Below are 57,437 nucleotides of genomic sequence, written 5' to 3'. Positions count from 1 at the left end.
TTTTGATACAATTTTAGAAGCATTAAAAAATGGCGATAAAGTACAATTAATCGGATTCGGTAACTTCGAAGTACGCGAGCGTGCTGCACGTAAAGGTCGTAATCCTCAAACAGGTGAAGAGATCGAAATTCCAGCGAGCAAAGTACCTGCATTCAAACCAGGTAAAGCTCTTAAAGATGCTGTAGCTGGCAAGTAATGTGTATGGGAAACGTTCACATACATAGCATTCATTTCTTCACAGTAAGCCCCTATTTTAGGGGCTTTTCTTATGTATGCTTTGCTTTTTTCTAAATTTTTGTGCTAGAATCGGAATACAAATGCTTTTTTGATTCAGGAGGAAAGTCGACATGTCCAGTGTAAATAAAGAACAAATTGAACATGCAGTTCGATTGATATTAGAAGCGATTGGCGAAGATCCGAATCGTGAAGGTTTGCTCGATACACCAAAACGAGTAGCAAAGATGTATGAAGAAGTTTTTGAAGGATTGCGAATAGATCCAAAAGAATACTTTAGCACTGTATTTGGTGAAGACCATGAAGAACTTGTCCTCGTTAAAGATATTCCCTTTTATTCAATGTGTGAACACCATTTAGTTCCCTTTTACGGGCAAGCACATGTAGCTTATATTCCGAAAGGTGGAAAGGTAACGGGATTAAGTAAACTTGCACGTGCCGTTGAGGCAGTAGCGAAACGTCCACAGCTTCAAGAACGAATTACATCTACGATTGCAGATAGTATCGTTGAAACGTTAGACCCACATGGGGTTATGGTGGTCGTAGAAGCAGAGCATATGTGTATGACAATGCGTGGTGTGAAGAAACCAGGCTCTAAAACCGTTACATCTGCTGTTCGAGGCTGTTTCTTAAAAGATGAAGCTGCTCGTAGTGAAGTTTTATCACTTATAAAACAATAAAAGAAATGGACGGGTGACAAAAATGAATTCATCTGGAAATGATTTTGTTATTATTAAAGCAATTGAAGATGGAGTAAACGTAATCGGTCTAACACGCGGATCAGATACAAGATTTCATCATTCTGAAAAGCTGGATAAAGGTGAAGTGATGATTGCACAATTTACTGAACATACTTCAGCGATTAAAGTGCGTGGGAAAGCAATTATACAAACGAGTCACGGCGAAATCGAAAGTGATGCACGAAAGTAAGCAGGATTCCCTGCTTCTTTTAATTTCTAAAAATAGACTTGCATATTAAGCGACGTCATTTTGTGTTATAATATAATTTGTTTATACAAAATATATGGATAATAGGGTTGTAACATGCTTAAACGATTGAAATGGACAAGGGTGATTGGATTGAAAGACATAGAAAACACTTTATCTTCGCTGAAAGAGGCAGTAGAAATAAAACTTTCTCATCCGTTTTTAGCCGAATATATAGAAAAACCATTCATTGATGAGGATAAACTTTTGTTATTTTATGCCATTTTTCGAGAAGCAAATATTTCAGAGAAGGAACTTGAAAACTATTGCACTACCGCCATGCTCGTCCAAATAGCCCTTGATACCCATGATTTAGTAGGTAATGTAAAATGCACGGAACAAAGAGAATTAATCGGGAGACAATTAACGGTTTTAGCTGGGGATTATTTTAGCGGACTTTATTATTATATATTAGCGAACTTAAATGATGTAAAGATGATTCAAACATTTGCTATGGCGATTAAAGAGATTAATGAACATAAAATCCGTCTTTATCAATCAAAACAAGATGTTACCGATATGCTCTATAGCTTGTCCGTAATCGAATCATCACTTTTCCGACATATAGGGGAACATTTTAAAATAGCAAGCATACCGGCCATTGCGGATCACTTTCTGACATACAAACGACTTTGCAATGAAAAACAGATAGGGGAAAGGGGAAAATCATCCATTTTCATTAATAGCCTTCGACTTGTGATGAAAAAAGAAGTCGATTCCATCAATGTGAAAATGCTGACCCTTTGCAGACAATGGTTTGAAAAAACAGCGGTATTGCTTGAATCCGAACAAATTTATCCCCAAAAAGTAAAAGAATTCATTTTAGATCGATTACATACGATTCGGTTCGCGCATGAAAGATTGCTAAACAAAATGGTGGAAGAAGGGTAATAAATGGCATCTAAAGAAGAAAGAGTTCATAAAGTTTTTGAGAAAATATATGAAAACTATGATCATATGAATTCCGTCATTAGCTTTCGCCGACATATTGCTTGGCGAAAAGAAACGATGAAACGGATGAATGTTCATAAAGGTGCCCATTGTTTAGATGTATGTTGTGGTACAGGAGATTGGACCATTTCTTTAGCCCACCAAGTAGGTGAGACGGGAAAAGTAATCGGGTTAGACTTTAGTCAAAATATGCTAAAGATTGGCGAACAAAAAGTTGAGGCCGAAAAGCTTACGAACATTGAATTAATGTGGGGAAATGCAATGGAGCTTCCATTTGAGGATCATACGTTTGATTTTGTGACCATTGGCTTTGGTCTTCGAAATGTTCCAGACTATATGCAAGTATTAAAAGAAATGTATCGTGTAACAAAACCAGGTGGGAAAGTAGTTTGTTTAGAAACATCACAGCCTACCTTAATTGGTTTTAGGCAAATCTATTATCTTTATTTCCGCTTTATTATGCCGCTTTTTGGTAAATTGTTTGCGAAAAGCTACGATGAGTATGCATGGTTACAAGAATCAGCGCGAGACTTCCCAGGAATGAAGGAATTAAAGAAGATGTTTGAACAAGCTGGTTTTGTTCAAGTAGAAGTTAAACCTTTTACAGGTGGGGTTGCGGCGATGCATTTAGGACACAAACCGAAACTTAAAAACAATAAGGTGAAATGAATGAAGTTTAAAGCGTTATACTCTTTTTTGGAGCAAGATCTTGATATTGTTGAACGTGAATTAGAGAAAAGTGTACAATCTAATGATCCACTCTTACGTGATGCAGGGCTTCATCTTTTACAAGCGGGGGGAAAGCGTATTCGCCCTGTTTTTGTCTTGTTATCAGCAATGTTTGGGCAATATGATATACAAAAAATAAAGCATATAGCGGTCGCTCTTGAGCTTATTCATATGGCATCGCTCGTTCACGACGATGTCATTGATGATGCTGAATTGCGCCGGGGAAAAGCAACCATCAAATCAAAATGGGATAACCAAGTGGCCATGTATACAGGAGATTATTTATTTGCACGGTCATTACAAGTTATAACAGAAATAGATAAACCATTAGCGCACCAACTTTTAGCAAAGACAATTGTGGAAGTTGCATTAGGCGAAATTGAACAAATAAAAGATAAATATAATTTTGACCAAACATACCGAACGTATTTACGTCGAATTAAACGGAAAACGGCATTGCTAATTGCAACGAGCTGTCAAGTCGGGGCGGTAAGTGCCGACGTGAAAGAAGATTGGCATACTCGATTGTTTTGGTTTGGTTATTATGTCGGATTATCGTATCAAATCATTGATGATGTACTTGATTTTACTTCTACTAAAGAACAGTTAGGAAAGCCGGTTGGAAGCGATCTCCTTCAAGGAAATGTTACATTGCCTGTATTAATCGCTATGGAAGATGAGTCATTAAAACAGAAAATTATTCAAGTAAATGAACATACGACAGAAGAAGAGATGAAGCCGATTATCGAAGAAATTATAAAAAGTGGTGCCGTTGAAAAATCGATCTCCATAAGTAATCGTTACTTAGAAAAAAGTTTAAATATGTTAAGTCCATTGCCGAGAAGCAGAATGAAATCCGCTTTAGTCAACATCGCAAAGTATATTGGAAAAAGAAAATTTTAAGTTTGCGAAAACGCTTTATTAGTGGTAATATTTTGTTGGGCACGTGATGTAAGCCTATACATATAACTAATGGGGTGGATAAGCATGGAGAAGACGTTTTTAATGGTAAAGCCTGATGGGGTTCAACGTCAATTAATTGGAGAAATTGTTTCAAGATTTGAACAAAAAGGACTTCAGCTTGCAGGAGCAAAACTAATGCAAATCTCTCAAGAATTAGCTGAACAGCATTACGGAGAACATAAGGGGAAGCCATTTTTTGAAGAGCTTGTTTCATTTATTACGTCAGGCCCTGTTTTTGCAATGGTTTGGCAAGGTGAAAATGCAATTGAAATTTGTCGCCAAATGATGGGGAAAACAAATCCGAAGGAAGCTCTTCCAGGAACGATTCGTGGTGATTTCGGGATGTTTGTTGGAAAAAATATTATTCACGGTTCTGATTCTCCTGAAAGTGCAGAACGCGAAATTGGTCTGTTTTTTAAGGAAGACGAATTAGTAGAATACGATCGTCAAATTAACAGTTGGGTTTATTAAGAAAAGTGCAAGGCGCCGATTGTATCTTACACTAGATACTTAGAACAATGTGATAAATAGTATGCTTTTTGTCTTTTTACATCAGCCGTTTTGGCTGATTTTTTTTATAAGTAAACAAGATAGTCTCCCATTATGAAAGATCTATTATATACTATATTTAATCGGAATTTTTAAGTGGGAGAGTAGATTCAAGTGGCAGATTTAGACTACAATCAATTTATAGAAAATGTTAAACGAAAAACAGGGATTGACCTATCCTTATATAAGGAAGCACAAATGAAGCGACGCCTTATTTCATTGTATGAAAAAAAAGGCTTTTCATCGTTTCAGCAGTTTTATCGAGAAATGGGAAATGACCCCGAGCTTTTTCAACAGTTTTTAGATCGCATGACCATTAATGTTTCTGAATTTTTTCGTAACTTTAATCGTTGGAAAGTATTTGAAGAATCGATTCTTCCTTCTTTATTACGAAATAAGAGTCATATTAAAGTTTGGAGTGCAGCCTGTTCAACAGGTGAAGAGCCGTATACGATTGCGATGATCCTCTCGAAGTATTTACCACTTTCCTCTGTTAACATATTAGCAACAGATATTGATGAAAAAGCCCTTAGTCAGGCAAGGCTTGGAGAGTATACCGGTCGGTCTTTGCAGGAAGTTCCAGAAGAGGTAAAGCAAGCTTATTTTGATCAAGAAGGAGATACATATATTGTAAAAGAGGATTTAAAGAAAGCCGTAACGTTTAAAAAACATAATTTATTAGCGGACAATTTTGAACAAGGTTTCGACGTCATTGTTTGTCGCAACGTATTAATTTATTTTACGGAAGAAGCGAAAAAGGATCTATATAAGAAATTCTCGAATTCATTATGTGAAAATGGGGTATTATTTGTAGGAAGTACTGAACAAATATTTAATGCTGAACAATATGGTTTAAATTCGGTTGAGACCTTTTTCTATCAAAAAAAATCGTCATAATTTTCTATTCAATTTTATTATTTTATGTTATAGTTTCTTAAAAGCGTTAAAGTGTTGAAGGGGGAAGGAAAATCATGAGGTACTTAACAGCAGGAGAATCACATGGAGTGCAGTTAACGACCATTTTAGAAGGTGTCCCATCTGGACTTCCGCTAACAGCTGAAGATATTAATGCTGATTTGGCGAGAAGACAAAAGGGCTATGGTCGTGGGAGAAGAATGCAAATTGAAAAGGACGAAGTGAAAATTGTTGGTGGCGTTCGTCATGGTAAAACACTTGGCTCTCCCATTGCCCTTGTTGTTGAAAATCGTGATTGGAAGCATTGGACAAAAATTATGGGAGTAGACCCGATTGGAGCAGATGAGGAAAAAGAAGTGAAGCGGCAAATTTCTCGTCCACGCCCTGGACATGCGGATTTAAATGGTGCCATTAAATATGGTCATCGCGATATGAGAAATGTTCTTGAACGCTCATCTGCACGGGAAACGACCGTTCGGGTAGCTGCTGGTGCTGTTGCCAAAAAGGTTTTATTTGAACTCGGTATCGAAGTCATCGGACATGTAACAGAAATTGGTGGAGTAAAAGCTAATACTTCTTATGAATCATTAGACGAACTTCGGAAGAAATCTGAACAGTCAGAAGTTCGGTGTGGTGATAGTCAAGTAGAACAACAAATGAAGGGTGCAATCGACAATGCGAAGGAAAATGGAGATTCGATTGGCGGTGTCGTTGAAGTCATTGTCGAAGGTATGCCTGCTGGTGTTGGTAGTTACGTTCACTATGACCGGAAATTAGACGCAAAAATTGCCCAAGCAATGATTAGTATTAATGCTTTTAAAGGGGTGGAGTTTGGAATTGGATTTGAAGCCGCAAGACGATTTGGGAGTCAAGTTCACGATGAAATCGCTTGGGACAAAGAGCGCGGATACTATCGAAAAACGAATCGGTTAGGCGGTTTTGAAGGTGGAATGACAACAGGAATGCCAATTGTTGTCCGCGGTGTTATGAAACCAATTCCAACATTATACAAGCCACTTCAAAGTGTTGATATTGAAACGAAAGAACCGTTTAATGCTAGTATAGAACGCTCAGATAGTTGTGCCGTTCCAGCAGCAGCCGTTGTTGCTGAAGCTGTCGTTGCATGGGAAATTGCCAATGCCATTGTAGAACAATTTGGCGTTGACCGAATGGACACAATTAAAGAAAATGTTGAACGGTTAAAAGAGTATGCGAGGGAATTTTAATGAAGGTGTTACAAGTACAAACGAAAAGCCGTACATATCCGGTTTTTATAGGTCACAATATGATAAGTGACTTGAAAAATGTTTTAACAACAGTAGACGTTACACCATCAAAATTGATGGTTATGACAGATCAAACGGTCTATTCGTATTATGAACATGTACTGAACGATGTTTTACAAAAGGTCGATATTGACTATAACATTCACATCGTTCCAAGTGGTGAAGCCTCGAAATCATTTGACAACTATTATGAAGCGCTATCAGTTGCGCTACAAGAAGGATTAGACCGAAAATCGATGATGATTGCTTTTGGTGGTGGTGTTGTAGGAGATTTAACAGGGTTTGTTGCCGCTACCTATATGCGTGGAATACCGTTTATTCAAATTCCAACTACACTACTTGCCCATGACAGTGCAGTTGGTGGGAAGGTAGCTATCAATCATCCACTCGGAAAAAATATGATCGGTGCCTTTCATCAGCCACATGCTGTATTTTACGATATTCAATTTTTAAAAACATTACCAATAAATGAATTGCGTTCAGGATTTGCTGAAGTCGTAAAGCATGGAATGATCCAAGATCAACAATTTGTCACCTGGTTAATGGATAATGTGTCGCAACTTGACTCGATTTCAAATGATCATCTCATAACATTTATTGATAAAGGAATATCTATTAAAGCTAGAATCGTTTCAAAGGATGAAAAAGAACTTGGGATTCGGGCGTATTTAAATTTCGGACATACACTTGGCCATGCCATTGAATCGGCTATAGGGTATGGAAAAATATCTCATGGAGATGCCGTAGCAATTGGGATGCTATTTGCTCTCTCTTTATCCGAAAGAATAAACAAAATAGACTTACAATATAAGAGAATTCGAAAGTGGTTGCAAAAGCTTGGCTTTCCAACCTCAATACCTTCACATATTACGAATGAACAGCTGTTGGAAAAAATGAAAAAAGATAAAAAAGCAGTAGATCGTCAACTTCGGTTTGTACTGCTTGAAGATTTCGGAAAACCCGTGATAAAGCCTATGGAAGAACATACGGTCCTCTCCTTCTTAGAAGAGTGGAGATTGGAGGGAGCGTTTTGATTCGAGGTGTTAGAGGAGCTATTACTGTGGAAGCGAATGAGGCAGAACAAATTGTTTCAGCTACAGAACGGCTAATAAGCGAGATGGTTACAAAAAACGAAGTACAGCCGGATCATGTTGCTTCGATATTCATCTCCGCTACAAACGACTTAAACGCCTCATTTCCAGCGAAAGCATTAAGGAAATTAAAAGGATGGACATATGTCCCTGTAACATGCATGCAAGAAATGGCTGTTCCAGGAAGTATCGAAAAATGTATACGTGTCATGATGCATATTGAAACCGATCGTGCGCAGCAAGACATCGAGCATATATATTTGGAAAAAGCAAAAACTTTAAGGCCTGATTTAATTGACAAAAAAGTGAATCTAGATTAAGATAATCAATAAGATTTTAGATAGTTATTTTTGATTTTTACAGTTGAGCAGAGAGTAGTATAGCCGAGAATGAGTCAGTATAGCAGAGGATTTTTTAGAATGAAAATCACTGCCCAAAACATACTGTTTTGGGCTTTTCTTATACTTATTTATCCGCAAAAAAACAACTTCATTTATCCTCATTGCGACTCATTCTCCATTTTAGAATGGAGGACTGAGCAAATGTTTGAACCTTCTTTTGAACAGTTTTTACATGATCATAAGCGATTTGACACAATACCCATTGTGTACCAATTTTATGCAGACACCATTACACCGATTCAAATCTTTTATGCTTTTCAAGAAGATGCTGTATTTATGCTTGAAAGTAATGATGATGAATCTGCTTGGTCAAACTTTTCATTTATCGGGATTAACCCAATTTATTCGATTTTTGAACAAAATCAAATGTTTATCATGATCGATCGACATAACCATGAATGGATAAAAAGTAAAAATTTATCATCTTTATTTCAGCAAATGGAGCGGCACTTAAACGTCAAAAAGCCTAATTTATCCATTCCTTTTATAGGTGGAGCGGTTGGGAAAATCGGTTATGAAGCGGTGAGCATTTTTGATAAAGTACCCGAACATGAACATTCTCAAAAAGAGAAAACAAAGTGTGAATTAATCGTTTGTGAAACGATTATTGCTTATGATCACCACAAAAAACAAATATCTTTTATCCATTACGTATCATTAACAGGCCACGAAACGTTAGAACAATTAAACGTTATTTATCAAGAAGCGATTTCTCGCTTAAAGAATTTTGAACAAACATTATTTCGTGATTCTACAAAGCTTGAAAAAACATTTTTGCCGTCTGAAGAAGCGAGTGTATCTTTTGTATCTGTTCAATCGAATTACACGAAAGAACAATTTGAGGAAGCTGTAGAACGAGTGAAGGAATATATTCGTGCAGGTGATATATTCCAAGCCGTCTTATCTCAGCGATTCGAAAAAGAGATTACCGTTACAGCATTTGATTTATATCGTGTGTTGCGTATCATAAACCCTTCTCCGTACATGTTCTATATGAAATTAACGAATGAAGAACTAATAGGAAGTTCTCCTGAGCGGCTCATTCATGTACAAAACAATCATCTAGAAATACACCCAATTGCAGGAACGAGAAGGCGAGGGCGAACAAAAGAAGAAGATAGACTGCTTGGCCAAAATTTATTAAATGATGAAAAGGAATTAGCGGAACATTATATGCTCGTTGATTTAGCTCGAAACGATATTGGGAGAGTGGCCAAATACGGTTCAGTCCAAACGCCTGTATTCGTTCAATTAACGTATTTCTCTCACGTCATGCATTTAATTTCAAAGGTAACGGGCCGCCTAAAAGATGATGTGCATCCAATTGATGCACTGATTTCTTCCTTTCCGGCTGGGACCGTATCTGGAGCACCTAAAATTCGAGCGATGCAAATTATTCATGAATTAGAGTCGTCACCACGAGGTAGCTATGCAGGGTGTATCGCTTATATCGGATTTGATGGAAATATCGATAGCTGTATTACGATCCGAACTATTTCTTTAAAGAATAATAAAGCGTACGTGCAAGCTGGAGCGGGAATTGTCGCTGATTCCGTACCGGAATTGGAGTGGAAAGAAACTCGAAATAAAGCAAGCGCGCTCATCAAAGCAATTGAAATAGCCGAACGATCTTTTTCAGTAAAGGAGGCTAATACTGATGCAAGAAATATTGAAAAAGTGTATTGAAGGAGAAACACTGACCCAATATGAAGCTGAACATGTGATGAACGAATTTATGGAAGGGAAAATTCCAGATAGTCAGATTGCAAGTATGATTACGATATTGCGCTTTCGCGGGGAGACGGTGGAGGAGTTGATCGGGTTTACAAAAGCGATGAGGCGGCATATGAAGCCGATTGAGGGGTTGGAGGATGTGATTGATACGTGTGGTACAGGTGGGGACGGTGCTTCAACATTTAATATTTCAACAGCGTCCGCAATCGTCTCCTCCTCTTTAGGTGTAAAAGTGGCGAAGCATGGAAATCGAGCTGTTTCTTCTAAAAGTGGAAGTGCTGACGTATTGGAATATTTAAATATTCCGATTCAATCATCACCAGAAGAAGCTGTTGAAGCTATAAAGAATACAAATATGAGCTTTTTGTTTGCGCCGCTTTATCATTCGTCAATGAAGCATGTCGCAAGAACACGAAAGGAAATCGGATTTCGTACCATTTTTAACATTCTTGGGCCACTCGTCAACCCGGCTCGCACGAAACGTCAAGTCATTGGAGTTTACTCTCATCACTATGCGAAAAAAATGGCTGAGGCATTAAAGGAATCCCATTCAGAGCACGTTTTGTTCGTCACCGGAAAAGATGGATTGGATGAAATGACGATAACAGCTGAAACAGACGTTATTGAACTTAAAAACGGAAATATTCAATCATATCGGATTTCTCCGGAACAGTTTGGCTTAAGCAGAGGAAAAATAGAAGACATTCAAGTGATGAATGTAAAGGAAAGTGCCCATTTAATTGAAAAGGTGTTTCGAAATCAAGGGAATGAAAGTGCTCGAAACATCATCGCGTTAAATGCAGCTGCTGCTTTGTATGTTTCTGGAAAAGTCTGTTCGCTACATGAAGGGGTTGAAGTTAGTTTACAAGCACTAAAGGACGGCATTGTTTATAAGTATTTTCAAGCACTCCAAACACGAAAGGAAGAGCAATATGCTTAAAGAAATACTTCGAGTCAAGCGTGAAGAAGTAAAAGCGATAAAGGTGGAAAGGGCTGAGGATTTAAAAACAGATCACCGCTCCTTTTATGAGGCGTTAAAAAAGCCGAATCGAACAGTTGGGTTAATTGCAGAAATTAAGAAAGCATCGCCCTCAAAAGGTGTTATTAAAACATCATTTGACCATCGCCAAATTGCAAGAAGCTATGAGAATGGCGGAGCAGATTGTCTATCCGTATTAACAGATGAAACGTTTTTTCAAGGGTCAAAATCTTATATTCGCCAAGTGAAAGAACTTGTTCAACTTCCAGTATTAAGAAAAGACTTTATTATCGATGAAAAACAAATTGTTGAATCAAAACAAATTGGGGCAGATGCGATCTTACTGATCGCTGAAGCTCTAACACCAAAAAAATTAAAAAAAATGTATACGGAAGCAAAAGCGTTAAATTTAGATGTGCTCGTTGAAGTCCATTCAAAAGATTCTCTACAAGGAGTCCTTGATCAATTCGTACCCGAAATGATTGGGATTAATAATCGCGATTTAACGACATTTGATACATCCATTCATCATACGAAAGAAATGATATCTGAAATTCGTGAAGATGTGTTAATCGTAAGTGAGAGCGGTATTTTTACACGACAAGATTTAGATACTGTTCACTCATACGGGGCAAATGCGGTATTAGTCGGGGAATCATTGATGAAAAAACCGGATCAACAACGAGCAATTTATCAATTATTTGGAGAGGAAAGTAATGAAAAGTCCATACGTTAAAATTTGTGGAAATCAATCTTTACAGGACGTTCAAACGACTGTGAAAGTAGGAGTAGACTACATCGGATTTATTTTTGCAGAAAGTAAACGGTACGTAAAACCAAAAGATGTAGCGAATTGGTTAAAAAATGTATCAAACGTAAATCGAACAAAGAGCGTTGGCGTCTTTGTTAATCCGAATCTGAAGGAGGTGGAGTCGATCATTCAATCTGTTCCCCTTGATGTCATTCAACTTCATGGAATCGAATCGCCTTCATTTGTCGATGCGGTAAAAAAGACGACCGGAAAACAAGTATGGAAAGCTCTTCATTATAAAAAAGATGTAGTCGAAGATATGAAAAAATTTTGTTCATTTGTTGATGGTTTTGTCATTGATAGTCAAGTAAAAGGTATGTGGGGAGGAACAGGCATCTCTTTTGACTGGTCTGATGTAACACAATATATCTCCGTTGCAAAAAAAGAAAGGAAACAACTTTTTATTGCAGGGGGAATTAACGAAGAAAATGTAGAATATTTACTACAAAAAGGTGTGCAAGGAATTGACCTTGCAAGCGGAGTGGAATCAAATCAAAGAAAAGATCTGAATCGAATAAAAGGTTTTCTTGAAAGGGTGAAAAAATCGTGACAATATTTCCGGATACATTTGGTAGATTTGGAGAGTTTGGCGGGCGCTACGTTCCTGAAACATTAATGCAGCCTTTATTTGAAATTGAAGAAGCGTTACACGGAGCATTACAAGATCCTTCCTTTCTTGATGAATACAAACGGTTATTAAAAGAATACTCTGGTCGTCCAACGACATTAACATATGCAGATGGGCTCACAAGGGAATTAGGTGGTGCCAACATTTATTTAAAACGGGAGGATTTAAACCATACCGGAGCACATAAAATCAACAATGCTATTGGACAGGCATTGCTTGCTAAACGAATGGGGAAAACGAAAATCATCGCAGAAACCGGAGCGGGACAACACGGGGTAGCAGCGGCAACCGTTGCCGCAAAATTCGGTTTACAATGTAAAGTGTTTATGGGTGAAGAGGACGTCAAACGTCAAAGCCTGAATGTTTTTCGCATGAAGTTATTAGGAGCTGAAGTGATCCCTGTTACAAGTGGAAATCAAACACTTAAAGATGCAACAAATGAAGCGATTCGCTATTGGGTCGCTCATTGTGAAGATCATTTTTATATGATTGGATCAGTAGTTGGTCCTCACCCCTATCCGTATATGGTTCGGGAATTTCAGCGCGTAATAGGAGATGAGGCAAAGGAGCAATTTCTACAAAAAACAAACCGATTACCAGATACCGTAGTGGCATGTGTTGGCGGTGGAAGCAATGCGATCGGGATGTTCACAGCCTTTTTAAATGAGAACGTAAAGCTTATCGGTGTTGAAGCAGGTGGAAAAGGAGTCGAAACACAACAACATGCCTCGACAATTACAAAGGGAACAAAAGGTGTTATACATGGATCATTAACGTACTTATTGCAAGACGAATATGGGCAAATTATTGAACCATACTCGGTTTCGGCGGGCCTAGACTATCCGGGAGTTGGACCTGAGCATGCTTATTTAGCTTCTACAAGCCGTGTCCAATATGAGCATGTAACGGACGATGAAGCGCTGCAGGCTATTATCACCTTAAATCGAACAGAAGGAATTTTAGCGGCGATTGAGTCAGCACATGCTGTTGCTTGTGCGATGAAGCTAGCAAAAGAAATGGACAAAAAGAAAACGATATTAATTTGTTTATCGGGTCGCGGGGACAAGGATGTTCACACGTTAATGGAGAAGTTCAAGGGAGGGATGATCGTTGACAAAGAGTACGAGCAAATATATCGTTAATCGAAAACACTTTATTCCATTTATTATGGCAGGCGATCCTTCAGAAGGTGATACTATCCAAATAGCTCTTTCTCTTCAAAAAGCGGGTGCAACCGTTTTAGAGCTTGGAGTCCCATATTCAGATCCTCTAGCAGATGGCCCTGTTATTCAGCGTGCATCAAGTAGAGCACGAAAGCAGGGAATGAATATTGAAAAGGCAATTATGCTCGGAAAAAAATTAAAAGAAAATGGTGTGAAAATTCCGATTATCCTCTTTACTTATTTCAATCCTGTGTTAAAATTAGGAACAAATCGCTTTTTTGCTTTAATGCGACAAAATGAAATTGATGGCTTATTAATTCCTGATTTACCTTTTGAAGAAAGTGAAACGTTACGCGAACAATGTAAAGAAAATATGATCGACTATATTTCATTAGTCGCACCCACATCGGATAGTCGAATCGAGATGATTGCTAAAAGTGCAACTGGATTTTTATATTGTGTATCCTCACTAGGTGTTACAGGGGAGCGATCGAAGTTTGAGAAAAATATTCAAACGTTTCTACACAAAGTAAAAACGTTAAGCAACGTACCAGTTGTTGTTGGGTTTGGCATTTCTAAACATGAACATGTCGAAACATTCAATCAAATATCCGATGGGGTTGTTATTGGAAGTGCCATTATTCGAAAAATCGAGGAGTTAATACCATCGATTCAAAATGCTTCGCTAAAGCGAGAAGGCCTCTTACAGTTTGAGAAGTATTTGCACGAATTGTTAAGCTCAAAGGATGAAAGAGGTGCCCTACATGATAATCAAGGAACAGTTGAAAGAGTTGAAGCCCTATCAACCGGGAAAACCGATTGATGAAGTGAAAAAAGAATTCAATTTAAAAAAAGTAGTAAAGCTTGCGTCGAATGAAAATCCTTTTGGATGTTCAGAACACGTTAAACAAGCAATTATGAAACGTTTAAATGAAATGGCGATCTACCCAGACGGGTATGCTGCTCAATTAAGGACAAAGCTTGCAAAACATTTAGGAGTAGGAGAAAAGCAACTTATTTTTGGAAATGGCTCGGATGAAGTCGTTCAAATTATTTGTAGATCGTATTTAAAACAAGGGACAAATACTGTTATGGCGACTCCGACATTCCCTCAATATAAACATAACGCAGTCATTGAGGGAGCGGAAATTCGCGAAATCCCTCTTATAAATGGTGAGCATGATTTACAGTCGATGCTTAACGCGATAGATGAACAGACCAAAATTGTATGGATTTGTAATCCAAATAATCCTACAGGTGCTTATATTGAAGAAGAAAGAATTCAAGCATTTTTAGATCAAGTTCCTAAACACGTATTAGTCGTATTAGACGAAGCTTATTTTGAATATGTAACAAAAGAGGACTATCCACGTTCCATATCCTATCTAAATACGTATGAAAATGTGATGATCTTACGTACTTTTTCGAAAGCATATGGGTTAGCAGCATTACGGATTGGTTATGGAATTAGTCATGAAAAAATTATTCAAGAAATTGAACCGGCTCGTGAGCCGTTTAATACGAATGCTTTAGCACAGCTTGCAGCATCTGTTGCCCTTGATGATCAAGCATTTATCGATTATTGTCGGAAAGAAAACCAAAAAGGCCTAGAGCAATATTATGACTTTTGTGAAGAGTACCAATTAAACTATTATCCTTCGCAAGGAAACTTTATTTTAATTGATTTTAAAAAAGACGGTCAGGAACTATTTGAAGCGTTATTGAAAAAAGGCTATATTGTTCGTTCTGGAAAAGCATTAGGCTTTCCGACCTCATTGCGAATTACGGTTGGATCAAAGGAACAAAACGAAGAAATAATTGAACACTTAAAACAACTTATCTAAAAGAGGTGTATTCACCTCTTTTTTAGATATATACCCATTCTCTTCTAAGGTGATAAAGATGAAAAATATATTTGTAATCGGACTCGGATTAATAGGTGGTTCCATTGCTCTAGCGATTAAAAAAGCTCATCCAACATGCCGTATTATCGGGTATGATATTCATGAAAAGCAAAGGAAAATGGCACGCGTATTAAACGTCGTCAATGAAGCGACGGATGATATGCGTTACGGGGCAGAACAGGCTGATTTTATTATCATTTCAACACCTGTTCAACAAACACTTACCGTTTTAAACTCACTAAGGGAAATACAATTAAAGAAGAATATAATCATTACAGATGTTGGGAGCACCAAACAGAAAATTGTTGAACATGCATTGGAAGTATTGCCAAAGGATGTAACGTTCATTGGCGGACATCCAATGGCAGGAAGTCATAAATCAGGTGTTGTAGCGGCGAAAGCACATTTATTCGAAAATGCATTTTATATATTAACGCCAACAAGTAATGAGCTTAATAACAATGTTGAATCGTTAAAGCATTTATTGAAAGGAACGAATGCGAAATTTGTTGTCATGAATCCGAATGAGCATGATCTTATTACGGGAATCATTAGTCATTTTCCGCATATCATCGCTGCAAGTCTCGTTCATCAAGCAGAAAAGAATGAAGAGCAATTACCACTGTTAAAGCGGATGGCTGCTGGTGGGTTTCGTGATATCACGAGAATTGCCTCAAGCAATCCAACGATGTGGCGTGATATACTATTACAAAACGATGTTGTTATCTCGGAATTGTTCGATGACTGGATTGAAGAGATGAAGCGTTTAAAAGAATATGTATTGAGTCAAAAAGGCTCAGATATTTATACATATTTTGAAAAAGCAAAGTCATTTCGCGATGGTTTACCAGAACGTCAAAAAGGTGCCATTCCTTCGTTTTATGATTTATATGTAGACGTTCCGGATTACCCTGGTGTTATTTCAGAAATCACTGGATATTTGGCGAAAGAACAAATTAGCATTACGAACATTCGGATAATGGAAACGCGAGAGGAAATATATGGAGTTCTCCGTATTAGCTTTCAATCAGAACGTGATCGAGAACGTGCTAAACAATGTATTCAAAACTACTCTAGTTATGAAACGTTTATTGATGAATAATGAGGTGACAAAGGTGTTAGACATAGTAAAATTATCAAAACAACAAAGTTTACGCGGTGAAATTCAAGTTCCAGGTGATAAGTCAATTTCTCACCGTGCTGTCATGTTTGGGGCAATCGCAAATGGGAAAACAAAAATTGAAAACTTTTTAACAGGAGAAGATTGTTTAAGCACGATTTCCTGCTTTCAAAAATTGGGTGTTGACATCATGCAAGAAGGTGATTCTGTAATTGTCCATGGGAGAGGATTTGAAGGGTTACAAGAACCAAAACACATTTTAGATGTTGGAAATTCTGGGACAACGACTCGGTTAATGCTTGGAATATTAGCAGGTCTTCCTTTTCATTGCGCGATTATAGGGGATGATTCGATTGCGAAAAGGCCTATGGACCGTGTGACTGTCCCGCTTCGTAAAATGGGTGCGAAAATTGACGGAAGAGAACATGGCCGTTATACACCATTATCATTACGGGGGGGTGGGCTATCGGCAATTCATTATTCGTCCCCTGTTGCAAGCGCCCAAGTAAAATCGGCAATTTTGTTAGCTGGTATACAAGCAGAAGGTGTGACAACAGTTGAAGAACCGTATAAATCTCGTGACCATACGGAAAGAATGTTACAGGCATTTGGCGTGGATATTGAAGTAAGCGATACTTCTGTTTCTATACATGGTGGACAAGCTTTAAAAGCAACAGATGTTTATGTGCCAGGAGATATATCTTCAGCTGCATTCTTCTTAGTCGCAGCTGCCATCGTTCCAAATAGTAGCATTACTTTAAAAAATGTCGGCGTTAATCCAACTCGAGCAGGAATTATCGAAGTCATGAAAAATATGAGAGCGTCTATCTTCATAGAAGAAAAAGGTTATCATTCTGAGCCTTTAGCTGATTTAACTGTTCAAACGTCCCAACTTGTCGGTACGGAAATTAGTGGAGAAATGATTCCGAAATTAATTGATGAAATTCCAATCATCGCTTTATTAGCTACTCAAGCTGACGGTCAAACGGTGATTAAAGATGCTGAAGAATTGAAAGTGAAAGAAACGAACCGGATTGATACAGTCGTAGGAGAATTAAGAAAATTAGGAGCAAACATTGAAGCAACAGATGATGGAATGATTATTCATGGACGTACACCATTAAAAGGTGGTGTGAAAGTTTCAAGTCATGGAGACCATCGAATCGGCATGATGCTAGGGATCGCAAGTCTTATTTGTGAAGAGTCGATCGAACTTGAAAATTTCGAGGCCATCAACGTATCGTACCCATTATTTTTTGATCACTTGAAAAGGTTAAGTAAACAATAGATTAAAGATGATAAAAAGGTAGCCGATTCCAGTATCACATGGGTATCGGCTTTTTGTATTTTTTGATTTCCTGCATCTGTTTCACTCATAACTTGTACACTTTTTTCATAGCTATTGATAAGACAAGTTATAAAGGGTGTGGGATCTGTGCCTTACATTATTGACGATGTTCAAATGTATGAAACTGGCGGTTATAGGAAACGCTCTATTTTAATAGAAGGAAACGAATTTCGTTGTATTGATAATGCGTTATCTAAATTCTTATACATGAGAATGAACGGGAATTCGTATATTTTAACACCTGGTAATATTTTTATAGATGAATCCCTTAGACACGTACGATCTTTTACCCAATTTAAAAAGGTGATGAAAGAAAAATTATTATTAAAAGGGTGTACAACGTATATTTCTGTTGTAGATGTGAAGTTTGAGCGTGAAATCGAAAAAAAATTAAACGAACAACGAAATAAATTATTAAACTCACCGATTGATTTTCTCATCGCTGTAAGGGTGCCAATTAAAAAGCTTACCCCGTCTTTTATACGGTGTTGTAAACGATTAAAAGTTCCGCTTGTTATTGTCAATATTGATTGTTTACACGAAATCGACCAAACTCCGTGGGGGTGGATTCGTGATGTATTATTTCCGCAACAAATTGCTATTTTTCCTCAAATCGATTCCGAAATTCCCTTTAAGTCATTTCAAAAGAAGTGGACAAACATTATGAGAAGCCATAAACTTTTATCGATCGTATCTTGCCCACGTGAGCACGAACCTCTCTCAAAGGATGTTCTTATGAAAATTGGTTTATATCCAGAAAGAGGGAGCGTTCGTTCCGGAGCAAAAGTGAATTATAACTTATACAATTATTCTGACGAAATCGAGATAGTTGAACAAAATCGCCTTGTGGATTATGATAATCATATTCCAGAAGTCATTGTGCATAATGGGGCCGTTTTAAAGGCGGGGGAGCAAATCTTTTTCCGCCCTGGTGCTGGGAAGGAGATTTCGTCACTTCAACCAGGTCGGTTTCAGCTCCAAACAACCACTAGTAAATAAAATGGAAGAAAGGGTCGTTTCATTTTGAATCAAGCATTAATGGATGCAATCCAACTTGTTGAGGGAGGTCGCACAGAAGAAGGACTAAAAAACCTTGAACGGTTGGAGAAAAATTTACATGATGAAGAAAAGTTCTATGTAGCGGATTTTTATTTTCAGTGGGGAATGGTAGAACGAGCGCAACAAATTTTAGAAGACTTGCATTTATTATATCCTGAAGAGTCAGATATTACGTTATTATTAGCTGAAATTTATATGGAATTGGACGAAGAAGAGCGAGTGATTCAATTATTAAATACGATTGATTCTTCCAATCCAGCATATCCGCGGTGTCTCGTTTTATTGGCGGATTTATATCAGCTTCAAGGGCTGTCTGAAGTAAGTGAACAAAAGCTGCTTGAGGCAAAGCGTATCATTCCTGATGAAAAGGTGATTGATTTCGCGTTAGGTGAGCTTTATTTTCATTTAGGAAAATATAAAAAGGCGATCGCATATTATGAGACGGTTTTACAGGAAATGGACGAAGTATCAAATATTAATATTCATAATCGGTTAGCCGAATCATTAAGTGCTAATGGTCAGTTTGAAGAGTCAATCGAACATTATCAAAAGGGAATTGAAAAACAAGAAGATATACACACGCGATTTGGTTATGGTTTAACGGCATTACAAGCCGAATATTACCAAACAGCCATCACGCAATTAGAACGAGTAAAGGAAATGGATCCTGAATTTACATCCGTCTATTTGCCGCTTGCGAAAAGCTACGAAAACGAGGGAATGCTTTTGGAAAGTTTTCAAACCGTTCAAGAGGGAAAAAAGTATGATGAATTTAATAAAGAACTATTGTATTACGGTGGGAAAATAGCCTTAAAGCTCCAAAAAAATGAAGAAGCGGAGCAATTTTTACGGGAAGCATTAGCGTTAGATCCAGGTTTTATTGAAGCCGCAATAACGGTTACAAATTTTTATAACGCAATTGGAAAGTATGAAGATACTGTTGATACACTCACAGAGATTATGACAAAGTATGATGAGTACGATCCAAAATTTGATTGGAATTTAGCGAATGCTTATAAAGAGATGGAACAATATTCAGATGCATTAAACCATTACCAACGTGCATATACTTTTTTCAAAGAAGATCTAGACTTTTTACATGATTATGCGTTTTTCATGTTAGAAGAAGGAGATCGGAAACGTGCAAAGGAGCTTTTTGAGAAATTATTACAGCAAGATCAGACAAATGTTGAAGTTCAGGATATATTGATGCAGTTAGACGACAATTTTTCATGAAAATTTGAAAGGGATTTAAGATGGCTTTGTTGAATTAAAGAGTTAAGGAATAATTGAGAAAGCAGAGGAGGGATTTCGTATGACAGCCCCTGTATCTGTTCATGAGAAGAAAGACTTTATTAGGTGGTTTTTAAATCATTACCAATTGAAGAGAAGAGAATGTGTGTGGATTTTAAATTATTTAATGAGTCATGACTCTTTAATGGAAAAAGTTCATTTTGTTGAGTATGCCCAGTACTGCCCAAGGGGGATCATCATGTCCACTCACTGCGTAGACGAGGTGCCGTTTAGGTTTTATAAAGAAAATGTAATGACAACGGATGCGGAAAAATCGTTTCACGATATTCGGTTAAATAAGGATGAAGATTTGTTTATCCAGCTGAATTTCCGACTCGCCTATAACTCACCTGAATATGCAGCTGTGTTGGAAGAAAATCCATTCAAGCCTCGAAATTTACACATTAATGAAAAGGATCGTTTAATTGCAGAAAGAGTATTAGAAGAATCCATTCGAACATTCCAAAAAGAAAAGCTACTACAAGAAATCGATGAGGCACTTGACCGTCATGACAAAGAGGCGTTTGAAAAATTAACAGAACAATTACAATTACTAAAGCTTTGAAGCGACGCGTATATGCGTTGCTTTATTTTTTGTTGTTTGATCCTTTCTCTTATCATTCCATGTAAAAACATTTATAATGGAAACAGTTTGAATTTACCTTATTAGGAGTGATGTATATGAAATGGGAAGGAAAAGATATTGATCAGTATGTTCAAGCAAAAGAATATGTAGATACAGCAGTCGTACCATTAGTGCCAATTTCCTTTAGTGAGCAGATGAAGCAAGTTGTTTCAAAAGGGGAGTTTGTCCTTACGTTAGCCAATGAATTAGAACGGCAGTTAAAAGGGCGAATTTTATTATTACCACCTTATACATATTTGAAAAATGAGGAAGAAAATAAGGATAAAGAACTCAAGAAGTGGAAAGCTACGATTAAACCCCATTTTAAACATGTAATTTTTCTCACTAGTGATGAAGATTGGAAGAGAGAGGGGGAAGATGACATTGTTTGGGTTCCGACAGTACCGCTTGAACATATGGATGCGGATTTAAAAAGAAAGCTTCTTCAAGATCAAATCGAACAAATTTTGAACATTTTATTACAATCTTGGAACAAATCATAAAAACCCTTTCATTACAATGTTTAACAACAAGGATAATATTGACCAATGAAACAGATTGATATATCATGAGTATGTCCTAGTTTTATATGTAAATCGTATGTCCGTAGGGACTAGCCTAAGATAGAGGGGGGAAAAGAGATGAGCGAGAAAAAACACCGTGTGTCAAGACGGCAATTTTTAAACTATACGCTAACTGGTGTAGGCGGTTTCATGGCTGCGGGGATTTTTATGCCATTAGTCCGTTTTGCTATTGATCCTGTTTTAAAACCATCAGAAGGCGGGGATTTCGTAAATACTAATGTAAAAGAAGCTGATTTGACAACGGAACCATTGCGTGTTGACTTTACGGTTCAACAAAAAGACGCTTGGTACGAATCGGAGGAGCCAAAATCGGCATGGGTCTATAAAACGGATAACGGTGATATTGTAGCGCTTTCACCGATTTGTAAACACTTAGGGTGTACAGTTAACTGGAATAGTGACCCAGCAAACCCAAATAAATTCTTTTGTCCGTGTCATAACGGATTATATGAAAAAAATGGGGACAATGTACAAGGTACACCACCTCCGGCACCATTAGATCGTTATGATTTGAAAGTGAAAGACGGTTTCTTATACTTAGGCAAAGCAAAACCAAAAGGGGAGGCGTAATAAATGCTTAACAGAATTTATGATTGGGTAGACGAGCGTTTAGATATTACGCCTTTATGGCGAGATATTGCCGACCATGAGGTACCGGAGCACGTTAACCCAGCTCACCACTTTTCAGCATTTGTTTACTGCTTTGGCGGATTAACATTTTTCGTAACCGTTATCCAAGTGTTATCGGGGATGTTCTTAACCATGTATTATGTACCTGATATTAAAAATGCTTGGGAGTCTGTATACTACCTGCAAAACGAAGTAGCATTCGGACAAATCGTTCGCGGAATGCACCACTGGGGAGCGAGTTTAGTTATTGTGATGATGTTCTTACATACATTACGCGTATTTTTCCAAGGTGCTTATAAAAAGCCTCGTGAACTAAACTGGATTGTAGGCGTATTAATTTTCTTCGTTATGTTAGGTTTAGGTTTTACAGGTTATTTATTACCGTGGGATATGAAAGCGTTATTCGCAACAAAAGTAGGCTTGCAAATTGCGGAAGCTACACCATTAATCGGTACTCAAGTAAAAGTGCTACTTGCAGGGCATGAAGAAATTGTCGGTGCTCAAACATTAGCTCGTTTCTTTGCAATTCATGTATTCTTTTTACCAGCAGCATTATTTGGCTTAATGGCTGCTCACTTCTTAATGATTCGTAAACAAGGTATTTCTGGTCCACTATAAAAATGACGGGTGGATCAAATACCGGTAACCACCTTACAAAGGAGGGGAAACTATGCATCGCGGAAAAGGTATGAAATTTGTTGGTGACTCACGTGTTAGTGCTGAAAGAAAGCCTAATATTCCTAAAGATTATTCGGAATACCCAGGAAAAACGGAAGCGTTCTGGCCAAACTTTTTATTAAAAGAGTGGATGGTTGGTGCCGTATTTTTAATCGGTTATTTATGTTTAACGATTGCCCATCCATCACCTTTAGAACGTGTTGCAGATCCGACTGATACTGGATATATTCCATTACCTGACTGGTATTTCTTATTCTTATATCAGCTATTAAAATACTCATATGCATCTGGCCCTTATACAGTAATTGGTGCAATCATTATGCCTGGTTTAGCATTTGGTGCATTATTACTTGCACCGTTTTTAGACCGTGGTCCTGAACGTCGTCCACATAAGCGTCCTATAGCTGTAGGGATGATGTTACTTGCACTTGCTTCTTCTATTTTCCTAACATGGGAATCTGTTGTACAACATGACTGGGAAAAAGCGGCTGAGCAAGGGAAAATTCAAGCGGAAGCTGAAATCGATACAGAATCCGATGGTTATAAAGTATATTCTGACCAAGGATGTATTTCTTGTCACGGTGATAACCTTCAAGGTGGAGCAGCTGGACCAAGTCTAGTGGATACAGGGTTAACACCTGAAGAAATTTCAAAAATTGCTGTTGAAGGTCAAGGAAACATGCCACCAGGCGTATTTAAAGGTACGGATGAAGAATTACAAGTACTATCAGAATTTATTGCTAATGTAACATCTAAGTAAAAAAGCTGACGTTATGTCAGCTTTTTTACATATAGTCAACTATCATCTAGATGGAGAGTGTAAAGGATGAATTGGATACATTACATCATTAAAGAACGACCATTTCTTTGGATGATGCTTAGTATTAATATATTTGGAACGATTTACGGATACATATGGTATGGATATCAATTAAAAGAAACACCTATACACTTTCTTCCATTCGTTCCGGATAGTCCGACAGCTAGTCTTTTTTTTGTATTTGTTTTAATCGGGTTTTTATTCAAGAAAAATGCAAAATTATTTGAGGCGTTAGCGCTTATTACACTATTTAAGTATGGGATATGGGCAGTCGTCATGAACATTTTAGTTTTTGTGGAAACTGAGACATATTCATTTGCTGGCTGGATGCTTATATTCTCCCATTTAGGAATGGCTCTTCAAGGGTTACTCTATTCACCTTACTATCGGTTTGGAAAAACTCACCTCATTATCGCTGGATTATGGACGATACATAATGAAATGATCGATTACGTTTTCGGTATGATGCCGCGTTACAGTGTACTAAATGAATATATGCAACCGATCGGTTATTTTACATTTTGGTTAAGTATTTTATCGATATTCCTTGCCTATAAAGTAGTTTTATCAACAAAAGCAAAAAAGCTTTCTATTTATTAATTTTACCTTTAGAATAATCGGTTGATTTTTTCTAAAAATTGTGCATATTTTTTATGTTCAGCGGCATCTATTCCCTTCTTGAGATAAAAACGTGATGCCATAAAGGAAAAAAGCGCCTTTTCGTCGTAAGGACTTTTTATCTGAGGCAAAGCAAGGAGCCTTGTGCTTTTCTAATAAAAAGTTTGGTCTACTCTTGTCCGCTCAATCATAACTATTACTAGAAGTAATAGGAGGGACAAGTATGAAAAAGATCTTATGGATATTCTTCGTTTTCATAATGCTACTCATCCCATCCGTTTCTCATTCATATACGGAAACGGACTGGGAAAAACTTGACCAAATTTCAAATGTAGCGTGGCAATTAGCAAAGCAAAATCGTTTTACGGAAAGTGAGCAGTTGCTTCAATATTTTCATGAACAGTTAAACGAAATATCCTTAAACGATAATGAATATTCGGTGGACGAACTAAAAGCCATTCACTCGTCAGAGCATCATGCATTAGAAACAATGGTAAATGAAGAAGCAACGGATGAAGAGAAAGTAAAAGCGGTCACACAATTTCGCTTAGTAGTAGATGCGACGATTTCTGAGCATCAACCACTGTGGGGGACGATGGAAGAGCCGATTATGACGACTTTTTCACAGTTGAAAAGTAATATGGAAGAAGGAGATTTAACAGCTTTTGAACAAGAATGGGAAAACTTTATCTCCTTATACGGCATCATTTATCCAAGTTTGACAGTAGATGTGAAAGATCAAAACATAAAACGAGTAGAAACACATATTTCGGCTATTGAACATTCGATGTATTCCGAAATAACTGAACAAACGAGGTTCCAACAATTAGTGGCGATGGAAGATGCGTTAAAGGATATTTTTAATCGTGCAAATGAAGACGATACAGATCCTTCTCTCATTTGGGTCATTATTTCAACAGGAAGCATTATATTTTTAGCCTTAACATATGCGGGCTGGCGTAAATATAAAGCAGAAACAAGAAAAGTGCCATCAAAGGATCATAACAAATAAAACTTCAACAATAAAAACAGGCTCGAAGAAAATTCTCCAAGCCTGTTTGTTTTTTGTAACAAAGTTTAACTATCTTTCTATCGGGTTTTTATTTTCATCGAGAGTGAAACCTTCACCTAACACATCGTGTACATCACTGACAGCAACAAATGCATGTGGATCAACGGATGTGATGACTTGTTTTAGTTTAAACAGTTCATTTTTACCGACAACACAGTATAAAACGTTACGGTCTTGCTTCGTGAAGGAACCTTGCCCTTTTAAAATTGTCACACCTCTATCCATATCTTTTAAAATCGTTTCCGCTATTTTCTCATTTTGTTCTGAAATAATTGTCGCCCCTTTTGCTGCATACGCGCCTTCTTGCATAAAATCAATAACTCTTGCTCCGACGAAGACAGCGACAAGCGTATACATTGCTTCTCGGTACGATAAATAGGACAAGGAGAGAAGGATGACACATGCATCGAACAAAAACATCGTTTTCCCCATACTCCAACCTATATATTTATGGACGAGCCTTGCGATAATGTCGACACCACCAGTTGTACCTCCGAATCGGAAAATCGTACCAAGGCCTACCCCGATAAAGACACCTGCGAAAAGTGCTGCTAACGTCATATCTTCATTTAAAGGAATTTCAACTTGCTTTCTTTGAAAAATCCATAAAAAAACGGAAAGGGAGACCGTTCCGATAATCGTGTAAATAAATGTATTGCGACCGAGCAGTTTCCAGCCAATAAAAAAGATCGGAATATTTAATAATAAGTTCGAAATGGAAGGGTCTACTTGAAATAAAAAGTATAATAATAACGTAATCCCTGTAAATCCACCTTCAGCTAAATTGTTTTGCATATTAAAGTGAACGAGCCCAAAAGCGAAGATGGCCGATCCAATTAAAATGAATATAATATTTTTAAATTTTACTTGAAACATTCACACACCCCCAAATGATTAGCTTTTTTCACACAACGGGCAGCTACCGTTTCTTTATATCGAAACGATAACTGCCAAATTTCATTCTGTGTTCCCTCTGAAGAAAGTTTCACTTTATTATAGTTGAAAACGATTCCGTTTGACAAACATCGAAAGTTTTATCAAATGTAAGATTTTTAATTTGTCAAAAGCTAAGCAATTATATAACATGTAAGAGTAAGTACAAGGAGTGGACAAGATGAAAGATAAAACGATGAAACAATTGCAAGAAGAAGTCGACGTATATATCGGTCAATTTAAAGAAGGGTATTTTAGCCCACTAGCGATGCTTGCTCGTTTAACGGAAGAATTAGGTGAACTGGCAAGAGAAGTCAACCATTATTATGGAGAAAAGCCGAAAAAGAAAACGGAAAAAGAAAAAGCTATTGAAGAAGAAATCGGGGATTTATTATTTGTTCTAATCTGTTTAGCTAATTCATTAAACATCGACTTAGAAACAGCACATAATCTCGTCATGGACAAATTCCAGACAAGAGATAAAAATAGATGGACAAAAAAAGAAGAGGTGTAAACAATGAATAAAGTAAAGGTTGTTATCGCGGGCCCAAGAGGGAGAATGGGGGCTGAAGCAGTAAAGCTCGTACAAAACACAGAGCACTTCGAGTTAGTTAGTGTTATTGATCGTATCAACAATGGTGAAAAGTTTCAAGAAACCGATGTATACACCTATTCAGATGCTAAAGAATGCTTTTTAGAAACGAAACCAGATGTATTAATTGATTTAACAACGCCTGAAACTGGGAAAATACATACGAGGCTTGCGCTTGAACACGGTGTCCGTCCAGTAGTTGGGACGACCGGATTTACAGAAAACGATTTACAAGAGCTAAGAGAACTAGCAGAGAAAAAAGGAATTGGCGCAATTATTGCACCTAACTTTGCAATAGGTGCTATCTTAATGATGAAGTTTTCGCAAATGGCAGCAAAATATTTTCAAGATGTTGAAATCATAGAAATGCATCATGATCAAAAACTAGATGCACCTTCAGGTACAGGCGTGAAAACAGCTGAGATGATTTCAGAAGTTCGCGAGCCGAAAAAGCAAGGTCACCCAGATGAAAAAGAAACAATGGAAGGCGCAAGGGGTGGTGACATGAATGGCATTCGGATCCATAGTGTTCGTTTACCAGGACTCGTTGCCCATCAAGAAGTATTGTTCGGCGGAGACGGTCAAACGTTAAAAATTCGTCACGATTCATACAATCGTGCTTCCTTTATGTCAGGTGTGAAACTTTCGGTTGAAACGGTTATGAAGCTAGATATTCTCGTCTATGGATTAGAAAATATTTTGGAATAAGGGGATTTTTTATGAAAATTGCACTTATTGCACATGATAAAAAGAAAAATGATATCGTTCAGTTCACGATTGCCTATAAACATGTTTTAGAAAAGCATGAGCTATTTGCAACAGGAACGACTGGCAAGCGCATTCAAGAGGCGACTGGATTATCGATTCAGCGCTTTCAGTCTGGCCCGTTAGGCGGAGACCAACAAATAGGTGCACTTATTGCGAATAATGAAATGGATATGGTGTTATTTTTCCGAGATCCTTTAACGGCTCAACCGCATGAGCCGGATGTTTCTGCATTACTCAGGCTGTGTGATGTTTATGGAATCCCTTTAGCGACGAATATGGGAACAGCTGAAATGTTAATCCGGGGACTAGAGCGTGGAGATTTAAAATGGAGAGAAGTTGTTCATGAGTAGAATAATGAATAAATGTGATATATTAGCATTTGGAGCCCATGCTGATGATGTTGAAATTGGCATGGGTGGAACGATTGCCAAATATGCAAAAAAAGGATTTCGAATTGTGATTTGTGACTTAACAAAAGCTGAGCTATCTTCAAACGGAACAGTCCCTCTTCGTAAACAAGAAGCGAAAGAAGCTGCCCGAATCCTTGGCGTATCTAAGAGGCTGAATTTAGATATACCAGACCGCGGCCTCATGATGAATGAAACATACATAAAAAAAATCGTAACGGTCATTAGAAAGTATCAACCGCGCATTGTATTTGCGCCATATTATAAAGACCGTCATCCAGATCATGGGATGTGTGCAAAATTAGTAGATGAAGCTGTTTTTTCAAGTGGAATTCGCAAGTTTGAAGATGAGAACAAGCAAAACGCTCATAAAGTAGAGGCTGTTTACTATTACATGATTAATGGATTTCACCGCCCCCATTTCTTAATTGATATTACCGAAACGATGGATGAAAAACTCAATAGCTTAAAAGCTTATAAAAGTCAATTTATAAAATCCGATGAAACAGTTGACACGCCTTTAGTCAATGGATATATCGAAACAGTTGAAGCGAGAGAACGATTATTTGGAAAAGAACGGGGACTTCCATATGCAGAAGGGTTTATCACGAATAACCCAATAATATTAAATCAAGACTTAATTGGTGATGAAGGATGAGAAAATTAAAAATCGGCGTTACATGCTATCCTTCTGTTGGGGGATCAGGCATCGTGGCGACAGAACTTGGAAAGTTACTAGCTGAGAAAGGGCATGAAATTCACTTTATTTCATCCAGTATTCCGTTTCGATTAAATAAAGTGTATTGCAACATTTATTATCATGAAGTCGAAGTGAATCAATACTCCGTCTTTAAATATCCGCCTTATGATATTGCGTTAGCTAGTAAAATGGCACAGGTGATTGAAAACGAAAAGCTCGATATTTTACATGCTCATTATGCAGTGCCTCATGCAGTATGTGCTTCTTTAGCAAAACAAATGGTTAATGGCAACATCAAAATTGTCACGACTTTACACGGTACAGATATAACCGTTTTAGGACATGATCTTTCATTATCAAATGCGATTAAATATGGAATTGAGTCATCTGACCGTGTAACTGCGGTTTCGAATGCTTTAGCTAAAGAAACGTATCAATTATTAGAACCGAATCAACAAATTGAAACGGTGTACAATTTTATTGATGAGCGAATCTATACGAAAAAAAATGTTCAACATTTGAAAGAGGAGTATGGAATTCAAGCAAATGAGAAAGTAATGATCCATGTATCGAATTTTCGAAAAGTAAAACGTGTTTCGGATGTTGTCGAAACATTTAAACGCGTGTTACAGCATGTTAAAGCGAAATTATTACTTGTCGGCGATGGACCTGAAATGACAGCTGTTCATCAGCTTGTAAAAAAATTGGATTTACAAGAGCATGTACTGTTCCTCGGCAAACAGGAAAATTTAGATGAGCTCTATTCATTAAGTGATGTAATGATTCTTCCTTCCGAAAAAGAAAGTTTCGGCCTTGTCTTGATTGAGGCGATGGCATGTGGTGTGCCGTGTATTGGTACAAATATCGGAGGGATTCCAGAAGTGATTGATCACGGCAAAACAGGTTTTGTTTGTGAAGTCGGTGACATAGATGATATGACCGATAAAGCTATTTCTTTACTTTCAGATGAAGTACTTCATCAACGAATGGCTCATCAAGGCAAAGTTGTCGTTTCGGAAAGATTCCATTCAGCGAAAATTGTTTCACAGTATGAGAAGATTTATTTTGAACTGTTAGGTGAAGAGGTTTGTCATGAAACATTTATTTCTAGAAGCTAAAGGAATTATCGATAAGCTTGAAGAAAACGGCTATGAGGCGTATTTCGTTGGGGGCTCTGTTCGCGATTTATTAATAGGGCGGCCAATCGGTGATGTTGATATCGCTACATCGGCAAAACCAGAAGAAATTCAAGCGCTTTTTCGTAAAACCATCGATGTTGGGGCCGAGCACGGTACGATTATTGTTTTATACAACGAGAAGCCGTTTGAAGTGACAACATTTAGACAGGAATCAGAATACACTGATTTCCGAAGACCGAGTGCTGTTACATTTATCTCGTCTTTAAAAGAGGATTTAAAAAGAAGAGATTTTACGATGAATGCGATGGCGATGAAAGCAGACGGAGAGATCATCGATTATTTTCAAGGGCAAGAAGCGATAAAGACTAAAACGATTGAAACGGTCGGGAAAGCTGAACATCGGTTTTCGGAAGATGCCCTTCGAATGTTACGTGCCGTTCGCTTCGTATCTCAATTAGGGTTTACTTTACATCCAGACACGAAGCAAGCAATTGAAGATACCCATCATTTATTGCACAATATTTCGGTCGAACGAAAAGCAGTTGAATTTGAAAAGCTTTTAAAAGGTCCAAATGTTTGTGAAGGATTACAATTATTGATTTGTACAAACCTTTATAAACATTTGCCAGGATTAGGTGAGAGGAAGAAAGAGCTTCAACAATTGGCTACATTTTCCATTTCGTTACAAGATCAAAATGAACTTTGGACGTTCGTTTCGTATGTATTGAATATTCAAGAGGTGGAATCGTTTTTACGTAGTTGGAAGCTGCCAGTAAAACGAATAAAGCATGTACAGAAGGCTCTAATGATTCTTCCCAAATTATTAAATAATGGATGGAATGACTTTTTACTTTATGAAACAGGAATAGAAGATGCTCTTTGCATTGAACGTGTTCGTCAGCTCATTCTGAAGCAATCTGATGTTGAGAACTTCGAAAGGCTAAAAGAAATGTACGCGAACCTCCCGATTAAAAATCGTCGTGAGCTCGTTTTAAATGGACGTGACATTACACAAATAATGGGGCTAAAGCCGGGGCCATGGGTGAAGGAAACGATCGGTGAACTTGAACGTCTCGTAGTATCCCGGCAGTTAAAAAATGAAAAAGATCAATTAAAGGAGTGGCTCAAAATTTGCAATCAGAAATTAGACGAAAGCTTTTAGAAGCTTTTTCGGAGGCAAAGGGAGACTATGTGTCCGGTCAAAAAATAAGCGATGTGCTTGGTTGTTCAAGAACGGCAGTATGGAAGCATATTGAAGAACTTCGTAAAGAAGGATATGAACTCGAAGCTGTTCGGAAAAAAGGGTATCGAATTATCAAGATGCCAGATAAAATTTCTGCAAACGAAATTCAACTAGGTTTACAAACGAAACGATTAGGACGTGTCATTCATGATTATGAAAGTGTTGATTCTACCCAAACGATCGCTCAGCAGTTAGCAGGTCAAGGTGCGAAGGAAGGAACCATCGTCGTAAGTGATGAGCAGGTTGGAGGAAGGGGGAGGATGGCAAGAGTTTGGTATTCTCCAAAAGAAACAGGTATTTGGATGAGTCTCATATTAAGACCGAAAATTTCCATTCAGCGTACACCGCAGCTTACATTGTTAGCAGCAGTTGCCATCGTCCAAGCGATTGAAGAGGTTACTGGACTGTCCCCTTCTATTAAATGGCCAAATGATATTTTACTTAACGGAAAAAAAGTTGTTGGAATATTAACGGAATTACAAGCAGAGGCTGACCAAGTCCATTCTGTAATCATTGGAATAGGAATAAATGTCAATCAAAAGAAGCAACATTTTCCAGAACAAATTCAATCGATCGCGACATCTCTTGCGATTGAAAAAGGTGAACACATTTCAAGGGCACGTATTATTCAACAACTACTCATGAACTTTGAAAAGCTTTATCATCAATATTTGGAACACGGTTTTAAACCTATAAAATTATTATGGGAAAGCTACTCGATCAGTTTAAACAAAATGATTACAGCTAGAACGTTATCCGGTACGATCATCGGAAGAGCAATTGGTATTAATGAAGAAGGTGTACTATTACTTGAAACAGAATCTGGAAAAGTGAAACAAATTTATTCAGCTGATATTGATATGCATGATTAAAGAAAACATGTTTTTTTCTTCTTTTTCTGCTATACTAACATTGGGTAGTATCCAGTTGGAACTACACCATCTGAAATTCAAGAAAAAATGAAAAATGGATTCTGCCTTGATCCAAACGGACTGGGACAGAGGGATGAAAAGCCGATAGGATACGTATGTCAAAATCCTTCTTCTCAAATGAAGAAGGATTTTTTTATACGAATCGCCATAGTGCTCGGTGTCAATCATTCCCTCTAAGTAAAGAAGAGAGAGGGGAATTATCATGTTAACAAGAACTGAATTAATGAAAATGAAGCGTGAGAAAGAGCCGATTGTCATGATGACAGCCTATGACTATCCTTCTGGTAAATTAGTAGAACAAGCTAATGTGGATATGATTTTAGTCGGAGACTCATTAGGGATGGTCGTGCTCGGCTATGATTCAACAATACCGGTAACGGTCGAAGATATGATTCATCATACAAAAGCGGTTAAACGTGGAGCGAAAAATACGTTTGTCGTAACCGATATGCCATTTATGTCCTATCACATATCAGTTGAACAAGCATTAACACATGCGATGAACATTATGCAACAAAGTGGAGCCAATGCTGTAAAAGTTGAAGGGGCAGGAGATGTTCTTCATGTCATACGTGCATTAACACAAGCTGGGGTTCCAGTTGTCGCTCATCTCGGTTTAACACCTCAAGCTGTCGGTGTGCTTGGAGGGTATAAAGTACAAGGGAAAGATAGAGAAAGTGCCGCTCGTCTTTTAGAAGACGCCAAACGGGTGGAGGAAGCTGGAGCGATTGCCCTTGTTTTAGAATGTGTTCCACATCAATTAGCGAAAGAAATAACGACTCGTCTGAAAATCCCGACAATTGGGATCGGGGCAGGGAATGATACGGACGGACAAGTTCTCGTTTATCATGATGTCATTGGGTATGGAGTTGAACGCATACCGAAATTTGTTAAGCAGTATTCACAAGTGAATGAAACGATCACACATGCTCTTAGTCATTATGTGAAAGATGTTAAAAAACGTGATTTTCCTGCTCGGGAACATACGTTTACAATGACAGAAGATGCACTTTCGGGCTTATATGGAGGAAGGTCAAAATGAACGTTGTTTCGAAATGTGAACACTTAAAGGAACTCATTCAAACATATAAACAAAATGGAAAAACGATCGGTTTCGTCCCAACGATGGGTTTTTTGCATGAAGGACATTTAACGTTAATTGAAAAAGCAAAAGCGGAAAATAAAATCGTTGTATTAAGTATTTTCGTTAACCCGCTACAATTTGGTCAAAATGAAGATTATGGAACATACCCAAGAGATTTAGAACGAGACATGAAACTAGCAGAAGAGAAAGGTGTACATGTCTTGTTTGCCCCTACAACAGAAGAGATGTATCCTTGTGAACCCTCTGTTACGGTTCATGTAACAAAACGGGTAAATGTTTTATGTGGAAAACATCGTGAAGGCCATTTTGATGGTGTTGCGACCGTATTAACGAAGTTATTTCATTTAGTGCAACCGAATAAAGCCTATTTTGGGATGAAGGATGCACAGCAAGTTGCCGTTGTTCATGGGTTAATTGAGGATTTCAACTTTCCAATTGAGTTAGTACCAGTCGAAACTGTACGAGAAGAAGATGGTTTAGCGAAAAGCTCACGAAATGTGAGACTTCTTCCACATGAACGAGAGGAGGCGCCGAGCTTATATCACTCTTTGCTTTATGGGAAGGAAATCGTTTTATCTGGAGAGCGAAATCCAAAAGAAGTAATCAAGCGTATACGTACCTATTTGGAAAAAAAGATTACAGGAAAAATCGATTATATAGAAATGTATTCGTATCCAGAGCTTAAAGAGATGGATGAAATTTGTGGAACGATTATTATCGCATTAGCAGTTAGGTATAAGAAAGCACGTTTAATTGATAACATCACATTTGAAATCAAATAGGAGGAATCACCATGTATCGTACGATGATGAGTGCTAAAATTCATCGAGCACGTGTGACGGAAGCGAACTTAAATTATGTTGGTAGTATTACGATTGATCAAAATATTTTGGACGCAGTTGGGATATTACCGAATGAAAAAGTGCAAATTGTTAATAATAATAATGGTGCTCGCTTTGAGACTTACGTTATTTCTGGGGAACGCGGGAGCGGAGTCGTTTGTTTAAATGGTGCTGCAGCGCGTCTCGTTCAAGAGGGAGATGTCGTTATTATTATTTCTTATAAATTAGTAAGTGAGGATCGTCTTCATGAACATAAACCAAAAGTAGCGATCATGAATGACGAAAATGAAATTGTTGAGCTATTAGATCAAGAACAGCCGATGACGATTGTGTAAGTAAACATCCCCTTTCTTACGATTAAGAAGGGGGTTTCTGTTTTAAAAATGATACAATGGACTTGTTATTTTCATTTTGAGGTGTAAATGATGAAAGAAAAATTTGCTGTAGTAGATATCGAAACAACCGGTAATTCTGCCAAGAGCGGAGATCGAATCGTTCAAATTGCAATCGTCATTGTAGAAGGCGAAAAGATTGTCCAACAATATAATACATATATAAATCCGAAAAAGCCGATTCCTCCTTTTATCGAACAGCTTACCGGAATTGATGATCAAATCGTTAAACATGCACCAACGTTCGAAGAAGTTGCACCTAATATTTATAGCTTATTGCAAGGGTGTTATTTTGTTGCCCATAATATTCATTTTGATCTTTCTTTTTTAAGAGCAGAATTGGAGCGTACTCATTTTCCACCTTTACATACACCGGTCATTGATACAGTCGAGTTATCTCGAATAATGTATCCAACACTAGGAAGCTATAAGCTCTCGAACCTTTCAGAATTTCTTCAGATTGAACATGAAAACCCACATCGTGCTGATAGTGACGCATATGTGACCGCTTTATTATTTATAAAGCTATATCAAAAAATAAAGGGTATGCCTATTGAAACATTAAGGCATCTCTATACATTATCCCAAGATTTCATTAGTGACTTACAACCTATTTTATACGAGTTGATTTCTGAAAGTGAAAAAGCAGTAAATAAACAGGATGCAAATATTATTATTCATCGAAACATAGCCTTTAAAAAAATGAAGACGATTGAAAAGAAGGCGGAACCCTTTCAAGATATTCCGCGTTTTTCCGCGTTTTTAGAGAGGTTTATGCAAAAGTACGGTAATTTGAGAGCAAATTGGGCGTTTCAACACGATATGCTTGCAAATAAAATATTGGAAGCTTTTGACACTCGTCAGCATGGATTAATAGAAATAAAGGGGGATGAAGAAAAAATCATTTCATATCTTCTGCCTGCAATTTACTTTGCTGTGCGTTTTCAAAAGCAAGTCACTATCGCCTGTGCTTCAAATGTCTTATTAGAAACGATTTATAAAAAAATGATCCCTTTATGTCAAGAGATTGATACATCCATTTCCGTGGCAACGCTAAAGGGAAGTAAACATTATTTATCATTACATAACTTTGAACGAATATTAAAGGAAGATGATACAAATTATGACAATATTTTAACAAAAGCACAAATTTTAGTGTGGCTGCTTGAAACAGAAACGGGTGATGTGGACGAAATTCATTTATCATCTGGAGGAAAACTTTTTTGGCATCGACTTCATACGAATTTCTTTCAATCGAAAAAGATAGATGAAGGAACTTGGCAGTCGTATTCCTATTATGAAAATGCTTTAAAAAATGCAAAGCAGGCTCAAATTATTATAACGAATCACGCGATGCTAATGGCTGATGCATTAAAAGGCCGGAATTTATTGAGTCAAAGTGATTATTTAATTGTTGACGAAGCTCATCAATTTGAACGATCTTGTCGGAAATATTTCGGATCTTCTTTGGAATATTCGACACTTTCCAATCAATTACAACGAGTGCATCATTTTGTTTCAAAAATAGATCATGAACTAAATGAGATTGTTCAAGATTTACAAGAACATATGAATGAATTATTTTCTTTCATCCATCACTATGTCAACGATAAAAATACAAATGATGAGGTAAATGTTTTTCGTTATCGATTACAGCCAGAAAAAGAGAAAGGGAACGTTTGGACAGCTATTTTAGAGCTTGTTCGGAAAAACCAGTTTTATATTTATGACTTGCTGAAACGGATGAATAAACAATACGAAAAGCAAGTAACAATAAGAAATGAAAGATGGGATCATTCATCGGTCAATTCCGAATACGAGTACGTATATTTTTTAGAATATCTTCATCAATTACGTGAACGGTTTACGAAATTCTTTTTTCACTCTTCAATGGATGAAGTGAAGTGGATTGAAATCGAAACAAAAGGAGCAAAAAATGCAGTTGTCGTTTTTTCAGAACCTATTATCGTATCGAATCAATTGGCCGACCAATTTTTTTCAAAAAAGAAGAGTGTCGTCCTTATTTCAAACGCTTTAACGGTTCAGGGTGATTTTCACTTTTGTATCCACCGTTTAGGATTAAAAGATTTTTATCCAATAACCATCCAGCTTACTTCCGTATTAGATCGTGATGTAGGCATGAAGGTTTTTCTTCCTGAAGATGTTCCATTCGTTCATGACGTGAAGGATGAGGCATATATTTTTCAGATGGCAACTAATATTTCGCATCTTGCGAAACGGCTGAAAGGGAAAACGGTTGTTTTATTTTCTTCATTAGAAATGTTAAAAAAAACGTATGAGAAGATAAAAACGATGATCGATCGAGAAGAGTTTCTCTTATTTGCACAAGGAATTAACGGTGGAAATCCAACGAAAATGATGAAGTCTTTACAACATTTTGAAAAAGGGATGCTGTTTTGTACGATGAGCTTTTGGAATGCCATTGAAATACAACCACAGCACATAACAACGATGATTATCGTTCGATTACCATTTTCATCTCCACATGATCCGATTGTTGCAGCTAATTGTGAACGATTAACGGCTAATGGAGAAAACTGTTTTTATCAATACTCATTACCAGAAGCAATATTAAAGTTTAAAGATGGAATTGCAAAATTTACTGTTCAACATACGAAACAAGCTTTATTTTTGTTCGATAGAAGAATTAAGACATCGAAATATGGAAAGTCATTTCTTCGTTCCATTGCATTTGATTCCTTGGAGGAAGAAGCGTTACACAAACTCATACCACAGGCATCTCATTGGTTACGTGAAGACGGTTAGGCTTGGAGGGAAATATTTGTATAGACTATTGATGATCTTGTTTATCTTGACAAGTCAATTCGGGTTCGATCGAGTACAACTAGCCGATACGAAAATAGAAAAAGTAAATTTGAAGCTAGAAGAAAATGAAATCGGGATTACCTTTATCGATTTAACGTCAGGAGAAGCAACACTTTTCCAACATGGAAACGGGGAGAATGTGTTAATTAACAGCGGTGGGCCGAATACGAATGAACAATTAGAGAATGTTTTGAAGATGTTTAATGTTACGACGATTGACATGTTAATTATTACAAAAGCAGATGAACAGTATATGTCTAATACAAATTTTTTGAAAAACAAGTTTCAAGTGAAAAAATTCGTTACGGGAAAAAACATCTTAATGAAAAGTAACTTGCGTAATGAAGTGGATGTCGAAAAATGGGAAACATGGGGATTGAATGAAAAAGTTGAACTACTCCCGCATTTGTTCGTTCACATCTTGCATGATAATCATGTAGAGCATCGGCACTTAGGGTTAGATTTGAAAATAACGTTTTATAAACATAACCTTTTATATATGTCATCATCAGATCGTAAGTTAGAACAGTATTTTTTGGACAAACCACTGTCTGATGTCAACATATTAAAGGTTCCACATTTTGGCGATAAATCTGGAACATCAAAATCGTTTGTTGATTATGTAGACCCACAAGTTGCCATCATTTTTAGACAAAAAGATGAGTGGCCAAGTCAAGATGTGATTGAGCGCTTATATCAAACATGGATCGATATTTATCCCTTGAAACAATTTGGGAATATTTCAATAAAATTGGATGAAAGTTTATATGAAGTGATTCCACTATCTTTTGAGTATCGGTAAATGATAAAAAAGACCTGTGCTTAATCATGCACAGGTTAACATATGGTGTGGATTAGGAGAAAATTTATTTAGTTAAAGATGTTAAAGCTGATATAATGGGTACTGACTGATACAACAAGTTAATTTGTTGTATCGTTATTTTTTCCGGAACGTGTCGGAACTATTAGTTACAAAAATTGTTTACAAATAGGAGGAATCAAAGCAGATGGAAAGTAAAATTGAATTCTTATCTTCCGTAACTATTGAACATTCTGATGACTTGTATAAAATTGTTGACGTATTAAACAGGACGCTTAAACGAGAAAATCTTATGTTCGGTTTAGCATTGGATAAAGATAATCCAAATAAAGCAGTCTTTACAATTTATCGTACGTAGTGGTGTGGTGATGGATATGAATAGAAAAGGAATGATCACACTTATTATCAGCATTGTAATGGTTGTTTTTCTCGCTTCAACTATATTTATTCTTCGTAGTGCATTGGCAGACAAAACAGATGGCCATGCTTTTGCTGAACAAGTGGCAAAAAAAAATGGTGTAAAAAATATCGAAGAAGTATCGACTTACAATAGTGATCACGTTTATTATGTTGTAAAAGGTCAAAATCAAAAAAAACAAAAAGTCATTGCGTTCGTTCCAAAAGACGAATCAAAAAAAGTTAAAATCGTTTTAGAAAAGAATGGTCTTTCTAAGAAAGAAGTATTACAATTAGTATCAACCTATGATGATAATAAGAAACCAAAAAAGATTATATCCATGGAAATAGGGTATGACGATTCTGAAAAGCCGAAGTGGGATATACCGGTTTGGGAGGTTCGTTATGTGGATCAAAAAAACCGATATACATATTTTATCGTAAGCTTTACTGACTCTAAAGTTTACAAAGCATATAGTATTCAACGATAAGGGAGATGTTTTGAATGAAATTATCAAAACGCGTTTCTACACTGACACCATCGACGACATTAGCAATTACTGCAAAAGCGAAGGAATTAAAAGCACAAGGACATGATGTAATTGGCTTAGGGGCTGGTGAACCAGATTTTAATACACCAGAGCATATTTTGAATGAAGCGGTTAAAGCGATGAAAGAAGGGCATACAAAATATACACCTTCTGGCGGTTTAATTGGACTAAAAGAAGCAATTGTTGAAAAGTTTAAGCAAGACCAAAAGCTTGACTACAAGCCTTCTGAAATCATTGTATGTACAGGAGCTAAACACGCTCTTTATACATTATTTCAAGTTCTATTAGATGAAGGGGATGAAGTTGTTATCCCAACACCTTATTGGGTAAGCTATCCAGAACAAGTAAAATTAGCGGGTGGAACACCGGTATTTATTGAAGGCGTAGAAAGAAACCATTTTAAAATAACGCCTGAGCAACTTGAAGAAGTTATTACGGAAAAAACAAAGGCTGTCATTATTAACTCACCAAGTAATCCGACAGGTATGCTTTATACGGAGGAAGAATTAAAAGCATTAGGAGAGGTTTGTCTTAAAGCGAATGTATTAATCGTATCAGATGAAATTTATGAAAAACTGATTTATGGAGAAAATAAACATATTTCCATTGCACAGTTATCTCCCCAGTTAAAAGAACAAACGATTATTATTAACGGTGTTTCCAAGTCACATTCAATGACAGGTTGGCGCATTGGCTATGCAGCGGGTAATGAAACAATTATAAAAGCGATGACAAACTTAGCTAGTCATAGTACTTCGAACCCAACTTCCATTGCACAATTTGCTGCAATGGCTGCTTATAACGGTACACAGGAGCCAGTGGAAGAAATGCGTCAGGCATTTGAAGAGAGGTTAAATATCATCTATGATCAACTCATTCAAATTCCAGGCTTTAGCTGTGTCAAACCACAAGGAGCATTTTATTTATTCCCGAATGCGAAAGAAGCCGCAACAATGACAGGTTATGAAAACGTCGATGAGTTCGTAAAAGCTCTTCTTGAAGAAGAAAAAGTAGCGATTGTACCAGGCTCAGGGTTCGGTGCACCGGAAAATGTCCGCTTATCTTATGCAACTTCTCTTGATTTGTTAGAAGAAGCTGTAAAACGAATCAAGCGATTTGTTGAAAAGAAAATGATGGAAAAATAGCATAATTTAAGCCGGGTTCTCCGGCTTTTTTCTTTTGGCAATTTCGACAATAATCGGATGAATATTTGAATCAATGAGACGACAATTGTATAATAGTAAAGTATTGATCATACATAGTAATGGAGCATTTCGATTTTTTGGAGGGACATAAACGTGAAAACTACGATTTCAGAAGTACATAAATACGTTGAACAAGAAGTAACAATTGGCGCTTGGCTTGCCAATAAACGTTCTAGCGGAAAAATCGCCTTTTTACAACTTCGTGATGGAACAGGTTTTATTCAAGGCGTCGTCGTAAAAGCAGAAGTTTCAGAGGAAGTTTTCCAAAAGGCGAAATCAATTACTCAAGAAAGCTCATTATATGTAACGGGAACGATTCGTAAAGATGAGCGCTCCCCGTTCGGATACGAATTAGGTGTCACAAATATTGAAGTCATTCATGAAGCTGTTGACTATCCGATTACACCGAAAGAACACGGTACAGAATTTTTAATGGATAATCGCCATCTTTGGTTACGTTCAAAAAGACAGCATGCAGTAATGAAAATACGAAACGAAATTATTCGTGCGACATACGAATTTTTTAATGAACAAGGCTTTGTAAAAGTTGATCCGCCAATTTTAACAGGTAGTGCACCAGAAGGGACGTCTGAGTTGTTCCATACAAAATATTTCGATGAAGATGCGTATCTTTCTCAAAGCGGCCAGCTTTATATGGAAGCTGCAGCGATGGCATTAGGAAAAGTGTTTTCTTTTGGTCCAACTTTTCGTGCTGAAAAATCGAAAACGCGTCGCCATTTAATTGAGTTTTGGATGATCGAACCAGAAATGGCTTTTTATGAGTTTGAAGACAATTTAAAAGTGCAAGAAGAATACGTTTCGCACATCGTCCAATCTGTGTTGAAAAATTGTGCGCTTGAACTAAAAGTACTCGGACGAGATACATCTGTACTTGAAAAAGTGAACGCACCGTTTCCACGCATTACGTATGATGAAGCGATTACGTTTTTAAAAGAAAAAGGGTTTAATGATATTGAGTGGGGCGATGATTTTGGTGCGCCGCATGAAACAGCAATTGCTGAATCTTTTGATAAGCCAGTATTCATTACCCATTATCCGACTTCATTAAAACCATTTTATATGCAACCAGATCCAAGTCGTGAAGAAGTTGTCCTTTGTGCGGATTTAATTGCTCCAGAGGGCTATGGAGAGATTATCGGTGGATCAGAGCGCATTCACGATGCTGACTTACTACAACAACGTCTAAAAGAACATCAGCTTGATGAAGAGGCTTATAAATGGTATCTGGAATTACGTCAATACGGCTCTGTACCACATTCTGGATTCGGTTTAGGTTTGGAGCGTACAGTTGCTTGGATTAGCGGTGTTGAACACGTTCGTGAGACAATTCCATTCCCACGACTATTAAATCGCTTATATCCTTAATAAATGTAAAAAAGGTTTCTTTAAGTTCCCTCCTCCATGGTTAGGAGGGTTTCTTTTTTTTCTATTACTGGATGAAGCTTTCATCCCCATTTTTTTCATTACATGGTATACTACAGTTGAGGTGTCTTAAAAATGAAGAAAGAGGAGTTTGTATCCTATCAAGAACAAGGGGTCATTTCAATTCCAAACGCATTTTTATGGAATTATCATAAATTAGGTTTAAATGAACAAGAATTTACGATCATTTTATTAGTTCAATCCTATTTGCAGCAAGGGAAGCTATTTCCGACACCAACTGAAATCGCTGAACATATGTCAATATCAACCGATTCGTGTACAAATTTATTAAGAAGGTTAGTACAACGAGGATTTCTTTATATAGAAGAATTAGAAGAAAATGCAATTATTTTTGAGAAGTATTCTCTCAAGCCGCTTTGGGAAAAGTTATATGAATGGTTGCAAGCAGAAAAGAAACATGAGCATCAAGCCGTTGATGAAAAAAGTTTATATACAACATTTGAACGAGAGTTTGGGCGACCTCTATCACCATTTGAATGTGAAACGTTATCTATTTGGATTGATCAAGATCATCACGACCCAGAAATCATTGTTGCTGCATTAAAAGAAGCAGTCATCTCAGGGAAAATGAATTTTAGGTATATTGATCGCATTTTATTTGAGTGGAAGAAAAATGGGATTCAAACGATTGATCAAGCTCGCAAACATTCGAAACGTTTTAGAGAGTCGAATCGAAAAGCAGCAAACAAGCAGCAAGCAACCGAAGAGTATAAACGAATTGTTCCGTTTTATAATTGGCTAGATGGAGAGTGATGAGCTCTCTTTTTTTATTCGAAGAAAAAGGTTAGGTGATAAATATGTTAACGAAAAAGCAAATTCGCGAGTGTTTAAATACGTTTGAAAAAATGTTTCCAGATGCACACTGTGAGCTTATTCATCAAAATCCTTTTGAACTCGTTATTGCTGTACTGTTATCTGCACAATGTACTGATGCTCTTGTGAACAAAGTGACGAAAAATTTATTTCAAAAGTATAAGAAGCCTGAAGATTACGTAAACGTGCCATTGGAGGAATTACAACAAGATATTCGTTCCATCGGTCTATATCGTAATAAATCAAAAAACATTCAAAAATTATGTGAAATGCTTATACGTGACTACGGTGGAGAAGTACCAGATGAAAGAGAAGAGCTTGTTAAGCTCCCTGGGGTAGGTAGAAAAACAGCCAATGTCGTTATGTCTGTTGCTTTTAACAAACCAGCTATCGCAGTTGACACACATGTGGAACGTGTAACAAAGCGCTTAGGCATTTGTAGATGGAAAGATTCTGTATTAGAGGTTGAAAAAACGTTAATGCGAAAAATTCCAGAAGAGGAATGGGGAATCACCCACCATCGGCTCATCTTTTTCGGGAGATATCATTGTAAAGCACAATCACCAAAATGTACGGAATGTCCTTTACTCTATTTATGTCGAGAAGGGAAGAAGCGGACGAAAGGAATGGAGATTGCCCATGGGTTATAAAGTCGTAAAAATCCCTTCCTCCTATCAAACTTCTCCTTTCTTTGAAAATCAAAAGGAATTGAAGATAAACGTTCACGCAGATGTAGAAGAAAATTTGAAACAAACCCCGTTCTTTTATGAATTTTTGTATACCATAGAAGAAAAAGAGGCGTATAAACCGTGGGAACGATGGGATGAGCATATTCCCCTTCTTTTTAAACGATGGAAAAAAGTTAATGAACAGCTAGCCTATCATTTTCGGGATCGAAAGATAAAACAAATTCGCTCACATATGCAAGAAGGGATTGCCCTTTTTATCGTCTTCATTCATTGGATGAACGAAGCTGCTGTAAAATCTACTTCAATCCCTTTATCCTATCCTTTTCCGTATAAACCGGTCAATGTAGAGGAAAGGCTTACATTTATTGTAGAAAATATAACACTTTATCATGCTTTCATCCAACTAAGTGAATTATTTCAAGAAGGAGAAAAAATCTTTTATAAGAAGCTTGCGTTAGTGAATTGAATAGATCGATAAACAAAAAGGACAGCTAAAAATGGCTGTCCTTTTTCGGTATCTTTCTTCATTTTAGTCATTAAACATCATCCATTGGCTGTCCATCTGCTGGAGTGTCTCCATTCTCGTTGTTTTGATCGTCATTGCTATCTTCGTTGTCATTTCCGTTACCTTGATTGCCGTTGTCATTATTTGGATTATCGTCGCCGTTAGACGGGTTTTCTTTTTCTTTATCTTTGTCTTTATCTTTTTTGTCGTCTTCATTCTCACCCTCTTCTGGGTTAGGAGGTAACAATTCTTCTAAATCTTCCTCATCAATTTCTTCTTTTTCTTCCTCTTCTTTTTTAGGAATTTCAATCATTGCCGCGGCAGGGTCACTTCGGCTGTTATCATTAATGGCGACAACTTGGAATTTATAAAGGGAACCTGGTTCGACATTTGAAACGGTATACGACATATCTTTTGTCGTTGTGACAGGCTTGTAGTCTCCGCCATTTACAGACAGACTCACTTCAAACGATGTATTGTCTAAAAGTTTTTTATCATAACCCCATGTTAACGAAACGTTTTTTGCTTCTTCATTATAAGCTACTTGAACGTTACTTGGTTTCGATAATTTTTTATATTTGTCAGATACTTTTGTCGGTTTATTTCCTTTTACAAAGTATTCATAGGTGATCATATCTTTCGGTGTAAATTTACTAGCTAATTTTGCTGGGTTAGATCCTTTTTCTATCGCGACTTTTACGACGCTTTTCGGTTGTTTAAAGTCAGAACGATCGCCTTTTGAAACATGCTTAATAATTTCACGGAATATATCTTTTGCAAGCCTCTGGTCTTTAGTCGTTAAATACATTTTCTCATCGTTCTTTTCCATACCAGTCCATACAGCCGCTGTATATTTAGGCGTGTAGCCAACGAACCAACTGTCTTTTGCTGCACCTTTTGGTATATTATATTTTTGTTTATCTTTATCATTAAAGTTTGTCGAACCTGTTTTACCCGCGATGTTAAGTCCAGGCACATTAGCTCTCGTTCCTGTTCCGTATTGGACGACAGACTTCATCATGTCTGTAATCATGAAGGCCGTATAATCACTCATCGCTTCTTCAGGCTCTGGAGCTAAATCAATGACTGTACCATCTGCTAATTCCACTTTTTTCACGGTGTGCGGCTTAATATAAAACCCGTTATTACCGAATGCGCTAAATGCACCTGCCATTTCAAGCGGTGACACCCCAACGGTTTCCCCTCCAAAACCACCGATAGAATATGCTTCTTCTATTTCTTTGAGATCGATACCGACACCTTTTGCGAATTGCTGTGCTTTGTCAAGACCTACTTCTTGCATGGCTTTTAATGCCGGAATATTACGTGAATCGACGAGCGCTTGGCGGATCGACATCCATCCTTTATGACGATTATCGTAGTTATTAATTGGTGCACCATTAGAATACGTATATGGCTCATCCTTTATTTGATGGTAAGTAGACCATTTCAAATGTTCGATAGCAGGACCATAATCTAATACGGGTTTAATGGTTGAACCGGGTTGGCGCTTTGTGTCAACAGCGTAGTTAAAGCCACCGATCGGCTGGTTTCGTCCACCGCCGATTGCGCGAATTTCACCGCTTTCTGTATCAAGCAATGTAACCCCAGCTTGTAAATGTTCGCTCGAAAAACCGAGAGAATCACCATTTAATAAATCTTCCACATAGCTTTGAGCATCCGGATCGAGCGTTGTATATATTTTCAATCCAGCGGCACTTGGGTCCATATCTAATTTATCACGCACTTCTTCAATGACTTGTTCAATAAATGCATAATGATCATTTGATTTTTCAGTCGGCTTGACAAGAGAATCGGCAATCGGAATTTGTTTTGCTTCTTCCTTTTCTGCACTGCTAATAAAGCCATGTTTCTCCATAAGCATTAAGACGGTGTTACGGCGTTCTTCTGCCGCTTTAAGATTTTCCCTTGGATTGTACCCGTGTGGATTTTTAACCATGCCTGCAATCATTGCCGCTTCACCAATCGTTAAATCGTCTAAAGATTTACCAAAAAAGGCTTCAGCTGCACGCGCAACTCCATAGTAGTTCCCTGGATAATAGACCCGGTTTAAATACATTTCTAAAATTTGATCCTTTGAAAACTTTTGTTCAACTTGAATCGCTAACCATGCTTCTTGTACTTTCCGTTTAATCGTTTTTTCCGGTGTTAAAAACGATAATTTAACGAGCTGCTGGGTAATCGTACTGGCACCTTCAGACCCAAATCCTTCTTGAATGTTTGCGAGTACAGCTCCGCCAAAGCGGATAATATCGATTCCGTTGTGTTCATAAAAACGGACATCTTCTGTTGCAATAAAGGCGTTTTTAACATGATCAGGAATTTCATCAATCGGTACATAGGTTGTTTTTTCTGCACCGATTTCATACACTTGTTTCTTGTTCATGTCATACACTTTGGAGGATAAATTTCCTTTTAGCTGATCTTCGTTTAAATCAGGAGCATCTGATATGTAAAAGGCAAGTGTTGCTCCACCTGCTATCATCCCAATGATCCCAATAATAAATAAGGAAATAAATATTTTTTTCCAAACACCACTTTTTCGTTTCTTTTTATTTGTTTTCTTTTTTTGCTGTGCTTTTCTTCTTTGTTCTCTTGATTGATACTCTCCACTCATATTATTCCAACCTTTCATTATAATGAAAAGAGCCTGTTAAAAATAAATATCGTCTATTATTTTAATATAATCAATCCTCGGCTGGTAGCCAAGAGGAATTTTGTGTCCATGTGTTTCTATTTCATGCTTAGCAATCGATTTTCGACCACCACTTTGTTTTCTCTTCCAAAATTCAAGCACTCTTTCCGCACTCAGTAAGAATATTTCTTCACTATTTGCAAATCGTATTATTAGAAAGCATATTCCGTCTTGCTTCAACACTGCTTCCATATGGTTTATTTGGTGTTCATGTATATTTTGTAACGGAAATGAAGATGTATACCGTGTTTCTTTTGCTTCAAAGTCAATGTATTTACCTTTGAAAACACCATTGTAGTCTGTTGTCGAAGCCTGTTTAAAATAAGCTTCTTTTATAACAGCCGCACTCCGTTTCGGATAATCGACTGAGACAATTTGAACAGGAGTTGGCTTTTTGTGAATAACAGCAATACCGCTTGTACGATAATATTCATTCGTTTCATTTAAGTCTTCCTCAAGAGTCATTCCTCGATTACTATATTGAATGTCTTTGTTTGGAAGGTTTTTTCGTTTCGTTCTTTGCTTTTGCCGATAAGGTTTTCCATTTGGATATTTCAACATCAATGAAATTCCTCCTTTGTTGAGAAAAGCTAATTATATCATATCAATATTTACGTATAAATACGTACCGATATGGAAGGATGTTTCATATGAGGTTTGATTCAATTGATTCTTTATTGCTTTATGTTGAAAAAACGACATTAAAGGGAAATGTTGATAATATTTCCCGTACTTATTATTACGCTAAATTTTATTTGAAGCATCCCGAAATTCGCTGGGCGCATTTAGCGAGTATGGTTTCAAGAAACGCTGGTTGGTGTATGACAGACTTAATGGGTACTTGGTATTTAAAAGCACTTGCTCCTGAAATGCGTTTTTGGCTATTTTTAACGTATGAAAAAGCAAATTGGCTTATTTTTTCTGATGCGTTTCCACAATTATTAATATATGAGCAATCTAAAAAATATAATGTCCCATTGTTTAATTTACTTGAACATTTTCATGTATCAAGCTTTATGATTGATGAGTGGAAACGTTATTTCGTTGAGCATGATAACGACCGGCTGTTAACGGCCTTAATTATAAATGAACAGCATCTCATTCAAAAACCTGTCATTGAACAAGATGAATTTGTAAACAATGTTTTTCATAGTTTTCCGTATCGTTTTCAAGCTTTTTTTCATTTTAGTACCGTTTTATTCCCAACTCTTGATGGAAAATTGTATGGTTGCTCTGTCCAGCATTTTCGCAATGTGGCGAAACGAATTCAATTAGGGAAATGTTTAGCTCGTGTGTTGTTTCATCCGCTTTATTATGAAAAATTTCTTTTATTTTCTTCGCTTGTAACACATACTGGTTCTCGTTACGATTATGAAAGGTATTTACCCAACAGTATAAAGCGGGAAACGCCTTATTTACGAACAACATACCCGATTATTTCACATCATATAGACGAACGAGAAAGCAAATGGTTTCATGGACAAAATTTGAATAAATATTTCCGGCAAGTAAAAATACCAAAAAAACTCGATGTAACAAATTGGTATTTTAAAAAGCAGGAACAGTTGCGGTTATTTTGTCTATTCGATGAATATGTAAAAAGAGGGCGCAATGAATAAAGGAGAAGCTGCATAAAGAGAGCTTCTCCTTTTTACTTATGTTGACGGTCTGTTTGGACCTTTTAACTTTTTGTCACCGTATCCGACTAAATCTTTTTGTTCCTTTTTTTCATTTCTTATTTTGTGACTCTTCTTTGCCAACGTTATCACCTCCATTTTTTTAGCGTGTCCGCATTCTTACGTTTCCATTCTAATTGTCGAACTATGAAAAGGAAAGAAGAAAACAACTATCTTTGCCGAATAAAGACTAGTTTTGTCACCGTAGAAGGATAATGAAATAAAGGAAAGAATAATAACGGTTAAAGGAGGCGAAAAAATGAAATCAATCGTTGCGAAGGTGATAGCGTTACGGAAGTTAGAGGAATTAGAACAACAATTAGAACAATTGGAAATGAAACTTCTTGAAAAAACGTATGAGCAAGCAACACAACCATTTACTGAAATATCGAAAAGAATAGAAAGACATGATCATTCCATTCAAGATTTCAATCGTTGTGTAGAAGACTTAAATATCCAATCCTTCATGAAAAAAGAATTAAATCCCTCCAATACCGTCTCTTTAAACCCAAGCTATTAATCCCACTTACTTTTTCATCTCGCAAATGTATGCTATTATACGTAACGAGGTGAACAAATTGAATGAAGAACAAATTGTTCAACAAACGACATGGTTGTTAATGAAAGTAAAAGATTGTGAATCGCGTTTTTTAAAAACAAAGGCGTCCAAATGTGAGTATTCTTTTCATGATCAAGTGAAACCGTATTGCGATGAAGTTTTCGGTGTGCTCGATGAATGGAGTGAGGGTGTAACTCGATGGATTGATGAATATAGACCAAAATATATCGTTCAAGCACAAATTGAAAATTGTAAGGAGCAACTTGAACAACTAACCGTTCAATCTTTTTTCCATCAATCAAGCTTCAAGCGTTTTAAAGATATGAAAGAATCGGTTCAGTTTATATTAGAAAGTATCATCCAAAGGATTAAGTGAAACTTCAATCAGAGGGGGCTTTTTTCATCCCCCACTAATTGTTAGTCCCTGCCCCGTCTTAACTACAGAATCTTGAGGTGGGGGTCTTACTGCCTGTTTAGAGTGGGATAAATGAGTAACAAACATGAAATAAAAAGGGCTTAAAAGGAGCCCTTTTTATTGTGAATCGTCATCAACTTCAATCGTGATTGGTCTTTTGTCTTCTGTTCCGACTGTATCAATAGCATATTCAATATCTTCGGTATGCTTTGATGATGCTTGGAAGCCATGTTTCGGTGGTTGAGGCACATGGCCTTTTTTCTTATGTTGAAAGCTTTTCCCTCTGCTCATTGTATCCTCCTCATTTGAATAGTTTAGAAAACCTTTCTCTCCCTAGTCGTTAATGTTTCCGCAAAAAAGAATTCTAATACGTGCGAAGCGAAGGTGAGGATAGAAGGAAATTAACAAAAAAAAGCAGACAATAATGTCCGCTTATTATACAGCTTGTTCAGGATTTTTAGCGCCTTCTTTTTCTAAAATCTCTATGATTTGTCGGTATTCTAAAATAGTAATTTCTTCTCTTATATATAATTTTTTCAAGTAGTCTAAAAGCTCGTTCATGGAATAGGCGTCATATTGTTTTTCTAATTTGAATTTCTCCTTTAAAGTAGAATAATTCATTTAAACATCCCCCTTAACCCCTTTTTTCTATCATAACATGTTCTAGCGGTGTCTTAATTTTTTATAAAATTGAGACTTTCGACATTTTCTTACATTTCCTTCACCATTCGCTATTAATATGCATAAAGTATATATGGATGAGAATATAAGGGGGAATGAATCTTGTACCCGATTAATCAACATTATTACGTTCCTCGACCGTATCCACACTATACACCAATAGAACCAATATATTATCAGAAAAACTTGTCTTCATATTGGTTTCAACAAAATCAACCATCTTATTTTAATCCATACCCAACCCCATATCCTAAGCCAGTTCCATTTGCAACACCTCAACAAACAAGTGTGAAGTCTGTTGTAAACTCATTTAAAAAAACAGATGGTAATTTTGATATTAATAAAATGATGGATACGGCAGGACAAGTAATGGGGACGATGAATCAGTTAAATTCTTTGTTTAAAGGGGTGTCTCAACTATTTAAGTAAATAACCATTCGGAGGTAATTTGGATGCTCGACCATATTTTTAATCAAGTCGCGGTCCATCCACAGCTAGTCATTGTCGTCCCTGCATTAATGGTATTAGGATTTGCGATGAAAAATACACCTTTTATTCCGCATTGGATGATTGTGTGGGTGATTATTTTCGCAGGGGTACTCGCTAGTGTGATCACATTAGGGTTTACAGTTAACGGAGTAGCAAACGGAATGATTGCAGGGGGTGCAGCGATTACTTCACATCAAATGATTAAACAAACAATGTCTGCACGGAAAAAAGATTGATAGTAAAAAGTGAAGCTTGTAAAGGAATAACATATTTCTTTACAAGCTTTTTATACACTAGAAAAAACAATATTGAGCATTCTTATAGATCTTATCTTCTTTCTTTGTTTTCTATACGCTCTTTACGGCAATTAAGGGCATATTGTGCACATAATAAATTATTAATGGCAATAGAATTTTCCATTGTATGGAACTCTCCGTTTTGATGCGCTTTCAGCTTATCTACTAATATGCCGATAACGTCTTCCACTTGGCATCCGTTAATTCCCACTTTGTCAATGGCTCCTTCTTGAAATTTAATATTGATGTAGCGGCTTTGCTCGACATTGGACGACATTGAATTTCACTCCTTTTGATTATGTATTCGTAAAGGTACTGTAGTTCAATCTTATTGTTTAAAATGGCCGCTCTATCTATTCATCGTTTGTGGAAGAAATGAATAAAAGAGTTTCTCTATGAAATACTATTCATGGATGTTCATTTTGGAAGACGAGGAGGAAAAATATGATGAACAGACATGATCACCCGAAAAGAAAAAACAGCGACCCAAATCGAAGCCAAAATATTCAACAGGATCCTACGCCAGAAAAAAATGAAACGTATGGAAATAAATCTCATAAAAATTAAAGCGGATATTTAATATCCGCTTTTACTTTCTGAATCTTCGATAAAGATTCTTTTCTTTTTAAGAGGGATGACAATTTTTAATTCGCCATGATGAAAGGATGCTTGTAAATCAGTTTCCTTAACGGGATAAGGGAGAAGGAACGTTTTTGATAAATTTCCGTATGTTGTCATTCTTTCGTATCGTTTTTGAACATCGTTATTTTGTGAAACGTGCTCCTTATGCTCAATGGTAATCGTCATATACCTTTCGAATAAATTTATAATAATTTGTTCTTTTTTAATATCCGGTAAGTGTCCATGAATGACATATTCATTTTCTGTTTCGTAAGCATCTAATGAGATATGTGGAAATGGAAAAGCTTGATGGAGCATTTTTTCTACTTGATCGAAGAAAGGTTTTAACGTGGATGGCTGAAATAAATGCTCTAAATAAGTTTGCAATTGATCTTTGTTTTCCTGACCTTCATCACGTTCAAAAGAATTATCTTCTTTTCGTACCATTCAACAGCCTCCTTCAAATGTGTGCGAAGTGAAAAAATAGAATGAACCCCACTCATAAAGTATGTGTTTCCCTATAAAAAGGTGTCTTGATTGAATAGTTGAACAAAATATGGTAATCGAAAGGTAATGATACTCTTACGTAAAACTCTTTTATTACGAACGCTTATTCGCTAAAATATGAAGTAGTCGTAAGAGGAGGAAGTTGATGATGAAAAGGAAATCGATTAGCGAATGTTTACATCACTTTAAAACAGATGAACGATTTCAGAACAAAATTGTCCATTGGCATACAATTCCTGAAGAAGCAGCGAATACGGTCTCAATTCCTTCAAGCTTACATCCAAAACTAGCAGAAGCACTGAAAAAAAGAGGCATAAGTCAATTGTATATTCACCAAGCAGAGGCATTTACATTGGCTCAAAAAGGTTTACATTTTGTTGCAGTAACACCGACCGCTTCCGGGAAAACACTTTGTTATAACCTTCCCGTCCTAGAAGAAATTTTACAAGATCGAAGCTCGCGAGCATTGTATATTTTTCCTACGAAAGCATTGGCCCAAGATCAAAAATCAGCATTAAATGAACTCATTAATGAAATGGACGAATGCTCAATTCATTATGATACGTACGATGGGGATACTTCACCAACTATACGGCAAAAGGTGAGAAAAGCAGGGCATATCGTCATTACGAACCCAGACATGTTACATTCGGCGATTTTACCACACCACACAAAATGGGTTTCGCTATTTGAAAACTTAAAATACGTAGTCATTGACGAACTTCACACATATCGCGGGGTATTTGGAAGTCATGTTGCAAACGTGATTCGGCGATTAAAAAGGATCTGTGCGTTTTATGGTAGCACACCGCAGTTTATATGTACTTCGGCAACCATTCGAAATCCTAAACAGCTTGGTGAGGCGTTAACGGGGACAAATATGGAGTTAATCCATAAAAATGGAGCGCCAAGTAGTCGGAAACATTTTATTTTTTACAACCCACCTATCGTCAATAAACCGCTTAATATTCGAAAAAGTGCTACATTAGAGGTGCGGGAAATTGCGAAGGAATTTATAAAAAATCAAATTCAAACGATTGTTTTTGCCAAAAGTCGTGTTCGTGTAGAAGTTATTTTAACGTACTTAAAAGAGCTTCTTAAAAAAGACATTTTGAATGACTCGATACGTGGCTATCGAGGAGGATATTTACCTAGGCAACGGAGAGAGATTGAAAAAGGCTTAAGAGACGGGAACATTATTGGGGTTGTCAGTACGAATGCGCTTGAATTAGGCGTGGATATTGGGCAGCTTGAAGTGTGTATTATGACTGGATATCCTGGAACCATCGCAAGTGCATGGCAACAGGCTGGCCGAGCTGGTAGAAGAAAAGGGGAGGCCGCAATTATTATGGTTGCGAGTTCAAGTCCTATTGATCAATATTTAATGCAGCATCCGCAATATTTACTACATCAAAATCCGGAAATGGCGATTATCAACCCAGATAATTTAATTGTTTTAGTTGACCATGTTAAATGTGCCGCATTTGAATTACCTTTTCAAGATGGGGATACGTTTGATGGCGTGGATGTTGAAGAAGTACTTCATTTTTTAAGGGAAGAACAAGTATTGCATTATAATCAACAAAAGTGGTATTGGATGAATGATTCTTTTCCTGCTGCCAATATTAGTTTGCGTTCGGCTTCGCAAGAAAATGTTGTCATTATTGACCAATCGAATACAGGAAATGCAAAAGTAATCGGTGAAATGGACCGTTTTAGTGCGATGACATTATTGCATGAAGAAGCGATTTATTTACATCAAGGTGTTCAATATCAAGTAGAAAAATTGGATTGGGAAGAAAAGAAAGCGTTTGTAAGAGAAGTAGAAGTCGATTATTTTACAGATGCGAATTTAGCAGTGGAGTTAAAAGTGCTAGAAGAGGATGAACATAAGACGCTTTCGACCTGTCACTTAGGATACGGTGATGTGATGGTGCTGGCAAAAACGACGATTTTTAAGAAGATTAAATTCGATACACACGAAAATATTGGGTCTGGTCCGATTCATTTACCAGAAGAAGAGTTGCACACTTCTGCTTGTTGGGTTAGCTTAGATCTTTCATCTGTGAAGGAAATGGATCAACATACGATTGAGCACGTTCTCCTTGCTTTTTCTCATGCTATCCGGTTCGTAGCGTCTTTAAAAGTGATGTGTGACCCGAGTGATTTGCATGTCGCTGTGCAAATAAAATCCGTGCATAATGAAATGCCAACCGTATTCTTATATGACCGTTATCCTGGAGGCGTTGGGTTAACAAAAAACATATTTGAAAACATGGGAGAGGTTTTGAAAGAGACATTATCGTTCATTCAAGACTGTCCGTGTGAAGACGGTTGCCCTTCCTGTATTGGTACGGATGCTCATTTACCATTTGTGAAAACAAAAGCAGTCCAAGTTATACAAAAATTAAGTGAGGAGTTTACATGTCAATAAAAAATAAATTAAATCGTCTAAAAAAACATATGGCTCCCTCTCGTGAACAAAAGTGGTTGGAGAAACAAGATGATGGAACTAATGCCAGTACGAAAAGAGCCGAAGAAGTACCATTTGTCGATGAATGGGCTGATTTGAGGGCTCAACCAAATTATTTTGACGGTCAGTATACGATTGTACGGACCGTCACGTATCCATTAACGTATAAACATGGGTTATACAAGTTAGGTGAATTGAAAGAGGTTGTGAAGAAATGGAATGAACAAATGGTTGATCATCCATTGTCAGCATACGGACATGATGCCGTCAACCTCTTCTTTTTTGATACGGAAACGACAGGATTAAAAGGTGGGGCGGGCAATATGATTTTTTTATTAGGTCATGCTCGTCTTGACAACGACCAGGTGGTGATTAAGCAACATTTTTTACCGAGTCCAGGACATGAAGTAGCACTATATAAAAGTTTTTTAAGTGAGGTAAATATTGAAACGCTAGTAACTTATAATGGGAAAGCATTTGATTGGCCCCAAGTAAAATCACGTCATGCATTCATTCGAAATGAAGTACCCAAATTACCAGCGTATGGTCATTTTGATTTGTATCATGGCTCACGAAGACTGTGGAAAGATCGGCTCGATTCATTAAAGTTGTCTGTTATTGAAAAAGATATTTTAAACATTACGAGAAATGAAGATACACCTGGATATTTAGCACCAATGCTCTATTTCCACTTTTTAAACAATCCAGATCCGAACGTCATAAGCGGTGTATTAAAGCATAATGAAATAGACGTATTGTCACTTATAACGTTATATATTCATATCTCCAAAATGTTGTTAAACGCTTCGGCATTTCAAGGTGAATCGTACTATATAGCCAAATGGTTTCAGACAACTGGAAATGAAGGAGAAGCAGTGAAAACGTACGAGCAATTAAATAAAGAAAAACTAGAAAATGTGTGGAAAGCGAAAATTGAGCTATCATTTTTATATAAAAAAGAAGGGAAATTTGATCAAGCCGTTCAATTATGGAAAGAGCTAAAAGAATCACCGTTGACACAAGATCAACTGAATGCTCATATTGAGCTCGCAAAGTATTATGAACATCGTGTGAAAAAAATAGATCGTGCTTTGAAAGAAACAGATATAGCGTTGCAACAACTATTAAAGGACAGCTCGATCAATCGTCGAAAAAGGGAAAAGTTCGAGGAAGATTTACGAAAACGGCAAAAGCGGCTCATTCAAAAATTAAAGAGAAGGTCACTAGACAAAAAGTAAACTTTATCTAGTTCCTAAAACAATAGAAAAGTACTATTTAACAACCCCCTAAAAATTTTATTCTAGGAGAAAATGATGAATGACAAAATGGTGATCTCATTATAAAATGGAATTTGTGTGTGTAAAAAAATATTAATGAAAAGTAGGGAGTATACGTGTATAAAGGGATTTTTTATTTGTTTTTTATTGTGTTATTTGTTACGGCGTTTGTTTTCTCAAATTTTAAAGATACGTTTTATGCGTTCCTGTGAAAATTAGGTGTTTATATTAGTACATGTACACTCTTTTCTACATAGGCTGTTACTGTAAGGCAGATAAATGATAGAAAGGAGTTTTATTTCATGCATTGCAGACCTAATATGATGGCGCCTATTGTCCATCCGACAAAATGTTGCGTGAATAACACGTACTCACAAACCGTTGTTCCACATATTCATCCAACTCATACAACAAATGTGAATCACCATATGTATAAACATTTACATTACTATCCTCAAACACAATCTGTCGCGAATGAAACGTATCATCAGCACTTTAATTGCATGGGCCCAGGCCCGATGCCGAGATAGACTATAATGGGGAGCTAGCTTACTAAGCTCCTCTTGTTTTCTGTAAAAAAGATACAATGGTTAACATTAGGTGGTGTTCAATTGAAGGTCTTAGCGATAACAGGATATAAACCACATGAGCTAGGAATTTTTAATTATAAAGAACCGGCCATTAAATACATAAAAAAAGCTATTAAAAAATCAGTCATTCCATTTGTGGAAGAAGGTCTTGAATGGGTTGTTATTAGCGGACAAGTAGGTGTTGAGCTTTGGGCGGCAGAAGTTGTATTGGATTTACAAGAAGAATACCCATTTCTTCAACTAGCTATATTAACCCCATTTTTGCATCAAGAGAAAAAATGGAAAGATCATCACCGAGAATATTACGAAATGATCCTCGCACAGGCTGATTTAGTTGAAAGTATTACAAAAAAAGAATATGAGAATCCAGTACAATTTCGTTTGAAAAATGAATTCATCACAAGCAAAACAGATGGGCTACTTCTAGTATACGATCAAGAGCGAGAAGGAACTCCAAAATATCAACTAGAAGTAGCAAAAAAGAAACAAGAGCAAGGGAAATATTCAATTTTTACGATTACATTTGATGATTTGCAAGTAATTGTCGAAGAAGATATGCAAGAATAAATTGACATTAGACAAGAAGTTTGAAAAAATATTGATTAAGATATTTCTCGTTGCAATGAGGTGAAACAGTTGATTTCAGATAAAATAAGATTAACGGCAAAAGAGATTTTGGAAAAAGAATTTAAAACATCCATGCGCGGTTATAAACAAGAAGATGTAGATAAATATTTAGACACAATCATTAAGGATTATGAGGCGTTTCATCAAATTATTGAGGAGCTCCAACAAGAAAATTTACGTTTAAAAAAACAGCTTGAAGATGTACAAAAAAAACAAATCAATCCACAAGCAAATACGACAAACTTTGATATTTTAAAACGATTATCCCATCTAGAAAAACATGTATTTGGTAGTAAGTTATACGATTAAAGGAAACAATTACACTTGAAACGTGTGCTCAAATTGACTATAATATTTGTTGCAGGTTAAATAACGTTCGGGTAATCGCTGCAAGGCTTGTATGCACTTGTAGAGGAAAGTCCATGCTCGCACGGAGCTGAGATGCCCGTAGTGTTCGTGCCTAGTGAATTCATAAGCTAGGGCAGCCATTGTTGGCTGACGGCGAAGAACGTGCCTAAGTCCTTTGGATATGGCATTAGTATTCTGAAAGTGCCACAGTGACGAAGTCTTATGAGAAATCATAAGAGTGGAACGAGGTAAACCCCACGAGCGAGAAACCCAAATTATGGTAGGGGCACCTTCTTGAAGGAAATGAACGACAAGAAGGACAGAAGAAATTCTTCTGTAGATAGATGATTACCACCGGAGTACGAGGTGCAATTCCGTTTGGAGTACGAAGGGACAAAACATGGCTTACAGAACGTTATTTACAGTAAACCCGCTTCATAAAAAATGAGCCACTCTCCTCATCGGTAGGAGAGTTTTTTATTTGTGCCAAATTGACTTTCCATGAAAAAAGCGACAAAATAAAGTGAATGACTGAAGATAGGGTGAAATGATGTCGAACAACAAACTAACATTGATCGCAACTGCTGCGATGGGAATTGAATCTTTAGTGGCGAAAGAAGTACGAGATTTAGGATATAACTGTCAAG

The 57,437-nt window shown here is 37.0% G+C and carries 67 protein-coding genes and 1 other RNA gene (2 of these 68 only partly in view); 61 read left to right on the top strand and 7 right to left on the bottom strand.

What is annotated here, in order from left to right; all coding sequences use genetic code 11:
- The 29 genes from MLD65_RS01470 to ypjB all read left to right on the top strand — a co-directional run.
- Positions 1 to 196, top strand: the 3' portion of a protein-coding gene (locus MLD65_RS01470; RefSeq protein WP_243290255.1) for an HU family DNA-binding protein. It extends 83 nt beyond the left edge of the window; only the last 196 of its 279 coding nucleotides appear in the window; its start codon lies off the left edge, out of view; it ends in the stop codon at positions 194 to 196.
- Between the two features lie 151 nt (positions 197 to 347).
- Entirely contained in the window at positions 348 to 914 is a 567-nt protein-coding gene (folE, locus tag MLD65_RS01465; protein ID WP_243290070.1) for a GTP cyclohydrolase I FolE, read from the top strand.
- A 22-nt stretch (positions 915 to 936) separates the two neighbouring features.
- Positions 937 to 1,164 (top strand): trp RNA-binding attenuation protein MtrB, encoded by a 228-nt coding sequence (gene mtrB, locus MLD65_RS01460; protein ID WP_243290069.1) that lies wholly within the window; start codon positions 937 to 939, stop codon positions 1,162 to 1,164.
- A gap of 114 nt (positions 1,165 to 1,278) precedes the next feature.
- Positions 1,279 to 2,112, top strand: coding sequence for a heptaprenyl diphosphate synthase component 1 (locus MLD65_RS01455; protein WP_243290068.1), 834 nt, complete (start codon positions 1,279 to 1,281; stop codon positions 2,110 to 2,112).
- A gap of 3 nt (positions 2,113 to 2,115) precedes the next feature.
- Positions 2,116 to 2,841: a demethylmenaquinone methyltransferase gene (locus MLD65_RS01450; protein ID WP_243290067.1), complete on the top strand. Its 726-nt coding sequence runs from the start codon at positions 2,116 to 2,118 to the stop codon at positions 2,839 to 2,841.
- Positions 2,842 to 3,804 (top strand): heptaprenyl diphosphate synthase component II, encoded by a 963-nt coding sequence (gene hepT, locus MLD65_RS01445; RefSeq protein ID WP_243290066.1) that lies wholly within the window; start codon positions 2,842 to 2,844, stop codon positions 3,802 to 3,804.
- Between the two features lie 84 nt (positions 3,805 to 3,888).
- Complete coding sequence (gene ndk / locus MLD65_RS01440; protein ID WP_243290065.1) at positions 3,889 to 4,335, top strand: nucleoside-diphosphate kinase; 447 nt, start codon at positions 3,889 to 3,891, stop codon at positions 4,333 to 4,335.
- 192 nt (positions 4,336 to 4,527) lie between these two features.
- Positions 4,528 to 5,310 (top strand): CheR family methyltransferase, encoded by a 783-nt coding sequence (locus MLD65_RS01435; protein WP_243290064.1) that lies wholly within the window; start codon positions 4,528 to 4,530, stop codon positions 5,308 to 5,310.
- A 74-nt stretch (positions 5,311 to 5,384) separates the two neighbouring features.
- Positions 5,385 to 6,554, top strand: coding sequence for a chorismate synthase (gene aroC / locus MLD65_RS01430; RefSeq protein WP_243290063.1), 1,170 nt, complete (start codon positions 5,385 to 5,387; stop codon positions 6,552 to 6,554).
- Positions 6,554 to 7,648: a 3-dehydroquinate synthase gene (aroB, locus tag MLD65_RS01425; protein WP_243290062.1), complete on the top strand. Its 1,095-nt coding sequence runs from the start codon at positions 6,554 to 6,556 to the stop codon at positions 7,646 to 7,648. Before aroC ends, aroB begins: the two co-directional genes overlap by 1 nt.
- Positions 7,645 to 8,025, top strand: a complete 381-nt coding sequence (gene aroH, locus MLD65_RS01420; protein ID WP_243290061.1) for a chorismate mutase — start codon at positions 7,645 to 7,647, stop codon at positions 8,023 to 8,025. Before aroB ends, aroH begins: the two co-directional genes overlap by 4 nt.
- Positions 8,026 to 8,247: 222 nt before the next feature.
- Positions 8,248 to 9,792 carry an anthranilate synthase component I gene (gene trpE / locus MLD65_RS01415; RefSeq protein ID WP_243290060.1) on the top strand — a complete coding sequence of 515 codons (1,545 nt, stop codon included), beginning with the start codon at positions 8,248 to 8,250 and terminating at the stop codon, positions 9,790 to 9,792.
- A complete protein-coding gene (trpD, locus tag MLD65_RS01410) occupies positions 9,761 to 10,780 on the top strand; it encodes an anthranilate phosphoribosyltransferase (protein ID WP_243290254.1) in 1,020 nt (339 codons plus the stop codon). The genes trpE and trpD overlap by 32 nt, the downstream gene beginning before the upstream one ends.
- Positions 10,773 to 11,555 (top strand): indole-3-glycerol phosphate synthase TrpC, encoded by a 783-nt coding sequence (gene trpC, locus MLD65_RS01405; RefSeq protein WP_243290059.1) that lies wholly within the window; start codon positions 10,773 to 10,775, stop codon positions 11,553 to 11,555. Before trpD ends, trpC begins: the two co-directional genes overlap by 8 nt.
- Entirely contained in the window at positions 11,536 to 12,180 is a 645-nt protein-coding gene (locus MLD65_RS01400; protein WP_243290058.1) for a phosphoribosylanthranilate isomerase, read from the top strand. Before trpC ends, MLD65_RS01400 begins: the two co-directional genes overlap by 20 nt.
- Positions 12,177 to 13,400: a tryptophan synthase subunit beta gene (gene trpB, locus MLD65_RS01395; protein ID WP_243290057.1), complete on the top strand. Its 1,224-nt coding sequence runs from the start codon at positions 12,177 to 12,179 to the stop codon at positions 13,398 to 13,400. Before MLD65_RS01400 ends, trpB begins: the two co-directional genes overlap by 4 nt.
- Positions 13,369 to 14,244 (top strand): tryptophan synthase subunit alpha, encoded by an 876-nt coding sequence (gene trpA, locus MLD65_RS01390; protein WP_279325923.1) that lies wholly within the window; start codon positions 13,369 to 13,371, stop codon positions 14,242 to 14,244. Before trpB ends, trpA begins: the two co-directional genes overlap by 32 nt.
- Positions 14,186 to 15,265, top strand: coding sequence for a histidinol-phosphate transaminase (gene hisC / locus MLD65_RS01385; RefSeq protein ID WP_243290056.1), 1,080 nt, complete (start codon positions 14,186 to 14,188; stop codon positions 15,263 to 15,265). The genes trpA and hisC overlap by 59 nt, the downstream gene beginning before the upstream one ends.
- A gap of 58 nt (positions 15,266 to 15,323) precedes the next feature.
- Positions 15,324 to 16,427 carry a prephenate dehydrogenase gene (locus tag MLD65_RS01380; RefSeq protein WP_243290055.1) on the top strand — a complete coding sequence of 368 codons (1,104 nt, stop codon included), beginning with the start codon at positions 15,324 to 15,326 and terminating at the stop codon, positions 16,425 to 16,427.
- Between the two features lie 22 nt (positions 16,428 to 16,449).
- Positions 16,450 to 17,733, top strand: coding sequence for a 3-phosphoshikimate 1-carboxyvinyltransferase (gene aroA, locus MLD65_RS01375; RefSeq protein WP_243290252.1), 1,284 nt, complete (start codon positions 16,450 to 16,452; stop codon positions 17,731 to 17,733).
- Between the two features lie 147 nt (positions 17,734 to 17,880).
- On the top strand, positions 17,881 to 18,792 hold the full coding sequence (locus tag MLD65_RS01370) for a hypothetical protein (RefSeq protein WP_243290054.1): 912 nt from the start codon (positions 17,881 to 17,883) through the stop codon (positions 18,790 to 18,792).
- Positions 18,793 to 18,816: 24 nt separating this feature from the next.
- On the top strand, positions 18,817 to 20,088 hold the full coding sequence (locus MLD65_RS01365; RefSeq protein WP_243290053.1) for a tetratricopeptide repeat protein: 1,272 nt from the start codon (positions 18,817 to 18,819) through the stop codon (positions 20,086 to 20,088).
- Positions 20,089 to 20,167: 79 nt separating this feature from the next.
- Complete coding sequence (locus tag MLD65_RS01360; protein ID WP_243290052.1) at positions 20,168 to 20,710, top strand: ReoY family proteolytic degradation factor; 543 nt, start codon at positions 20,168 to 20,170, stop codon at positions 20,708 to 20,710.
- A 116-nt stretch (positions 20,711 to 20,826) separates the two neighbouring features.
- Positions 20,827 to 21,273 carry a YpiF family protein gene (locus MLD65_RS01355; protein WP_243290051.1) on the top strand — a complete coding sequence of 149 codons (447 nt, stop codon included), beginning with the start codon at positions 20,827 to 20,829 and terminating at the stop codon, positions 21,271 to 21,273.
- A gap of 138 nt (positions 21,274 to 21,411) precedes the next feature.
- Positions 21,412 to 21,924, top strand: coding sequence for a Rieske (2Fe-2S) protein (locus MLD65_RS01350; protein WP_243290050.1), 513 nt, complete (start codon positions 21,412 to 21,414; stop codon positions 21,922 to 21,924).
- A 3-nt stretch (positions 21,925 to 21,927) separates the two neighbouring features.
- Entirely contained in the window at positions 21,928 to 22,602 is a 675-nt protein-coding gene (gene qcrB, locus MLD65_RS01345) for a menaquinol-cytochrome c reductase cytochrome b subunit (RefSeq protein ID WP_243290049.1), read from the top strand.
- Positions 22,603 to 22,654: 52 nt separating this feature from the next.
- Positions 22,655 to 23,422 carry a menaquinol-cytochrome c reductase cytochrome b/c subunit gene (locus tag MLD65_RS01340; RefSeq protein ID WP_243290048.1) on the top strand — a complete coding sequence of 256 codons (768 nt, stop codon included), beginning with the start codon at positions 22,655 to 22,657 and terminating at the stop codon, positions 23,420 to 23,422.
- A 66-nt stretch (positions 23,423 to 23,488) separates the two neighbouring features.
- A complete protein-coding gene (gene lhaT / locus MLD65_RS01335; protein WP_243290047.1) occupies positions 23,489 to 24,082 on the top strand; it encodes a lipoprotein heptaprenylglyceryl N-acetyltransferase LhaT in 594 nt (197 codons plus the stop codon).
- 241 nt (positions 24,083 to 24,323) lie between these two features.
- Positions 24,324 to 25,112: a sporulation protein YpjB gene (ypjB, locus tag MLD65_RS01330; RefSeq protein WP_243290046.1), complete on the top strand. Its 789-nt coding sequence runs from the start codon at positions 24,324 to 24,326 to the stop codon at positions 25,110 to 25,112.
- Between the two features lie 69 nt (positions 25,113 to 25,181).
- On the opposite strand, the gene MLD65_RS01325 is transcribed toward ypjB, so the two are convergent.
- A complete protein-coding gene (locus MLD65_RS01325; protein WP_243290045.1) occupies positions 25,182 to 26,048 on the bottom strand; it encodes a YitT family protein in 867 nt (288 codons plus the stop codon).
- A gap of 238 nt (positions 26,049 to 26,286) precedes the next feature.
- On the opposite strand from MLD65_RS01325, the gene MLD65_RS01320 reads away from it, so the two are divergent.
- The 19 genes from MLD65_RS01320 to MLD65_RS01230 all read left to right on the top strand — a co-directional run bounded on the left by MLD65_RS01320 (position 26,287) and on the right by MLD65_RS01230 (position 43,476).
- A complete protein-coding gene (locus MLD65_RS01320; RefSeq protein ID WP_243290044.1) occupies positions 26,287 to 26,619 on the top strand; it encodes a nucleotide pyrophosphohydrolase in 333 nt (110 codons plus the stop codon).
- A gap of 3 nt (positions 26,620 to 26,622) precedes the next feature.
- Positions 26,623 to 27,405 carry a 4-hydroxy-tetrahydrodipicolinate reductase gene (gene dapB / locus MLD65_RS01315; RefSeq protein ID WP_243290043.1) on the top strand — a complete coding sequence of 261 codons (783 nt, stop codon included), beginning with the start codon at positions 26,623 to 26,625 and terminating at the stop codon, positions 27,403 to 27,405.
- An 11-nt stretch (positions 27,406 to 27,416) separates the two neighbouring features.
- Positions 27,417 to 27,815, top strand: a complete 399-nt coding sequence (gene mgsA, locus MLD65_RS01310; protein ID WP_243290042.1) for a methylglyoxal synthase — start codon at positions 27,417 to 27,419, stop codon at positions 27,813 to 27,815.
- On the top strand, positions 27,808 to 28,530 hold the full coding sequence (bshB1, locus tag MLD65_RS01305) for a bacillithiol biosynthesis deacetylase BshB1 (RefSeq protein WP_243290041.1): 723 nt from the start codon (positions 27,808 to 27,810) through the stop codon (positions 28,528 to 28,530). The genes mgsA and bshB1 overlap by 8 nt, the downstream gene beginning before the upstream one ends.
- Positions 28,527 to 29,690, top strand: coding sequence for an N-acetyl-alpha-D-glucosaminyl L-malate synthase BshA (bshA, locus tag MLD65_RS01300; RefSeq protein WP_243290040.1), 1,164 nt, complete (start codon positions 28,527 to 28,529; stop codon positions 29,688 to 29,690). Before bshB1 ends, bshA begins: the two co-directional genes overlap by 4 nt.
- On the top strand, positions 29,665 to 30,873 hold the full coding sequence (locus MLD65_RS01295; protein ID WP_243290039.1) for a CCA tRNA nucleotidyltransferase: 1,209 nt from the start codon (positions 29,665 to 29,667) through the stop codon (positions 30,871 to 30,873). The genes bshA and MLD65_RS01295 overlap by 26 nt, the downstream gene beginning before the upstream one ends.
- Entirely contained in the window at positions 30,843 to 31,826 is a 984-nt protein-coding gene (locus MLD65_RS01290; protein ID WP_243290038.1) for a biotin--[acetyl-CoA-carboxylase] ligase, read from the top strand. Before MLD65_RS01295 ends, MLD65_RS01290 begins: the two co-directional genes overlap by 31 nt.
- A 262-nt stretch (positions 31,827 to 32,088) precedes the next feature.
- Entirely contained in the window at positions 32,089 to 32,928 is an 840-nt protein-coding gene (gene panB / locus MLD65_RS01285) for a 3-methyl-2-oxobutanoate hydroxymethyltransferase (protein ID WP_243290037.1), read from the top strand.
- Complete coding sequence (gene panC / locus MLD65_RS01280) at positions 32,925 to 33,773, top strand: pantoate--beta-alanine ligase (RefSeq protein WP_243290036.1); 849 nt, start codon at positions 32,925 to 32,927, stop codon at positions 33,771 to 33,773. The genes panB and panC overlap by 4 nt, the downstream gene beginning before the upstream one ends.
- An 11-nt stretch (positions 33,774 to 33,784) precedes the next feature.
- Positions 33,785 to 34,168 (top strand): aspartate 1-decarboxylase, encoded by a 384-nt coding sequence (gene panD / locus MLD65_RS01275; protein ID WP_243290035.1) that lies wholly within the window; start codon positions 33,785 to 33,787, stop codon positions 34,166 to 34,168.
- 87 nt (positions 34,169 to 34,255) lie between these two features.
- Positions 34,256 to 37,012 carry an ATP-dependent DNA helicase DinG gene (gene dinG / locus MLD65_RS01270; protein ID WP_243290034.1) on the top strand — a complete coding sequence of 919 codons (2,757 nt, stop codon included), beginning with the start codon at positions 34,256 to 34,258 and terminating at the stop codon, positions 37,010 to 37,012.
- A gap of 16 nt (positions 37,013 to 37,028) precedes the next feature.
- Positions 37,029 to 37,874 carry a ComEC/Rec2 family competence protein gene (locus MLD65_RS01265; RefSeq protein ID WP_243290033.1) on the top strand — a complete coding sequence of 282 codons (846 nt, stop codon included), beginning with the start codon at positions 37,029 to 37,031 and terminating at the stop codon, positions 37,872 to 37,874.
- A gap of 205 nt (positions 37,875 to 38,079) precedes the next feature.
- A complete protein-coding gene (locus MLD65_RS01260) occupies positions 38,080 to 38,250 on the top strand; it encodes a YpmA family protein (RefSeq protein ID WP_243290032.1) in 171 nt (56 codons plus the stop codon).
- 10 nt (positions 38,251 to 38,260) lie between these two features.
- Positions 38,261 to 38,779, top strand: a complete 519-nt coding sequence (locus MLD65_RS01255) for a cell wall elongation regulator TseB-like domain-containing protein (protein WP_243290031.1) — start codon at positions 38,261 to 38,263, stop codon at positions 38,777 to 38,779.
- 14 nt (positions 38,780 to 38,793) lie between these two features.
- Entirely contained in the window at positions 38,794 to 39,984 is a 1,191-nt protein-coding gene (locus tag MLD65_RS01250; protein WP_243290030.1) for a pyridoxal phosphate-dependent aminotransferase, read from the top strand.
- A 153-nt stretch (positions 39,985 to 40,137) separates the two neighbouring features.
- Positions 40,138 to 41,430 (top strand): asparagine--tRNA ligase, encoded by a 1,293-nt coding sequence (asnS, locus tag MLD65_RS01245; RefSeq protein ID WP_243290029.1) that lies wholly within the window; start codon positions 40,138 to 40,140, stop codon positions 41,428 to 41,430.
- 132 nt (positions 41,431 to 41,562) lie between these two features.
- Positions 41,563 to 42,261: a DnaD domain-containing protein gene (locus MLD65_RS01240; RefSeq protein ID WP_243290028.1), complete on the top strand. Its 699-nt coding sequence runs from the start codon at positions 41,563 to 41,565 to the stop codon at positions 42,259 to 42,261.
- 44 nt (positions 42,262 to 42,305) lie between these two features.
- Entirely contained in the window at positions 42,306 to 42,971 is a 666-nt protein-coding gene (nth, locus tag MLD65_RS01235) for an endonuclease III (protein WP_243290027.1), read from the top strand.
- Positions 42,961 to 43,476 carry a YpoC family protein gene (locus MLD65_RS01230; protein ID WP_243290026.1) on the top strand — a complete coding sequence of 172 codons (516 nt, stop codon included), beginning with the start codon at positions 42,961 to 42,963 and terminating at the stop codon, positions 43,474 to 43,476. Before nth ends, MLD65_RS01230 begins: the two co-directional genes overlap by 11 nt.
- 70 nt (positions 43,477 to 43,546) lie before the next feature.
- On the opposite strand, the gene MLD65_RS01225 is transcribed toward MLD65_RS01230, so the two are convergent.
- Positions 43,547 to 46,153: a PBP1A family penicillin-binding protein gene (locus MLD65_RS01225; RefSeq protein WP_243290025.1), complete on the bottom strand. Its 2,607-nt coding sequence runs from the start codon at positions 46,151 to 46,153 to the stop codon at positions 43,547 to 43,549.
- 36 nt (positions 46,154 to 46,189) lie between these two features.
- On the bottom strand, positions 46,190 to 46,795 hold the full coding sequence (gene recU / locus MLD65_RS01220; protein WP_243290024.1) for a Holliday junction resolvase RecU: 606 nt from the start codon (positions 46,793 to 46,795) through the stop codon (positions 46,190 to 46,192).
- A gap of 86 nt (positions 46,796 to 46,881) precedes the next feature.
- Here recU and MLD65_RS01215 point away from each other — a divergent pair, with 86 nt between their 5' ends.
- From MLD65_RS01215 to MLD65_RS01205, 3 genes are all read left to right on the top strand, one after another.
- Positions 46,882 to 47,850 carry a DUF2515 family protein gene (locus MLD65_RS01215; protein WP_243290023.1) on the top strand — a complete coding sequence of 323 codons (969 nt, stop codon included), beginning with the start codon at positions 46,882 to 46,884 and terminating at the stop codon, positions 47,848 to 47,850.
- Between the two features lie 316 nt (positions 47,851 to 48,166).
- The gene (locus MLD65_RS01210; protein ID WP_243290022.1) at positions 48,167 to 48,427 is read left to right on the top strand and encodes a hypothetical protein; all 261 of its coding nucleotides are present in this window, start codon (positions 48,167 to 48,169) and stop codon (positions 48,425 to 48,427) included.
- Between the two features lie 58 nt (positions 48,428 to 48,485).
- Positions 48,486 to 48,842, top strand: coding sequence for a DUF1798 family protein (locus tag MLD65_RS01205; protein ID WP_243290021.1), 357 nt, complete (start codon positions 48,486 to 48,488; stop codon positions 48,840 to 48,842).
- A 156-nt stretch (positions 48,843 to 48,998) separates the two neighbouring features.
- Here the strand turns inward: MLD65_RS01205 and MLD65_RS01200 are convergent, their stop codons facing one another.
- Together MLD65_RS01200 and yppF are read right to left on the bottom strand one after the other, a co-directional pair.
- The gene (locus MLD65_RS01200) at positions 48,999 to 49,172 is read right to left on the bottom strand and encodes a hypothetical protein (protein WP_243290020.1); all 174 of its coding nucleotides are present in this window, start codon (positions 49,170 to 49,172) and stop codon (positions 48,999 to 49,001) included.
- Between the two features lie 144 nt (positions 49,173 to 49,316).
- Positions 49,317 to 49,502, bottom strand: coding sequence for a YppF family protein (gene yppF, locus MLD65_RS01195; protein ID WP_243290019.1), 186 nt, complete (start codon positions 49,500 to 49,502; stop codon positions 49,317 to 49,319).
- A 162-nt stretch (positions 49,503 to 49,664) separates the two neighbouring features.
- Between yppF and MLD65_RS01190 the strand changes: the two genes are divergently transcribed.
- Together MLD65_RS01190 and MLD65_RS01185 are read left to right on the top strand one after the other, a co-directional pair.
- Entirely contained in the window at positions 49,665 to 49,991 is a 327-nt protein-coding gene (locus MLD65_RS01190) for a YppG family protein (RefSeq protein ID WP_243290018.1), read from the top strand.
- Positions 49,992 to 50,014: 23 nt separating this feature from the next.
- Positions 50,015 to 50,287, top strand: a complete 273-nt coding sequence (locus MLD65_RS01185; RefSeq protein ID WP_243290017.1) for a phage holin family protein — start codon at positions 50,015 to 50,017, stop codon at positions 50,285 to 50,287.
- Between the two features lie 91 nt (positions 50,288 to 50,378).
- Here the strand turns inward: MLD65_RS01185 and MLD65_RS01180 are convergent, their stop codons facing one another.
- Complete coding sequence (locus MLD65_RS01180; RefSeq protein WP_243290016.1) at positions 50,379 to 50,624, bottom strand: Acb2/Tad1 domain-containing protein; 246 nt, start codon at positions 50,622 to 50,624, stop codon at positions 50,379 to 50,381.
- A 167-nt stretch (positions 50,625 to 50,791) separates the two neighbouring features.
- Between MLD65_RS01180 and MLD65_RS18040 the strand changes: the two genes are divergently transcribed.
- The gene (locus tag MLD65_RS18040) at positions 50,792 to 50,914 is read left to right on the top strand and encodes a hypothetical protein (RefSeq protein ID WP_279325921.1); all 123 of its coding nucleotides are present in this window, start codon (positions 50,792 to 50,794) and stop codon (positions 50,912 to 50,914) included.
- 9 nt (positions 50,915 to 50,923) lie between these two features.
- On the opposite strand, the gene MLD65_RS01175 is transcribed toward MLD65_RS18040, so the two are convergent.
- Positions 50,924 to 51,415 (bottom strand): Hsp20/alpha crystallin family protein, encoded by a 492-nt coding sequence (locus MLD65_RS01175; RefSeq protein WP_243290015.1) that lies wholly within the window; start codon positions 51,413 to 51,415, stop codon positions 50,924 to 50,926.
- 205 nt (positions 51,416 to 51,620) lie between these two features.
- On the opposite strand from MLD65_RS01175, the gene MLD65_RS01170 reads away from it, so the two are divergent.
- From MLD65_RS01170 to MLD65_RS01135, 7 genes are all read left to right on the top strand, one after another.
- Positions 51,621 to 53,909 carry a DEAD/DEAH box helicase gene (locus tag MLD65_RS01170; protein WP_279325920.1) on the top strand — a complete coding sequence of 763 codons (2,289 nt, stop codon included), beginning with the start codon at positions 51,621 to 51,623 and terminating at the stop codon, positions 53,907 to 53,909.
- Positions 53,900 to 55,186, top strand: a complete 1,287-nt coding sequence (locus tag MLD65_RS01165; protein WP_243290014.1) for a ribonuclease H-like domain-containing protein — start codon at positions 53,900 to 53,902, stop codon at positions 55,184 to 55,186. The genes MLD65_RS01170 and MLD65_RS01165 overlap by 10 nt, the downstream gene beginning before the upstream one ends.
- A 341-nt stretch (positions 55,187 to 55,527) precedes the next feature.
- Complete coding sequence (locus MLD65_RS01155) at positions 55,528 to 55,755, top strand: CotD family spore coat protein (protein WP_243290012.1); 228 nt, start codon at positions 55,528 to 55,530, stop codon at positions 55,753 to 55,755.
- A gap of 81 nt (positions 55,756 to 55,836) precedes the next feature.
- Positions 55,837 to 56,382 (top strand): SLOG family protein, encoded by a 546-nt coding sequence (locus tag MLD65_RS01150; protein WP_243290011.1) that lies wholly within the window; start codon positions 55,837 to 55,839, stop codon positions 56,380 to 56,382.
- A gap of 69 nt (positions 56,383 to 56,451) precedes the next feature.
- Positions 56,452 to 56,751 (top strand): cell division regulator GpsB, encoded by a 300-nt coding sequence (gpsB, locus tag MLD65_RS01145; RefSeq protein ID WP_243290010.1) that lies wholly within the window; start codon positions 56,452 to 56,454, stop codon positions 56,749 to 56,751.
- Positions 56,752 to 56,814: 63 nt separating this feature from the next.
- An RNA gene (gene rnpB, locus MLD65_RS01140) (RNase P RNA component class B) lies at positions 56,815 to 57,203 on the top strand.
- 134 nt (positions 57,204 to 57,337) lie between these two features.
- On the top strand, positions 57,338 to 57,437 hold the 5' portion of the coding sequence (locus tag MLD65_RS01135) for a THUMP domain-containing class I SAM-dependent RNA methyltransferase (RefSeq protein ID WP_243290009.1). It continues 1,067 nt past the right edge of the window; the window shows 100 of its 1,167 coding nt (coding positions 1-100); the start codon lies at positions 57,338 to 57,340; the stop codon falls past the right edge of the window.

Origin of the sequence: Bacillus sp. FJAT-47783 (genome assembly GCF_022808615.1) — a bacterium.
Taxonomy (GTDB): Bacteria; Bacillota; Bacilli; order Bacillales; family Aeribacillaceae; genus Bacillus_BZ.
This window is presented reverse-complemented; position numbering and strand designations above follow the sequence as displayed.

Bases quoted from the DNA above. Each gene is read 5' to 3' on its own strand.
- MLD65_RS01320 (WP_243290044.1), top strand. From the start codon at position 26,287: ATGAAAGATAAAACGATGAAACAATTGCAAGAAGAAGTCGACGTATAT.
- trpC (WP_243290059.1), top strand. From the start codon at position 10,773: ATGCTTAAAGAAATACTTCGAGTCAAGCGTGAAGAAGTAAAAGCGATA.
- MLD65_RS01170 (WP_279325920.1), top strand. From the start codon at position 51,621: ATGATGAAAAGGAAATCGATTAGCGAATGTTTACATCACTTTAAAACA.
- mgsA (WP_243290042.1), top strand. From the start codon at position 27,417: ATGAAAATTGCACTTATTGCACATGATAAAAAGAAAAATGATATCGTT.
- MLD65_RS01225 (WP_243290025.1), bottom strand. From the start codon at position 46,153: ATGAGTGGAGAGTATCAATCAAGAGAACAAAGAAGAAAAGCACAGCAA.
- MLD65_RS01350 (WP_243290050.1), top strand. From the start codon at position 21,412: ATGAGCGAGAAAAAACACCGTGTGTCAAGACGGCAATTTTTAAACTAT.
- MLD65_RS01200 (WP_243290020.1), bottom strand. From the start codon at position 49,172: ATGAGCAGAGGGAAAAGCTTTCAACATAAGAAAAAAGGCCATGTGCCT.
- MLD65_RS01360 (WP_243290052.1), top strand. From the start codon at position 20,168: ATGACAGCCCCTGTATCTGTTCATGAGAAGAAAGACTTTATTAGGTGG.
- panC (WP_243290036.1), top strand. From the start codon at position 32,925: ATGAACGTTGTTTCGAAATGTGAACACTTAAAGGAACTCATTCAAACA.
- MLD65_RS01380 (WP_243290055.1), top strand. From the start codon at position 15,324: ATGAAAAATATATTTGTAATCGGACTCGGATTAATAGGTGGTTCCATT.
- lhaT (WP_243290047.1), top strand. From the start codon at position 23,489: ATGAATTGGATACATTACATCATTAAAGAACGACCATTTCTTTGGATG.
- aroC (WP_243290063.1), top strand. From the start codon at position 5,385: ATGAGGTACTTAACAGCAGGAGAATCACATGGAGTGCAGTTAACGACC.
- MLD65_RS01175 (WP_243290015.1), bottom strand. From the start codon at position 51,415: ATGGTACGAAAAGAAGATAATTCTTTTGAACGTGATGAAGGTCAGGAA.
- folE (WP_243290070.1), top strand. From the start codon at position 348: ATGTCCAGTGTAAATAAAGAACAAATTGAACATGCAGTTCGATTGATA.
- MLD65_RS01400 (WP_243290058.1), top strand. From the start codon at position 11,536: ATGAAAAGTCCATACGTTAAAATTTGTGGAAATCAATCTTTACAGGAC.
- MLD65_RS01155 (WP_243290012.1), top strand. From the start codon at position 55,528: ATGCATTGCAGACCTAATATGATGGCGCCTATTGTCCATCCGACAAAA.
- MLD65_RS01325 (WP_243290045.1), bottom strand. From the start codon at position 26,048: ATGTTTCAAGTAAAATTTAAAAATATTATATTCATTTTAATTGGATCG.
- MLD65_RS01180 (WP_243290016.1), bottom strand. From the start codon at position 50,624: ATGTCGTCCAATGTCGAGCAAAGCCGCTACATCAATATTAAATTTCAA.
- qcrB (WP_243290049.1), top strand. From the start codon at position 21,928: ATGCTTAACAGAATTTATGATTGGGTAGACGAGCGTTTAGATATTACG.
- MLD65_RS01240 (WP_243290028.1), top strand. From the start codon at position 41,563: ATGAAGAAAGAGGAGTTTGTATCCTATCAAGAACAAGGGGTCATTTCA.
- panD (WP_243290035.1), top strand. From the start codon at position 33,785: ATGTATCGTACGATGATGAGTGCTAAAATTCATCGAGCACGTGTGACG.
- bshB1 (WP_243290041.1), top strand. From the start codon at position 27,808: ATGAGTAGAATAATGAATAAATGTGATATATTAGCATTTGGAGCCCAT.
- ypjB (WP_243290046.1), top strand. From the start codon at position 24,324: ATGAAAAAGATCTTATGGATATTCTTCGTTTTCATAATGCTACTCATC.
- MLD65_RS01230 (WP_243290026.1), top strand. From the start codon at position 42,961: ATGGGTTATAAAGTCGTAAAAATCCCTTCCTCCTATCAAACTTCTCCT.
- trpE (WP_243290060.1), top strand. From the start codon at position 8,248: ATGTTTGAACCTTCTTTTGAACAGTTTTTACATGATCATAAGCGATTT.
- dinG (WP_243290034.1), top strand. From the start codon at position 34,256: ATGATGAAAGAAAAATTTGCTGTAGTAGATATCGAAACAACCGGTAAT.
- hisC (WP_243290056.1), top strand. From the start codon at position 14,186: ATGATAATCAAGGAACAGTTGAAAGAGTTGAAGCCCTATCAACCGGGA.
- MLD65_RS01165 (WP_243290014.1), top strand. From the start codon at position 53,900: ATGTCAATAAAAAATAAATTAAATCGTCTAAAAAAACATATGGCTCCC.
- MLD65_RS01340 (WP_243290048.1), top strand. From the start codon at position 22,655: ATGCATCGCGGAAAAGGTATGAAATTTGTTGGTGACTCACGTGTTAGT.
- hepT (WP_243290066.1), top strand. From the start codon at position 2,842: ATGAAGTTTAAAGCGTTATACTCTTTTTTGGAGCAAGATCTTGATATT.
- MLD65_RS01355 (WP_243290051.1), top strand. From the start codon at position 20,827: ATGAAATGGGAAGGAAAAGATATTGATCAGTATGTTCAAGCAAAAGAA.
- MLD65_RS01210 (WP_243290022.1), top strand. From the start codon at position 48,167: ATGAAATCAATCGTTGCGAAGGTGATAGCGTTACGGAAGTTAGAGGAA.
- aroB (WP_243290062.1), top strand. From the start codon at position 6,554: ATGAAGGTGTTACAAGTACAAACGAAAAGCCGTACATATCCGGTTTTT.
- MLD65_RS01450 (WP_243290067.1), top strand. From the start codon at position 2,116: ATGGCATCTAAAGAAGAAAGAGTTCATAAAGTTTTTGAGAAAATATAT.
- panB (WP_243290037.1), top strand. From the start codon at position 32,089: ATGTTAACAAGAACTGAATTAATGAAAATGAAGCGTGAGAAAGAGCCG.
- MLD65_RS18040 (WP_279325921.1), top strand. From the start codon at position 50,792: ATGATGAACAGACATGATCACCCGAAAAGAAAAAACAGCGACCCAAAT.
- yppF (WP_243290019.1), bottom strand. From the start codon at position 49,502: ATGAATTATTCTACTTTAAAGGAGAAATTCAAATTAGAAAAACAATAT.
- MLD65_RS01455 (WP_243290068.1), top strand. From the start codon at position 1,279: ATGCTTAAACGATTGAAATGGACAAGGGTGATTGGATTGAAAGACATA.
- MLD65_RS01260 (WP_243290032.1), top strand. From the start codon at position 38,080: ATGGAAAGTAAAATTGAATTCTTATCTTCCGTAACTATTGAACATTCT.
- ndk (WP_243290065.1), top strand. From the start codon at position 3,889: ATGGAGAAGACGTTTTTAATGGTAAAGCCTGATGGGGTTCAACGTCAA.
- MLD65_RS01255 (WP_243290031.1), top strand. From the start codon at position 38,261: ATGGATATGAATAGAAAAGGAATGATCACACTTATTATCAGCATTGTA.
- MLD65_RS01215 (WP_243290023.1), top strand. From the start codon at position 46,882: ATGAGGTTTGATTCAATTGATTCTTTATTGCTTTATGTTGAAAAAACG.
- dapB (WP_243290043.1), top strand. From the start codon at position 26,623: ATGAATAAAGTAAAGGTTGTTATCGCGGGCCCAAGAGGGAGAATGGGG.
- mtrB (WP_243290069.1), top strand. From the start codon at position 937: ATGAATTCATCTGGAAATGATTTTGTTATTATTAAAGCAATTGAAGAT.
- MLD65_RS01250 (WP_243290030.1), top strand. From the start codon at position 38,794: ATGAAATTATCAAAACGCGTTTCTACACTGACACCATCGACGACATTA.
- MLD65_RS01295 (WP_243290039.1), top strand. From the start codon at position 29,665: ATGAAACATTTATTTCTAGAAGCTAAAGGAATTATCGATAAGCTTGAA.
- MLD65_RS01185 (WP_243290017.1), top strand. From the start codon at position 50,015: ATGCTCGACCATATTTTTAATCAAGTCGCGGTCCATCCACAGCTAGTC.
- bshA (WP_243290040.1), top strand. From the start codon at position 28,527: ATGAGAAAATTAAAAATCGGCGTTACATGCTATCCTTCTGTTGGGGGA.
- nth (WP_243290027.1), top strand. From the start codon at position 42,306: ATGTTAACGAAAAAGCAAATTCGCGAGTGTTTAAATACGTTTGAAAAA.